55 protein-coding genes, 1 pseudogene and 1 riboswitch (2 of these 57 only partly in view) are annotated in these 56098 nt (G+C 69.8%); of the genes and pseudogenes, 37 read left to right on the top strand and 19 right to left on the bottom strand.

From position 1 onward, the window contains the following. A protein-coding gene (locus tag J7E96_RS01020; protein WP_215126393.1) for a DUF3043 domain-containing protein crosses the window boundary here: on the bottom strand, positions 1–34 show its 5' portion. It extends 566 nt beyond the left edge of the window; 34 of the gene's 600 nt are visible here — the first part of the coding sequence; its start codon is at positions 32–34; its stop codon lies beyond the left edge, outside the window. A 261-nt stretch (positions 35–295) separates the two neighbouring features. Here J7E96_RS01020 and J7E96_RS01015 point away from each other — a divergent pair, with 261 nt between their 5' ends. The 5 genes from J7E96_RS01015 (at position 296) to J7E96_RS00995 (ending at position 6760) form a co-directional block, all read left to right on the top strand. Continuing rightward, positions 296–1075, top strand: coding sequence for a PspA/IM30 family protein (locus tag J7E96_RS01015; protein ID WP_215126391.1), 780 nt, complete (start codon positions 296–298; stop codon positions 1073–1075). Positions 1076–1117: 42 nt separating this feature from the next. After that, entirely contained in the window at positions 1118–1405 is a 288-nt protein-coding gene (locus tag J7E96_RS01010; protein ID WP_215126389.1) for a hypothetical protein, read from the top strand. A 60-nt stretch (positions 1406–1465) separates the two neighbouring features. After that, entirely contained in the window at positions 1466–2725 is a 1260-nt protein-coding gene (locus tag J7E96_RS01005) for a sensor histidine kinase (RefSeq protein WP_215126387.1), read from the top strand. After that, positions 2722–3444 (top strand): response regulator transcription factor, encoded by a 723-nt coding sequence (locus J7E96_RS01000; protein ID WP_215126385.1) that lies wholly within the window; start codon positions 2722–2724, stop codon positions 3442–3444. The genes J7E96_RS01005 and J7E96_RS01000 overlap by 4 nt, the downstream gene beginning before the upstream one ends. A gap of 151 nt (positions 3445–3595) precedes the next feature. Then, positions 3596–6760 carry an efflux RND transporter permease subunit gene (locus J7E96_RS00995; RefSeq protein ID WP_215126383.1) on the top strand — a complete coding sequence of 1055 codons (3165 nt, stop codon included), beginning with the start codon at positions 3596–3598 and terminating at the stop codon, positions 6758–6760. 298 nt (positions 6761–7058) lie between these two features. On the opposite strand, the gene J7E96_RS00990 is transcribed toward J7E96_RS00995, so the two are convergent. Then, positions 7059–7472, bottom strand: a complete 414-nt coding sequence (locus J7E96_RS00990) for a YciI family protein (RefSeq protein ID WP_251069204.1) — start codon at positions 7470–7472, stop codon at positions 7059–7061. A 183-nt stretch (positions 7473–7655) separates the two neighbouring features. Continuing rightward, positions 7656–8843, bottom strand: coding sequence for a quinolinate synthase NadA (gene nadA / locus J7E96_RS00985; RefSeq protein WP_215126381.1), 1188 nt, complete (start codon positions 8841–8843; stop codon positions 7656–7658). Positions 8844–9087: 244 nt separating this feature from the next. On the opposite strand from nadA, the gene J7E96_RS00980 reads away from it, so the two are divergent. Further along, a complete protein-coding gene (locus J7E96_RS00980; RefSeq protein ID WP_069929089.1) occupies positions 9088–9444 on the top strand; it encodes an iron-sulfur cluster assembly accessory protein in 357 nt (118 codons plus the stop codon). Between the two features lie 71 nt (positions 9445–9515). Here the strand turns inward: J7E96_RS00980 and J7E96_RS00975 are convergent, their stop codons facing one another. Together J7E96_RS00975 and J7E96_RS00970 are read right to left on the bottom strand one after the other, a co-directional pair. Continuing rightward, positions 9516–10982 (bottom strand): hypothetical protein, encoded by a 1467-nt coding sequence (locus J7E96_RS00975; RefSeq protein ID WP_215126379.1) that lies wholly within the window; start codon positions 10980–10982, stop codon positions 9516–9518. A 143-nt stretch (positions 10983–11125) separates the two neighbouring features. Beyond that, the gene (locus tag J7E96_RS00970; protein WP_215126378.1) at positions 11126–11338 is read right to left on the bottom strand and encodes a hypothetical protein; all 213 of its coding nucleotides are present in this window, start codon (positions 11336–11338) and stop codon (positions 11126–11128) included. A 179-nt stretch (positions 11339–11517) separates the two neighbouring features. On the opposite strand from J7E96_RS00970, the gene J7E96_RS00965 reads away from it, so the two are divergent. Next, on the top strand, positions 11518–12492 hold the full coding sequence (locus J7E96_RS00965; RefSeq protein ID WP_215126376.1) for a carbohydrate kinase family protein: 975 nt from the start codon (positions 11518–11520) through the stop codon (positions 12490–12492). A gap of 85 nt (positions 12493–12577) precedes the next feature. Here the strand turns inward: J7E96_RS00965 and J7E96_RS00960 are convergent, their stop codons facing one another. Beyond that, positions 12578–13957 carry a cysteine desulfurase/sulfurtransferase TusA family protein gene (locus J7E96_RS00960; protein WP_215126374.1) on the bottom strand — a complete coding sequence of 460 codons (1380 nt, stop codon included), beginning with the start codon at positions 13955–13957 and terminating at the stop codon, positions 12578–12580. Positions 13958–14209: 252 nt separating this feature from the next. On the opposite strand from J7E96_RS00960, the gene coxB reads away from it, so the two are divergent. The 4 genes from coxB (at position 14210) to J7E96_RS00940 (ending at position 18681) form a co-directional block, all read left to right on the top strand. Next, positions 14210–15178, top strand: coding sequence for a cytochrome c oxidase subunit II (coxB, locus tag J7E96_RS00955; protein WP_215126372.1), 969 nt, complete (start codon positions 14210–14212; stop codon positions 15176–15178). Continuing rightward, on the top strand, positions 15175–16914 hold the full coding sequence (gene ctaD / locus J7E96_RS00950; protein ID WP_215126371.1) for a cytochrome c oxidase subunit I: 1740 nt from the start codon (positions 15175–15177) through the stop codon (positions 16912–16914). The genes coxB and ctaD overlap by 4 nt, the downstream gene beginning before the upstream one ends. Beyond that, complete coding sequence (locus tag J7E96_RS00945; protein WP_215126369.1) at positions 16911–17309, top strand: cytochrome c oxidase subunit 4; 399 nt, start codon at positions 16911–16913, stop codon at positions 17307–17309. The genes ctaD and J7E96_RS00945 overlap by 4 nt, the downstream gene beginning before the upstream one ends. A gap of 112 nt (positions 17310–17421) precedes the next feature. After that, a complete protein-coding gene (locus tag J7E96_RS00940) occupies positions 17422–18681 on the top strand; it encodes an Ig-like domain-containing protein (RefSeq protein ID WP_215126367.1) in 1260 nt (419 codons plus the stop codon). Between the two features lie 183 nt (positions 18682–18864). On the opposite strand, the gene J7E96_RS00935 is transcribed toward J7E96_RS00940, so the two are convergent. Next, complete coding sequence (locus tag J7E96_RS00935; protein ID WP_215126365.1) at positions 18865–19260, bottom strand: hypothetical protein; 396 nt, start codon at positions 19258–19260, stop codon at positions 18865–18867. 217 nt (positions 19261–19477) lie between these two features. On the opposite strand from J7E96_RS00935, the gene J7E96_RS00930 reads away from it, so the two are divergent. The 6 genes from J7E96_RS00930 (at position 19478) to J7E96_RS00905 (ending at position 26584) form a co-directional block, all read left to right on the top strand. Further along, positions 19478–20098 (top strand): heme-copper oxidase subunit III, encoded by a 621-nt coding sequence (locus J7E96_RS00930; RefSeq protein ID WP_214977517.1) that lies wholly within the window; start codon positions 19478–19480, stop codon positions 20096–20098. Positions 20099–20166: 68 nt separating this feature from the next. Continuing rightward, on the top strand, positions 20167–20976 hold the full coding sequence (locus J7E96_RS00925; protein WP_215126363.1) for a c-type cytochrome: 810 nt from the start codon (positions 20167–20169) through the stop codon (positions 20974–20976). Continuing rightward, the gene (locus J7E96_RS00920) at positions 20973–22025 is read left to right on the top strand and encodes a ubiquinol-cytochrome c reductase iron-sulfur subunit (protein WP_215126361.1); all 1053 of its coding nucleotides are present in this window, start codon (positions 20973–20975) and stop codon (positions 22023–22025) included. Before J7E96_RS00925 ends, J7E96_RS00920 begins: the two co-directional genes overlap by 4 nt. Beyond that, positions 22022–23650 (top strand): cytochrome bc complex cytochrome b subunit, encoded by a 1629-nt coding sequence (locus J7E96_RS00915; RefSeq protein ID WP_215126359.1) that lies wholly within the window; start codon positions 22022–22024, stop codon positions 23648–23650. The genes J7E96_RS00920 and J7E96_RS00915 overlap by 4 nt, the downstream gene beginning before the upstream one ends. Positions 23651–23777: 127 nt before the next feature. After that, entirely contained in the window at positions 23778–24842 is a 1065-nt protein-coding gene (gene trpD, locus J7E96_RS00910; protein WP_215126357.1) for an anthranilate phosphoribosyltransferase, read from the top strand. An 85-nt stretch (positions 24843–24927) separates the two neighbouring features. Next, positions 24928–25044, top strand: a riboswitch (SAM riboswitch). A gap of 178 nt (positions 25045–25222) precedes the next feature. After that, on the top strand, positions 25223–26584 hold the full coding sequence (locus J7E96_RS00905; protein ID WP_215126355.1) for an aminotransferase class V-fold PLP-dependent enzyme: 1362 nt from the start codon (positions 25223–25225) through the stop codon (positions 26582–26584). 54 nt (positions 26585–26638) lie between these two features. Here the strand turns inward: J7E96_RS00905 and J7E96_RS00900 are convergent, their stop codons facing one another. Both J7E96_RS00900 and J7E96_RS00895 read right to left on the bottom strand, forming a co-directional pair. Beyond that, positions 26639–26920 carry an Lrp/AsnC family transcriptional regulator gene (locus tag J7E96_RS00900; protein ID WP_065488891.1) on the bottom strand — a complete coding sequence of 94 codons (282 nt, stop codon included), beginning with the start codon at positions 26918–26920 and terminating at the stop codon, positions 26639–26641. Next, positions 26917–27630, bottom strand: coding sequence for a rhomboid family intramembrane serine protease (locus J7E96_RS00895; RefSeq protein ID WP_215126353.1), 714 nt, complete (start codon positions 27628–27630; stop codon positions 26917–26919). Before J7E96_RS00895 ends, J7E96_RS00900 begins: the two co-directional genes overlap by 4 nt. 140 nt (positions 27631–27770) lie before the next feature. Here J7E96_RS00895 and J7E96_RS00890 point away from each other — a divergent pair, with 140 nt between their 5' ends. The 5 genes from J7E96_RS00890 to J7E96_RS00870 all read left to right on the top strand — a co-directional run bounded on the left by J7E96_RS00890 (position 27771) and on the right by J7E96_RS00870 (position 33338). Then, positions 27771–28013: a hypothetical protein gene (locus tag J7E96_RS00890; RefSeq protein ID WP_028811405.1), complete on the top strand. Its 243-nt coding sequence runs from the start codon at positions 27771–27773 to the stop codon at positions 28011–28013. Between the two features lie 36 nt (positions 28014–28049). Next, a complete protein-coding gene (locus J7E96_RS00885) occupies positions 28050–29408 on the top strand; it encodes an NYN domain-containing protein (RefSeq protein ID WP_374196626.1) in 1359 nt (452 codons plus the stop codon). 308 nt (positions 29409–29716) lie between these two features. After that, on the top strand, positions 29717–30745 hold the full coding sequence (locus J7E96_RS00880; RefSeq protein ID WP_215126351.1) for an NlpC/P60 family protein: 1029 nt from the start codon (positions 29717–29719) through the stop codon (positions 30743–30745). Positions 30746–30999: 254 nt separating this feature from the next. Then, positions 31000–32070, top strand: a complete 1071-nt coding sequence (locus tag J7E96_RS00875; RefSeq protein WP_215126349.1) for an NlpC/P60 family protein — start codon at positions 31000–31002, stop codon at positions 32068–32070. Between the two features lie 104 nt (positions 32071–32174). Further along, positions 32175–33338 carry a hypothetical protein gene (locus J7E96_RS00870; protein ID WP_251069229.1) on the top strand — a complete coding sequence of 388 codons (1164 nt, stop codon included), beginning with the start codon at positions 32175–32177 and terminating at the stop codon, positions 33336–33338. Positions 33339–33381: 43 nt separating this feature from the next. Here the strand turns inward: J7E96_RS00870 and J7E96_RS00865 are convergent, their stop codons facing one another. Then, entirely contained in the window at positions 33382–34632 is a 1251-nt protein-coding gene (locus J7E96_RS00865) for a glycosyltransferase family 87 protein (RefSeq protein WP_215126345.1), read from the bottom strand. A gap of 97 nt (positions 34633–34729) precedes the next feature. On the opposite strand from J7E96_RS00865, the gene J7E96_RS00860 reads away from it, so the two are divergent. Then, positions 34730–35884, top strand: a complete 1155-nt coding sequence (locus J7E96_RS00860) for a glycosyltransferase family 4 protein (RefSeq protein WP_215126343.1) — start codon at positions 34730–34732, stop codon at positions 35882–35884. A gap of 90 nt (positions 35885–35974) precedes the next feature. Here J7E96_RS00860 and J7E96_RS00855 read toward each other — a convergent pair whose 3' ends face one another. Beyond that, on the bottom strand, positions 35975–37771 hold the full coding sequence (locus J7E96_RS00855) for a long-chain fatty acid--CoA ligase (protein WP_215126341.1): 1797 nt from the start codon (positions 37769–37771) through the stop codon (positions 35975–35977). Positions 37772–38057: 286 nt separating this feature from the next. On the opposite strand from J7E96_RS00855, the gene J7E96_RS00850 reads away from it, so the two are divergent. From J7E96_RS00850 to J7E96_RS00825, 6 genes are all read left to right on the top strand, one after another. Further along, on the top strand, positions 38058–38819 hold the full coding sequence (locus tag J7E96_RS00850; protein WP_215126339.1) for a metallophosphoesterase: 762 nt from the start codon (positions 38058–38060) through the stop codon (positions 38817–38819). Positions 38820–38912: 93 nt separating this feature from the next. Beyond that, on the top strand, positions 38913–39380 hold the full coding sequence (locus J7E96_RS00845) for an SRPBCC family protein (protein WP_215126337.1): 468 nt from the start codon (positions 38913–38915) through the stop codon (positions 39378–39380). Positions 39381–39387: 7 nt separating this feature from the next. Next, positions 39388–40599 (top strand): ArsA family ATPase, encoded by a 1212-nt coding sequence (locus J7E96_RS00840; protein WP_215126335.1) that lies wholly within the window; start codon positions 39388–39390, stop codon positions 40597–40599. A gap of 82 nt (positions 40600–40681) precedes the next feature. Continuing rightward, positions 40682–41158: a DUF5304 domain-containing protein gene (locus J7E96_RS00835; protein ID WP_215126334.1), complete on the top strand. Its 477-nt coding sequence runs from the start codon at positions 40682–40684 to the stop codon at positions 41156–41158. A gap of 56 nt (positions 41159–41214) precedes the next feature. Continuing rightward, on the top strand, positions 41215–42156 hold the full coding sequence (locus J7E96_RS00830) for an ROK family glucokinase (protein WP_215126332.1): 942 nt from the start codon (positions 41215–41217) through the stop codon (positions 42154–42156). 66 nt (positions 42157–42222) lie between these two features. Next, the gene (locus J7E96_RS00825; protein ID WP_215126330.1) at positions 42223–42975 is read left to right on the top strand and encodes an endonuclease/exonuclease/phosphatase family protein; all 753 of its coding nucleotides are present in this window, start codon (positions 42223–42225) and stop codon (positions 42973–42975) included. 57 nt (positions 42976–43032) lie between these two features. Here the strand turns inward: J7E96_RS00825 and J7E96_RS00820 are convergent, their stop codons facing one another. Next, positions 43033–43764: a hypothetical protein gene (locus tag J7E96_RS00820; RefSeq protein WP_215126328.1), complete on the bottom strand. Its 732-nt coding sequence runs from the start codon at positions 43762–43764 to the stop codon at positions 43033–43035. After that, on the bottom strand, positions 43757–44536 hold the full coding sequence (locus J7E96_RS00815; protein WP_215126327.1) for a carboxylesterase: 780 nt from the start codon (positions 44534–44536) through the stop codon (positions 43757–43759). The genes J7E96_RS00820 and J7E96_RS00815 overlap by 8 nt, the downstream gene beginning before the upstream one ends. Positions 44537–44761: 225 nt before the next feature. Between J7E96_RS00815 and J7E96_RS00810 the strand changes: the two genes are divergently transcribed. From J7E96_RS00810 to J7E96_RS00795, 4 genes are all read left to right on the top strand, one after another. Next, the gene (locus tag J7E96_RS00810; protein WP_215126489.1) at positions 44762–45490 is read left to right on the top strand and encodes a 1-acyl-sn-glycerol-3-phosphate acyltransferase; all 729 of its coding nucleotides are present in this window, start codon (positions 44762–44764) and stop codon (positions 45488–45490) included. Between the two features lie 24 nt (positions 45491–45514). Further along, a complete protein-coding gene (macS, locus tag J7E96_RS00805; RefSeq protein WP_215126325.1) occupies positions 45515–46759 on the top strand; it encodes a MacS family sensor histidine kinase in 1245 nt (414 codons plus the stop codon). Next, the gene (locus tag J7E96_RS00800; protein WP_215126323.1) at positions 46756–47433 is read left to right on the top strand and encodes a response regulator transcription factor; all 678 of its coding nucleotides are present in this window, start codon (positions 46756–46758) and stop codon (positions 47431–47433) included. Before macS ends, J7E96_RS00800 begins: the two co-directional genes overlap by 4 nt. Before the next feature lie 104 nt (positions 47434–47537). After that, positions 47538–48566, top strand: coding sequence for a 6-phosphofructokinase (locus J7E96_RS00795; RefSeq protein ID WP_215126321.1), 1029 nt, complete (start codon positions 47538–47540; stop codon positions 48564–48566). A 182-nt stretch (positions 48567–48748) separates the two neighbouring features. Here J7E96_RS00795 and J7E96_RS00790 read toward each other — a convergent pair whose 3' ends face one another. The 3 genes from J7E96_RS00790 to J7E96_RS00780 form a co-directional block, all read right to left on the bottom strand. After that, entirely contained in the window at positions 48749–50623 is a 1875-nt protein-coding gene (locus J7E96_RS00790; protein ID WP_215126319.1) for an anthranilate synthase family protein, read from the bottom strand. A 117-nt stretch (positions 50624–50740) separates the two neighbouring features. Further along, complete coding sequence (locus J7E96_RS38655) at positions 50741–50797, bottom strand: trp operon leader peptide (protein WP_355716996.1); 57 nt, start codon at positions 50795–50797, stop codon at positions 50741–50743. Between the two features lie 54 nt (positions 50798–50851). Continuing rightward, positions 50852–51427 (bottom strand): TetR/AcrR family transcriptional regulator, encoded by a 576-nt coding sequence (locus J7E96_RS00780; RefSeq protein ID WP_215126317.1) that lies wholly within the window; start codon positions 51425–51427, stop codon positions 50852–50854. A gap of 51 nt (positions 51428–51478) precedes the next feature. On the opposite strand from J7E96_RS00780, the gene J7E96_RS00775 reads away from it, so the two are divergent. The 3 genes from J7E96_RS00775 (at position 51479) to J7E96_RS00765 (ending at position 54210) form a co-directional block, all read left to right on the top strand. Continuing rightward, positions 51479–52435, top strand: coding sequence for a DUF2867 domain-containing protein (locus J7E96_RS00775; protein ID WP_215126315.1), 957 nt, complete (start codon positions 51479–51481; stop codon positions 52433–52435). 18 nt (positions 52436–52453) lie between these two features. Beyond that, complete coding sequence (locus tag J7E96_RS00770) at positions 52454–53806, top strand: class II 3-deoxy-7-phosphoheptulonate synthase (protein ID WP_215126313.1); 1353 nt, start codon at positions 52454–52456, stop codon at positions 53804–53806. 173 nt (positions 53807–53979) lie between these two features. Then, positions 53980–54210 carry a (2Fe-2S)-binding protein gene (locus J7E96_RS00765; RefSeq protein ID WP_355266032.1) on the top strand — a complete coding sequence of 77 codons (231 nt, stop codon included), beginning with the start codon at positions 53980–53982 and terminating at the stop codon, positions 54208–54210. Positions 54211–54221: 11 nt separating this feature from the next. Here J7E96_RS00765 and bfr read toward each other — a convergent pair whose 3' ends face one another. Next, the gene (gene bfr, locus J7E96_RS00760; RefSeq protein WP_215126309.1) at positions 54222–54701 is read right to left on the bottom strand and encodes a bacterioferritin; all 480 of its coding nucleotides are present in this window, start codon (positions 54699–54701) and stop codon (positions 54222–54224) included. Positions 54702–54856: 155 nt separating this feature from the next. Between bfr and J7E96_RS00755 the strand changes: the two genes are divergently transcribed. Next, a complete protein-coding gene (locus tag J7E96_RS00755; RefSeq protein WP_215126307.1) occupies positions 54857–55489 on the top strand; it encodes a sulfite oxidase-like oxidoreductase in 633 nt (210 codons plus the stop codon). 172 nt (positions 55490–55661) lie between these two features. Here J7E96_RS00755 and J7E96_RS00750 read toward each other — a convergent pair. Both J7E96_RS00750 and J7E96_RS00745 read right to left on the bottom strand, forming a co-directional pair. Then, a pseudogene (locus J7E96_RS00750) lies at positions 55662–55898 on the bottom strand (DUF4396 domain-containing protein); the annotation flags it as partial. 24 nt (positions 55899–55922) lie between these two features. Continuing rightward, positions 55923–56098, bottom strand: the 3' portion of a protein-coding gene (locus J7E96_RS00745) for a deoxyribonuclease IV (RefSeq protein WP_215126305.1). 700 nt of this gene lie beyond the right edge of the window; only the last 176 of its 876 coding nucleotides appear in the window; its start codon lies off the right edge, out of view — the gene reads right to left on this strand; it ends in the stop codon at positions 55923–55925.

The following is a 56098-nucleotide window of genomic DNA, read 5'->3' as shown; positions in this document are numbered from 1 at the left end:
CCTTCTCTTCCTTGGAGGAACGGCTACGGAACACAAAGCCCAAGGGTACGGGGTACGGCGCATGGACACCGGCCCTGAGGGGAACGATCCCGCAACGGTCCGTTTCCCCGACTGCCGTCGGCCGTCACCTACTCCCTGAGCTGGAGCCCGGCGGACGGTAGTCGTCCTGGAGGAGGAGCGCATCGGCCCGCGAACAGTGCGGTAATGGATGCAGGGCCCGTAGTGTGGGTTCAAGTGCTGGAGCTGGAGTCCGTAGTCCGTCAGAAGGGGGCGCGCGAAGCCCATGAGCGGTGTCATGAAGCGTATGGGGATGATCTTCCGCGCGAAGGCAAACAAGGCCCTTGACCGGGCCGAGGATCCGCGCGAGACCCTCGATTACTCGTACCAGAAACAGCTTGAGCTGCTTCAGAAGGTACGCCGCGGTGTCGCCGACGTGGCGACGTCGCGCAAGCGGCTCGAACTGCAGCTGAACCAGCTGCAGGGTCAGTCCTCCAAGCTGGAGGACCAGGGACGCAAGGCGCTCGCGCTCGGCCGGGAGGACCTCGCCCGCGAGGCCCTGTCCCGCCGTGCCGCGTTGCAGCAGCAGGTCACCGACCTGGAGACGCAGCACCAGACGCTCCAGGGCGAGGAGGAGAAGCTGACGCTCGCCGCGCAGCGCCTCCAGGCCAAGGTCGACGCCTTCCGTACGAAGAAGGAGACCATCAAGGCGACCTACACCGCCGCGCAGGCGCAGACCCGGATCGGCGAGGCGTTCTCGGGCATCTCCGAGGAGATGGGCGACGTCGGCCTGGCGATCCAGCGGGCCGAGGACAAGACCGCGCAGCTCCAGGCGCGGGCCGGCGCGATCGACGAGCTGATGGCCTCCGGCGCCCTGGACGACCCGTCCGGGATGGCGAAGGACGACATCGCCGCCGAGCTGGACCGCATTTCCGGTGGTACAGATGTAGAGCTGGAGCTGCAGCGCATGAAGGCCGAGCTGGCGGGCGGTCCGACGGCGCAGCAGCAGGCGCTCGAAGGCGGCTCGCAGGACGGGACGCAGGCGCCGCAGACCCAGCACAAGTTCGACAAGCAGTAGGAGTCCGGGCCGCCTCAGTCGCATTCCGCGAAGGAGCACGTCGTGATCGTACGGATCATGGGGGAGGGCCAGGTGAAGGTGGCCGACAGCCACTTCACCGAACTGAACAAGCTGGACGACGAACTGCTCGCAGAAATGGAGAGCGGGGACGACTCCGGCTTCCGCAGGACGCTCGGTGCGCTCCTCGGCGCGGTACGCCGCTTCGGGGAGCCGCTGCCGGACGACGCCCTCGAACCCTCCGAGCTGATTCTCCCGGCCGAGGACGCGACGCTGGAAGAGGTACGCGAAATGCTGGCCGGCGACGGCTTGATCCCGGCCGACCCCGGCTGATCCCCGGCTGACCGTCCGCGCAGCGGCCCCGGCCACCCGAACGCCGTACCGTTGCGTGGCATGACTGCCCTCGGTACGGGATTCACCCGCTCCCGGTGCTGGCTCCGCGCACATCCCCTCGCCCTGGACGCCGCTCTCGCGCTCGGCGTCCTGGTGACGATAGTGATCGGCTCCTTCGCCGACCCGCACGGCGGCCCCAACGGCCCTACCTTCGGCACCCGGACCCCCGGGCTCCGCAGCATCGTCCTGATGGTGCTCGGCTCCGCCGCCCTGGTCTTCCGCCGCCGCAGGCCCATGGCCGTACTCGCCTTCACCGGCGTCGTCACGGTCGCCGAGCTCGTCGCGGGCGACCCGCCGGCCCCCGTCGCGATGAGCGCCGTCATCGCGCTCTACACGGTCGCCTCCCGCACCGACCGCCCCACCACCTGGCGCGTCGGCCTCCTGACGATGACCGGCCTGACCGCCGCCGCGATGTGCTTCGGCAGCGGCCCCTGGTACTCCCAGGAGAACCTCGGGATCTTCGCCTGGACGGGGATCGGCGCGACCGCCGGTGACGCCGTACGCAGCCGCCGGGCCTTCGTCGACGCCATCCGCGAGCGCGCCGAGCGAGCGGAGAGGACCCGCGAGGAAGAGGCCCGCCGACGGGTCGCGGAGGAGCGCCTGCGCATCGCGCGCGACCTCCACGACGTCGTCGCCCACCACATCGCGCTGGTCAACGTCCAGGCGGGCGTCGCGGCCCACGTCATGGACAAGCGCCCCGACCAGGCCAAGGAAGCCCTCGCGCATGTACGGGAGGCCAGCCGCTCCGCGCTGAACGAGCTGCGCGCCACCGTCGGCCTGCTCCGCCAGAGCGGCGACCCCGAGGCCCCGACCGAACCCGCCCCCGGTCTCGGCGTGCTCGACGAGCTCCTGGACACCTTCCGGCACGCGGGCCTCCCGGTGGAGGTCGCCCGGCCCGACAAGGAAGTCGCGGCGCCGCTGCCCGCCGCCGTCGACCTCGCGGCGTACCGGATCATCCAGGAGGCCCTGACCAACGTCCAGAAGCACGCCGGCGCGCACGCCAAGGCCGAGGTCAGCGTGGTCCGCGTCGGCTCGTCCGCCGAAGTGACGGTGATCGACAACGGTGGGGGGACGGAAAGGACACAGAGCGCGGGCGACGGGTCCGAAGGCGGCGGCCACGGCCTCATCGGCATGCGCGAGCGCGTGAGCGCCCTCGGCGGGACCCTGACCACCGGGCCCCGCTACGGCGGCGGCTTTCGCGTACATGCGATCCTGCCGTTCACGGCGCGTACGGGGGACGACACGGGGGAGACCGCATGACGACGGCCACCACGACCGGCATCAGGGTGCTGCTCGCCGACGACCAGGCGCTCCTGCGCAGCGCGTTCCGGGTCCTGGTCGACTCCGAGCCGGACATGGAGGTCGTCGGCGAGGCCGCGGACGGCGCCGAGGCCGTCGAGCTCGCCCGCTCGCTCGGCGTCGACGTCGTCCTGATGGACATCCGCATGCCGGGTACGGACGGCCTCGCCGCCACCCGCATGATCAGCGAAGACCCGGAACTGTCCGCCGTACGCGTCATCATGCTGACGACCTTCGAGGTCGACGAGTACGTCGTGCAGTCGCTGCGCGCCGGTGCCTCCGGCTTCCTCGGCAAGGGCGCGGAGCCGGACGAACTGCTCAACGCCATCCGAATCGTCGCGGCCGGTGAGGCGCTGCTCTCGCCCGTGGCGACGACGGGCCTGATCGCCACGTTCTTGAAGCAGGCGAGCGCCCTTGGCCAGGGCGGCACCGCGGACGACGACGAAGCCGCGGCGGCCCGCACCGCCCGGCTGTCGGCGCTGACCGTGCGCGAGCGCGAGGTCCTCGTCCAGGTCGCGGGCGGTAACTCCAACGACGAGATCGCCGAACAGCTGGTCGTCAGCCCGCTCACCGTCAAGACCCATGTGAACCGGGCGATGGCGAAGCTCGGAGCCCGCGACCGCGCCCAATTGGTGGTAATCGCCTACGAATCGGGTCTCGTACGTCCAAGGGTGGAGTGAAGGTGTAGCGGCGCGTACTCCAGACGCGGTATGCGCCGCATAAGAAAGGGACCTGGGAGCGAGGAATCGCCCTCTTCGCGTGGCTGATCGTATAAACGGGGCGCGCTCGACTGCCTCTCCTGCCTCGCACGCCACAGAAGAGAGACCACCCATGTCCTGGCTGTCCAGATTCAGCCTCGCTCAGCGGGCGCTGATCGGTCTGATGTCGATCATCGCGATCGTCTTCGGTGCCATCGCGATACCGCAGCTGAAGCAGCAACTGCTGCCGACCATGGAGTTCCCGATGGTGTCCGTGCTGGCGCCCTACCAGGGCGCGTCCCCCGACGTGGTCGAGAAGCAGGTAGTCGAACCCCTCGAAAGCACCATCAAGGCAGTCGACGGCATCACCGGCGTCACCTCCACGGCGAGCGAGGGCAACGCCGTGATCATGGCCCAGTTCGACTACGGCAACGACACCAAGCAGCTCGTCGCCGACGTCCAGCAGGCCGTGAACCGCTCCCGCGCCCAGCTCCCCGACGACGTCGACCCCCAGGTCGTGGCGGGCTCGACGGACGACATCCCGACCGTCCTGCTCGCCGTCACCTCCGGCCAGGACCAGCAGGCGCTCGCCGACCGGCTGGAGAACACGGTCGTCCCCGTACTGGAGGACATCGACGGCGTCGGCCAGGTCACCATCGACGGGGTGCGCGACCTCCAGGTCGCCGTCACCCCCGACGACAAGAAGCTCGCGGCCGCCGGTCTCAACGCCGCCGCGCTCGGCCAGGCGCTCCAGGCGGGCGGCGCGACCGTCCCGGCCGGCTCCTTCGCCGAGGACGGCAAGAGCCGCACGGTGCAGGTCGGCGGCGGCTACACGTCGCTGAAGCAGATCGAGGACCTGCGCGTCACCGCGACGCCCACAGGCGCGGGCAAGCCGCCGAAGCCGGTACGCCTCGGTGACGTCGCCACCGTCAAGGAGCAGCCCGCCACCGCGGTCTCCATCACCCGCACCAACGGCAAGCCCAGCCTGTCCCTGGCGATCACCATGGACCAGGACGGCAGCGCCGTCGCCATCTCCGACGCGGTCAAGGACAAGCTCCCCGAGCTGCGCGACAGCATCGGCGCCGGCAGCGAGATCGCGGTCGTCTTCGACCAGGGCCCGGCCGTCTCCAAGTCGATCTCAGGCCTGACCACCGAGGGCGCCCTCGGCCTGGTCTTCGCCGTCATCGTCATCCTGGTCTTCCTCGCGTCGGTCCGCTCGACGCTCGTCACCGCCATCTCCATCCCGCTGTCGGTGGTCCTCGCGCTGATCGTGCTGTGGACCCGCGACCTGTCGCTGAACGTCCTCACGCTCGGCGCGCTGACCATCGCGATCGGCCGCGTCGTCGACGACTCGATCGTGGTCCTGGAGAACATCAAGCGTCACCTGGCGTACGGCGAGGAGCGCCACTCGGCGATCATCACCGCGGTCAAGGAGGTGGCCGGCGCGGTCACCGCCTCGACCCTGACGACCGTCGCCGTCTTCCTGCCGATCGGCCTGGTCGGCGGCATGGTGGGCCAGCTGTTCGGCTCGTTCTCCCTCACCGTCACGGCGGCCCTGCTCGCCTCGCTGCTGGTGTCCCTGACCGTGGTGCCGGTCTTCTCGTACTGGTTCCTGCGTCCGCCCAAGGGCTCCGAGGGCGTCTCCGCCTCGGCAGACGCAGCCGAGCTGCGCCGCAGGGCGGAGGAGAAGGAGGCCCGCAGCCGGCTCCAGCGGATGTACGTCCCGGTCCTGCGCTTCGCGACCCGCCGCCGCCTCATGAGCCTGGCCATCGCGGTCGTCGTTCTCATCGGTACGTTCGCCATGGCGCCGCTGCTGAAGACCAACTTCCTGGACGAGGGCGAGCAGGACACCCTGTCCGTCACCCAGGAGCTGAAGGCCGGCACCAGCCTGGAGGCGGCCGACCAGGCCGCACTGAAGGTCGAGAAGGCGCTCGACTCGATCGACACGATCAAGGACTACCAGGTCACGGTCGGCTCCTCCGGCTTCGCGGCCGCCTTCGGCGGAGGCACGGGCGCCAACCAGGCGACGTACCAGCTCACCCTCAAGGACGCCTCCGACTCCGAGGCCACCCAGAAGCGGATCGACGAGGAGCTCGGCAAGCTCGACGGCATCGGCGACACGACCATCGGCGCGGGCGGCGGCTTCGGCAGCCAGGACCTGAGCGTCGTGGTCAAGGCCGGTGACGGCGATGTGCTGAAGAAGGCCTCCGAGCAGGTACGGGACGCCATCGCCAAGCTCGACGACGTCACCGACGTACAGAGCGACCTGGCCCAGAGCGTGCCGCGGATCTCCGTCACTGCCAACGACAAGGCGGCCGGGGCGGGCTTCAACCAGGCCACGCTCGGCGCGGCCGTCACCCAGGCGGTGCGCGGCACCACCTCGGGCAAGGCGAACATCGGCGACACCGAGCGCGACGTCGTCGTGAAGTCGGCTCGCCCGGCGACCACGATGGACGAGCTGAAGAAGCTGAACCTCGGGCAGGTCAAGCTAGGCGACATCGCCGACGTGAAGCTCGTCGCCGGGCCGGTCTCCAAGACCCGGATCGACGGCGCCCGCGCCGCGACGATCACGGCCAAGCCGACCGCCGACAACACGGGCGCGGTCACCGCCGCGCTCCAGACGAAGATCACCGAGCTGAAGAAGGAGCTGCCGGCGGGCGCGAGCGTCGAGATCGGCGGTGTCTCCTCCGACCAGAACGAGGCGTTCGCCCAGCTCGGCCTGGCCATGCTGGCGGCCATCGCGATCGTGTTCATGCTGCTGGTGGCGACGTTCCGCTCGCTGGTCCAGCCGCTGATCCTGCTGGTCTCCATCCCGTTCGCGGCGACCGGCGCGATCGGCCTGCTGCTCGCCACCGGTACGCCCCTGGGTGTCCCGGCGATGATCGGCATGCTGATGCTCATCGGCATCGTGGTCACCAACGCGATCGTGCTGATCGACCTGATCAACCAGTACCGCGCCCAGGGCCTGGGCGTCGTCGAGGCGGTCCTGGAGGGCGGACGTCACCGCCTGCGGCCGATCCTGATGACGGCACTGGCGACGATCTTCGCGCTGCTGCCGATGGCGCTGGGGATCACCGGCGAGGGCGGCTTCATCTCGAAGCCGCTGGCGATCGTGGTGATCGGCGGTCTGATCACGTCGACGCTGCTGACGCTGCTCCTGGTGCCGACGCTGTACGCGATGGTGGAGCTCCGCAAGGAGCGCCGCGCCAAGAAGAAGGCGGCCAAGCGCGCGGCGAAGGCGGGCGCCCCGGCCGAGTCCGACGCCGAGTCGCAGGAGCCGGAGGCGGCGAAGGTCTGATCGGCGTACGACACCTGATCCCGCACAGCAGCGAGCCCCGGCTCCCCTCACCAGGGGGGCCGGGGCTCGCCCCGCTTCTCAGGCTCACCAGCTTGATTAGCGAAACGTAGTGATCCTGTGGCAGAGTGTCACGCACACGCCCGGCGCCCAGGCGACGTCGGGCACCCTCCTCGGTGGGGTCGTCAGACCTGGCCGACCAGCGTCCGGAGCGACGTGCCACGCGGACTGACGACTCCGGCCGTTCAGCACCAGGGCACGAAGACGATCGGCTCGCGCCCTGAGTAACGCTCAGGATCGCTCAGTCAATCAGAGACGCTTCGGGTACCTCGGGCGGCCCCTCGGGGATGGCGTGCACCTCGACCGGATCGTTTCCGGGCTTGCCCCCGGGGCCGGGACAGGCCGACGCCCGCGCGGCGATCTCCAGGGCACGGTCCTCGTCCTTGACGTCGACCACCCAGTAACCGGCCAGGATGCGTCCGGGCGCAGCGGGCCCGTCGGTCACCTTCGCCCGGCCGTCGTCCGTCGCCCGTACGGTCTTGACCATCGAGGGCCCGCCGAGACCACGTGCCTCCACGAGCTCGCCGGCCGCGCCGATCTCCTGGTTGAGCGCGTCCATGTGCGCGAACATCGCCAGCATGTCTTCCTTGGAGAACGACGACATCATGCCGTCCCACTCATCGGCGGGCACGTTCATCTGGATCATGTACTGCATGTTCCTCACCCTTCCGGGGTGCTGATGGCCTTGTGCAGTGGTAGACGTCCGGGCGCCGCAGAACTCATCGCCTCCCACGCTTGCAGGTAAGCCACAGTCCCGCACCCGGTAACGCGGGTAAGGGGCACCCCGCATTGCGGGGTGCCCCTTACCTTGACGTACGAGAAGCGGGAGACGCGGCGGCTACGGCAGCGCCAGCATCCGCTCTAGCGCGAGCTTCGCGAACTGCTCGGTCTCGCGGTCGACCTCGATGCGGTTGACCAGGTTGCCCTCGGCCAGCGATTCCAGGGTCCACACCAGGTGCGGCAGGTCGATGCGGTTCATGGTCGAGCAGAAGCAGACCGTCTTGTCGAGGAAGACGACTTCCTTGTCCTCGGCCGCGAACCGGTTGGCGAGCCGGCGCACCAGGTTGAGCTCGGTGCCGATGGCCCACTTGGAGCCGGCCGGGGCCGCCTCCAGCGCCTTGATGATGTACTCCGTCGATCCGACGTAGTCCGCGGCCGCCACGACCTCGTGCTTGCACTCGGGGTGCACGAGGACGTTGACGCCCGGGATGCGCTCGCGCACGTCATTGACGGACTCGACCGAGAAGCGGCCGTGCACCGAGCAGTGCCCGCGCCACAGGATCATCTTCGCGTTCCGCAGCTGCTCGACGGTCAGGCCGCCGTTCGGCTTGTGCGGGTTGTAGAGCACGCAGTCGTCCAGCGACATGCCCATGTCGCGCACGGCGGTGTTGCGCCCGAGGTGCTGGTCGGGCAGAAAAAGGACCTTCTCGCCCTGCTCGAAGGCCCAGTCCAGCGCGCGCTTGGCGTTCGACGACGTACAGATCGTGCCGCCGTGCTTGCCGGTGAACGCCTTGATGTCGGCGGAGGAGTTCATGTACGAGACGGGCACGACCTGCTCGGCCACTCCGGCCTCGGTCAGTACGTCCCAGCACTCGGCGACCTGCTCGGCGGTGGCCATGTCGGCCATCGAGCAGCCGGCCGCCAGGTCGGGGAGTACGACCTTCTGGTCGTCGGAGGTGAGGATGTCCGCGGACTCGGCCATGAAGTGCACGCCGCAGAAGACGATGTACTCGGCCTCCGGCTTGGCGGCCGCGTCCTTGGCCAGTTTGAAGGAGTCCCCGGTGACATCGGCGAACTGGATGACCTCGTCACGCTGGTAGTGGTGACCGAGGATGAAGACCTTGTCCCCGAGCTTTTCCTTGGCGGCGCGGGCGCGCTCGACCAGGTGCGGGTCGGAGGGGGACGGCAGGTCGCCGGGGCAGTCGACACCCCGCTCGCTCTTGGTGTCGGCCTCACGGCCGAGCAGCAGCAGAGCGAGCGGCGACGGCTGGACATCCAGTGGCTGGGCGGTGGTCACGACACGCACCCTTTCTTGTCTGCGAACACACTTTTCGTCGATTTGACGTTATCTATCATAACCGCTTCACGTCACTTTGACGACGACGATGTCGTCGATGTGACGAATTCCCGTCGCCGCGCGCGCCGTGCCGCTGCGGATGGCGGTGTGCGAGCATGAATGGAGAAGACAGGCGCTCAGGCCTGGAATGAATCCGCGGCCGCGCCGGTTGCACAGGTCGGCAAGCAGTCCGTACAACCCGGGAGAGATGTAGATGTCCGTTCAGGACGACAAGACCACCGTGAGCGACGGCATTCTCCTGTCCGACGCCGCCGCCTCCAAGGTCAAGGCCCTGCTGGACCAGGAAGGCCGGGAGGACCTGGCGCTGCGCGTGGCCGTCCAGCCCGGTGGCTGCTCGGGCCTGCGGTACCAGCTCTTCTTCGACGAGCGCTCGCTCGACGGCGACGTCGTCAAGGACTTCGACGGCGTCAAGGTCGTCACCGACCGCATGAGCGCCCCGTACCTGGGCGGTGCCTCCATCGACTTCGTCGACACCATCGAGAAGCAGGGCTTCACGATCGACAACCCGAACGCCACGGGCTCCTGCGCCTGCGGCGACTCGTTCAGCTGAGAACTCGCAGCGAAAGAAGGCGGCGGCCCCGGACCGGGACCGCCGCCTTCTTCGTACGCGCACGTACGGCCCTACGCGCGCGGCACGGCCTCACCGCTCCGCGAGTCCACGACCTTCCGGCCGTCCAGCGGCTTGTCGAGCGTCACCGTCTCCTTCAGCTCCTTGGCGATCAGGATGCAGGCCCGCCCGGGGTCCGGATTGGTCTCGGTGATCTTCACCTTCACCGCCCCGTTCTCCTCGGTCGCCTTCGCCGCGTAGTCGCTGCACACGCCGCCCCAGAAGTGCAGGGTGAGCTTGCGCCCGTCGGCGCTGTACGACTGGACCTGCCGCGGCTCCGCCGACGGCTTGCCGCTCTCGGGCGGAGCCGGTGAGGCGGGCGGCTTGGCCAGGTAGTCGGGATCGACCGCGGGGTGCGTGATCGTGAACGGCTGCGCGCCGCCCCCGGGCTTCACCTCGAAGAGCCACGAGGGTACGAGCGCCTGCCGCCCGTCGACGTACTGTGCGGCCAGCCCGAAGACCGCCCCGCCCACGGCCACGGGCTCCGGCGGGGCCGGCGGCTGCCCGCCGTCCGGCTCGCAAGGCGACTGAGCCGCGTCGCCCTCGTTGCCCTTGTCGCCGTGCGGCACGGGCGTGGCGCAACCACCGATGCCGGTCTTGCCGGCACCCTGCCCGGCCTTGTTCAGCTGCTTCAGCGCCTCGTCGGCGCTGATGACCGGATACTCGGCGCCCCTGGTCAGGCTCTTCAACTGCCCGCTGCCGCCGACCGGTTGCCCGTCGGAGCCGATCTGGATACCGGTCGCCCAGCCGTACGTCGGCAGCCCGCCCACCTCGGGGTCGGCGTTCACCACCCGTACCGCGCCCATCAGTTGGCGGGCGTCCAGCTTGGCGTCGTCCTGGCCCAGCGCCTTCAGCACGGGCGCCGCCGCCTCCTTCGCGGCCTTCTCGCTCACCGCGGGCCCCTCGCCGCCGGGCCGGTAGGAGGTGTCGGGGCACTTGTCGGCCTTGGCGCAGTTGTCGCTGCCGCCCGGCCCGTACTTCGCGAACGTCCAGGTGCCCGGCGCCTGCTTGTTGACCTGGAGCACGGGCCCCGAGCCGTCCTTGGTCACCCCGACCTTCCAGGCGGTGCCCTCGACGCGCGGCTTGCCCGGTACGCCGAGTGCCTTCGCCAGCCGTGCCACCTCCGCCTCGGTGACCGCGCCCGACGCCCGGTACACGTGGGCGGAACCGGGCCCCTGGGGCAGCTTCCCCTCGGCGCGGTAGGTCACCCCGCCGTGCGGGTCGGGTTCGCCGGGGGCGATGCCCGGCGCGCTGCCGTCCGTATGGCCGTCGAGGTTGAGCGGCGGCGGCGTCGTGCCGTCGCCCGCCGCCGGTCCGCTCCTCGTACCGCTGCCTCCGCCGTCCGCGGCGGTCGACGCCCAGTAGGCGGCGCCGCCCCCGGCCAGCAGCACCGCTGCGGCCACTGAGGCGGCAGCCAGCGGAGAACGCCGCCTGCGGACGCCGGCCGCGCCCTCTTCCTCTTCCGGTCGCTCGGTGCTCACCGCATCGCTCCTTCGGCTGCTCTGCCGTCCTGTGCCGTATGTCGTCTCCCCTTTACGGGGGACACCGGTGGGACGGAGCGGGGGAGCGTGCGGTTCCCCTCGTACTCCCCGCGTACTCCCCTCGTGCGCCTCGGGGTCCGGGATCAGCCCCCGTATTCGGACATGCCGCCCACCAGGCGCGCCGACGCGGGCGGCACGGTGATGCCGTGGATGAGCGAGGCCGGCACGGGCGCGGAAGCGGCCGTCGCGGGCACGGCCCAGTGCGGGACCATCCTTGCGCAGTCCCCGCGCAGTTCCTCCAGGCCGCCGTCCTGCTCGGCGGCGCGGGCGGACGACGTAACGCTGTGCTTCTGCATGCGGGATGCTCCCGTAGCTCTGGGGTCCGCCACGCTGCGGACCTGATGCTGGCACCGTAGGCAGCAGGCACGTCCGTAAAAAAGCCCTACTATTGGGTAGTTTTGCCGCTTAGTGCGAGAGGGCTACGACCAGGTAACGTGAACTGTCAACGCCACCCCTTCACAGGAGCGTCCTCGTCGTGCGTATCGCAGTCACCGGCTCCATCGCCACCGACCACCTCATGACCTTCCCCGGCCGCTTCGCCGACCAGCTGGTCGCGGACCAGCTGCACACGGTTTCGCTCTCCTTCCTGGTCGACAACCTCGACGTACGCCGGGGTGGTGTCGGCGCCAACATCTGCTTCGGCATGGGCCAGCTCGGCACGGCGCCGATCCTGGTCGGCGCGGCCGGCTCGGACTTCGACGAGTACCGCGCGTGGCTCGACCGGCACGGAGTGGACACCGGCTCGGTGCGCATCTCCGAGGTGCTGCACACCGCCCGCTTCGTGTGCACCACCGACGCCGACCACAACCAGATCGGCTCCTTCTATACGGGCGCGATGAGCGAGGCCCGCCAGATCGAGCTCCAGGCGGTCGCCGAGCGCGTGGGCGGCCTGGACCTCGTCCTGATCGGCGCGGACGACCCCGAGGCGATGCTGCGTCATACGGAGGAGTGCAAGACCCGGTCCATCCCGTTCGCGGCGGACTTCTCGCAGCAGATCGCCCGCATGACGGGGGACGACATCCGCACGCTGCTCGACGGTGCGACGTACCTCTTCTCCAACGAGTACGAGAAGGGGCTCATCGAGTCCAAGACCGGCTGGACGGACGAGCAGATCCTCGGCAAGGTCGGCCACCGCGTCACCACCCTTGGCTCGCGGGGTGTGCGCATCGAGCGCGTCGGGGACGAGCCGGTGGTCGTCGGCTGCCCCGAGGAGGACGGCAAGGTCGACCCGACCGGCGTCGGCGACGCGTTCCGTGCCGGGTTCCTGTCCGGGCTCGCCTGGGGCGTCGGCCTTGAGCGCGCCGCGCAGGTCGGGTGCATGCTGGCGACGCTGGTGATCGAGACGCTGGGCACGCAGGAGTACACGCTGCGCCGCGCCAATTTCATGGACCGCTTCACGAAGGCGTACGGCCACGCGGCGGCGCAAGAGGTCCACGCGCACCTGGCGTGACCCCTGGGGCCGGGCCGCTGCCCCAGACCCCGCTCCTCAATCGCCGGACGGGCTCCATAGGAGCCCGTCCGGCGGCCGGCACCCGTCAGCTCACGCGCCGCACCACGTACGCCGCGCCCCGCTCCGCCGGGCGCTCGCCCATGTACTCCTGCCCCCGCATCCCGCACCACGCCGGAATGTCCAGCCGAGCCGCCTCGTCGTCCGACAGGACAGTCACCGTCCCCCCGACCGGCACATCGCCGATCACCTTCGCCAGCTCGATCACCGGGATCGGACACCGCTTGCCGAGCGAGTCCACGACCAGCGACTCCGCCTCGGCCGGCCCCGAAGACTCGACCGGCGCCCCCAGCCGCTCCCGCACCCCCGCCACCGCCCCCGGCAGCACCTCCAGGAAGCGGTCCACGTCCTGCGGCGCAGTCCCCGGCGGGAGTGAAATCCGGACGTTGCCCTCCGTCAGTACCCCCATCGCCCGCAGCACATGGCTCGGAGTGAGCGTGCTGCTCGTGCACGACGAACCGGACGATACGGAGAAACCGGCCAGGTCCAGCTCGTGCAGCAGCGTCTCCCCGTCGACGTACAGACACGAGAAGGTGACCACGTGCGGCAGCCGCCGCACCGGATCGCCGACCACCTCCACATCCGGTACGAGCTCCGGCACCCGCGCGCGGATCCGGTCCACCAGTGCCCGCAGCCGCACCGCCTCGGCGGCCGCCTCCGCCCGTACGGCCCGCAACGACGCGGCCGCCGCCACGATCGCGGGCAGGTTCTCGAAGCCGGCCGCCCGCCCGGACTCCCGCTCGTCGGCGGGCCCTTGTGCCGCGAACCGCACGCCCTTGCGTACGACCAGCAGCCCGACCCCCGCCGGTCCGCCCCATTTGTGCGCACTCGCCGTGAGTAGCGACCAGTCGCCCTCCACCGGTCCCCACGCCAGCGACTGCGCCGCGTCCACCAGCAGCGGCACACCCACCGCCCGGCACTCCTGTGCGATTTCGGCCACCGGCTGCTCGGTGCCGACCTCGTGGTTGGCCGACTGCAGGCAGGCCAGCGCGGTGTCGGCGCGAAGGGCTTGGGCGTACGCCGCCGGGTCCACCCGGCCCGCTCGGTCCACCGGGACCTCGGTCGTCGTACCGCCCGCCGCCTCGTGCTCGGCGGCCGAGTGAAGCACCGAGGAGTGCTCCACGGCGGAGACGACCAGGTGGCGGCCGACACGTCGGCGGGCGGCCAGTGCGCCGGCGATCCCGGTGTGCACCGCGCGGGTGCCGGAAGAGGTGAATACCAGCTCGTCGGGTCGGCAGCCCACCGCTTCCGCCGCCGCCTCCCTCGCCGCGTCGAGCAGCATCCTGGCGCGCCGCCCCTCGCGGTAGAGACGGGAAGGGTCGGCCCATCCCTCGTCGAGCGCGGCCAGCAGGGCCTGCCGGGCGACGGGGTGCAGCGGGGCTGAGGAGGCGGCGTCGAAGTAGGGCACAACGCCACGCTAACTCCCCGGCCCCGTCGGATGGCCGGTCAGATAGGGGGCGGAGGCCGGGATTCCACTGATAAGCCATCCCTTCGGGGAGGGGTGCGGCGCGTTGGGCACCCTCCCCGCGCGACCCCAAATAGCGTCCAGTAGGGTTTGGTCCGCATAAACATCCAAACCCCTGCCCGCGTCAGGGCCGGCGACCGACCAGCGAGACGGCCGCAACCAACCGCGCGGGCGAGACTCTCGGGAAGGCGCTACGTGAGTCCCAACGGCTCCGACCGCTCGTCGCGGCGCCCGATGCGGCGGAAGCTGCTCCAGGTGCTGACCGCGGGCGTGGTCCTGGCGACCGCCTCTGGTTGCTCGTACACATGGGAAGACTTCCCCCGCCTCGGGATGCCTACCCCGGTCACCGAAGAGGCTCCCAGGATTCTCTCCCTCTGGCAGGGCTCGTGGGCGGCAGCGCTCATCACGGGCGTCCTGGTATGGGGTCTGATCCTGTGGAGCGTCATCTTCCACCGGCGTAGCCGCACCAAGATCGAAGTACCTCCGCAGACCCGGTACAACATGCCCATCGAGGCGCTGTACACCGTGGTTCCGCTCATCATCGTCTCGGTCCTCTTCTACTTCACCGCGCGCGACGAGTCGAAGCTCCTCGCGCTCTCGGACAAGCCGGCCCACACCGTCAACGTGGTCGGCTTCCAGTGGAGCTGGGGATTCAACTACGTGGAGAACGTGGACGGCGACGCCGCCACGGGCGTGAAGCCCCCCAAGGAGCTCAACGCCATCCCGGACATGTACACCAAGCAGTTCCCCGCAGGCGCCGAAGGCGTCTACGCGGTCGGTACTCCGGGCGAGCGGAACCCGCAGAACGGCAACCCGGGTCCGACCCTGTGGCTGCCGAAGGGCGAGAAGGTTCGCTTTGTCCTGACTTCGCGTGACGTCATCCACTCCTTCTGGGTGGTGCCGTTCCTGATGAAGCAGGACGTCATCCCCGGCCACACCAACGTCTTCGAGGTGACCCCCACGCGTGAGGGCACCTTCAAGGGCAAGTGTGCCGAGCTCTGCGGTGTCGACCACTCCCGGATGCTCTTCAACGTGAAGGTCGTCTCCCCGGAGCGTTACCAGCAGCACCTCAAGGAGCTGGCGGAGAAGGGCCAGACCGGCTACATCCCGTCCGGTATCGAGCAGACCGACCCGGCCAGGAATGCGGAGACGAACAAACTGTGAGCATCCTCAATCAACCCAAGGGTGCCGCGGCGGCAGACGGCTCGTACTACGAGAACGAACTGCCGGTACGGCGCAAGCAGCCGGGAAATGTCGTCATCAAGTGGCTGACCACCACTGACCACAAGACCATCGGCTCGCTCTACCTGATCACGTCGTTCATTTTCTTCTGCGTCGGCGGCGTAATGGCGCTCTTCATGCGCGCCGAACTCGCCCGTCCCGGCACGCAGATCATGTCGAACGAGCAGTTCAACCAGGCGTTCACGATGCACGGCACGATCATGCTGCTGATGTTCGCGACGCCGCTGTTCGCCGGATTCGCGAACTGGATCATGCCGCTGCAGATCGGCGCGCCCGATGTGGCGTTCCCGCGGCTGAACATGTTCGCGTACTGGCTGTACCTCTTCGGCTCGCTCATCGCGGTGGCCGGCTTCCTCACCCCGCAGGGTGCGGCCGACTTCGGCTGGTTCGCCTACGCCCCGCTGTCGGACGCGGTCCGTTCGCCGGGCGTCGGCGCCGACATGTGGATCATGGGTCTGGCCTTCTCGGGCTTCGGCACGATCCTCGGTTCGGTCAACTTCATCACCACGATCATCTGCATGCGCGCACCCGGCATGACGATGTTCCGCATGCCGATCTTCACCTGGAACGTGCTGCTGACCGGTGTCCTGGTCCTGCTCGCCTTCCCGGTGCTGGCTGCCGCGCTCTTCGCGCTGGAGGCGGACCGTAAATTCGGTGCGCACATCTTCGACGCGGCCAACGGCGGATCGCTTCTGTGGCAGCACCTGTTCTGGTTCTTCGGGCATCCCGAGGTCTACATCATCGCGCTGCCGTTCTTCGGAATCGTCTCCGAGATCATCCCGGTCTTCAGCCGCAAGCCGATGTTCGGTTACATCGGCCTGATCGGCGCGACGATCGCGATCGCGGGCCTTTCGGTCACGGTGTGGGCGCACCACATGTACGTCACGGGCGGCGTGCTACTGCCGTTCTTCTCGTTCATGACCTTCCTTATCGCGGTACCGACCGGTGTGAAGTTCTTCAACTGGATCGGCACCATGTGGAAGGGCTCGTTGTCCTTCGAGACACCGATGCTCTGGACGGTCGGCTTCCTGATCACCTTCGCCTTCGGTGGCCTGACCGGTGTCATCCTGGCTTCGCCCCCGATGGACTTCCACGTCTCCGACTCGTACTTCGTCGTCGCGCACTTCCACTACGTCGTCTTCGGCACGGTGGTCTTCGCGATGTTCGCCGGATTCCACTTCTGGTGGCCGAAGTTCACCGGCAAGATGCTGGACGAGCGCCTCGGCAAGATGACCTTCTGGACGCTGTTCGTGGGCTTCCACGGCACGTTCCTGGTGCAGCACTGGCTCGGCGCCGAGGGCATGCCCCGTCGTTACGCCGACTACCTCGCGGCCGACGGTTTCACCCTGCTGAACACGATCTCGACGATCGCCTCGTTCGTGCTGGGCCTGTCGCTGCTTCCGTTCTTCTACAACGTCTGGAAGACCGCGAAGTACGGCAAGCAGATCGAGGTCGACGACCCGTGGGGTTACGGCCGTTCGCTGGAGTGGGCGACTTCCTGCCCGCCCCCGCGGCACAACTTCCTCACGCTGCCGCGGATCCGTTCCGAATCCCCGGCATTCGACCTGCACCACCCTGAGATCGCCGCTCTCGACCAGCTCGAGAACGTCGGCCACAAGGACACCGCGCTGCTCGGCGGCAAGGAGGCCGGCAAGTGAAGATCCAGGGCAAGATGTTCATCTGGCTGAGCGTCTTCATCCTCGCCATGGCGATTGTCTATGGCTTGTGGTCGAAGGAGCCCGCCGGAACCACGGCGCTCTTCCTGGCCTTCGGCCTGAGCATCATGATCGGCTACTACCTGGCCTTCACGGCCAAGCGTGTGGACGCCATGGCTCAGGACAACAAGGAGGCCGACGTGGCGGACGAGGCCGGCGATGTCGGCTTCTTCTCGCCGCACAGCTGGCAGCCGCTCTCGCTGGCCGTCGGTGGCGCGTTCGCCTTTCTGGGCGTCGCCCTCGGCTGGTGGCTGCTGTTCTTCTCGCTGCCGCTGATCCTGATCGGCCTCTTCGGCTGGGTCTTCGAGTACTACCGCGGTGAGAGCCAGAACCAGTAGAAGCACTCGCAACACGCCCGAGGGACCCGCCCACCTGTACGTCAGGTGGGCGGGTCCCTCGTTTGGCTTCTCCCGGCGCGCCGTACGCGTGAAATATTCCTAATGTGTGATCATGACCCACGCACTTCGACCCCGGACGGTTCTGAGCTGCTCCTTGCTGATCGCGTCCCTCGCGGCGGCCGGGACGGCGTGCAGCGGAGCCGGCAGGGGACATCCGCTCTCCGCGGCGCCGTACGACGCCGCGGACCAGGTCTCCTTCAATACGGACACCGGCACGGCCAAGGTCGATCCCGAGAAGCCCCTGGAGATCACCGCCAGGAACAGCGACAGCCGGATCACGGATGTGACGGCCTCCGACGCCACAGGGCGCTATCTGGCGGGCGAACTCTCCGCCGACGGCACCCGCTGGCACAGCACCGCCCCACTGGCGGCAGGAGCGCGCTACACGGTCAAGGTCGCCACCGAGGACGAGGACGGCGCGCCCGGTGCGCGCACCCTCGCCTTCGAGACGTCCGTCCCCCCGAGGAAGCGCCTGCAGGTCACCTTCGGCCCCAAGGCCGGCAAGTACGGCGTCGGCCAGCCCATCACCGCCGAACTCAGCGCCCCCGTCAAGGGCGACCCGGCCAGAGCGGTCGTCGAGCGCGCCCTGAAGGTACGCTCCCAGCCCACGGTGCAGGGGTCCTGGCACTGGGTGGACGACAAGAAACTGCACTTCCGCCCGAAGGAGTACTGGCCGGCCAACGCCACCATCACGGTGCGCAGCACCCTCGAAGGCATCAAGGTTGCCGACAGGCTCTACGGCGGCCCCGCGAAGCCGTTGCGGCTCACCACCGGGGACCGGCTGGAGGCCATCACGGACGCCGGCTCGCACCAGATGACGGTCAAGCGCAACGGCAAGGTGATCAACACCATTCCGGTGACCACGGGCAAGCCCGGCTTTTCCACGCGCAACGGCGTCAAGGTCGTACTGGGCAAGGAGCACTTCGTACGGATGCGCGGTACGACCGTCGGCATCGCGGAGGGCACAGCGGACTCGTACGACCTGCCCGTCTACTTCGCGACGCGGGTCACCTGGAGCGGTGAGTACGTCCATGCCGCGCCCTGGTCGGTCGGCTCCCAGGGGTCGGCCAACGTCAGCCACGGCTGCACGGGCATGAGCACGAGCAACGCCGAGTGGTTCTTCAAAACCGTCCGCGAGGGCGACATCGTCCAGGTCGTCAACAGCGCCGGGAACATGATGGACCCGTTCGGCAACGGCTTCGGCGACTGGAACGTGCCCTGGGACAAGTGGCGCAAGGGCAGCGCCGTGCTGGCCGGTATCGGGGAAGGCGCGAGCCCCGTCGACGCGGCCAGGCTGCGGCCGGAGGTCTGACGGGGCCCAGGGCCTGTCCGGCGGATCATGGCCGGGGCCGCGACGCCTGGCACGGCACCTCGCCGCGTTGCCGAACCGCCCGAATGGCTCCGCCATTAGGACGCTCCGGCGCCTTGCGATGCACCGCACCAGACGCCGCGGCCTTTCCGACCCTGATCCGCCGGACAGGCCCTCGCGCGGGTGTCACGCCTCGACGGCGAGCCTGCCGCGCAGCAGAGCGGCCAGTGCGTCCGCGAACTCCACGGGGTCGACCGGAAGGGTCACAGCCCTCTCGGCGCGGCTCCAGGTGGCGAGCCAGGAGTCCTGCGGGCGCCCGATCAGCAGCAGCACGGGCGGGCAGTTGAAGATCTCGTCCTTGATCTGCCGGCATACGCCCATGCCGCCCGCGGGCACCGCCTCGCCGTCCAGGACGCAGACGTCGATACCGCCCTTGTCCAGCGCCTTGAGGACGGCCGGCAGCGTGGCGCACTCGAAGAACTCGACCGGCGGGACGTCCGCGGCGGGCCTGCGACCCGCCGCCAGCCGCACCTGTTCGCGGGTGTTCGCGTTGTCGCTGTAGACCAGGACCGTGGCGGTCATTGTTCCTCCATGCATCTGAAAGCCCTCGAAGGCTCGGTGTTGGATCAGGAACCGATGCGCGGATGCTACTCCGTCCGACAGCCAGTCAGCAGGGGTTCGTATCTGCCTTCGACGGTACTCCCGATGGGCCGTTCGGCTCAGGTCACAGCGCCTTCTCAGAGCATGAACACACCGAATGGCACCCCCGGGAGTGAGGGCGGGATAAGCGACCGACATAATGTCGGTCGTGGCGACAGCAACGACAGTAGACAAAGGGCTCGCGCACCCGTCGGTCAATCGACCGAACCTCACCAGCGTCGGAACCATCATCTGGTTGAGTTCCGAGCTGATGTTCTTCGCGGCCCTCTTCGCGATGTACTTCACCCTGCGATCGGTGACGGGTCCCGAGTTCTGGAAGCAGCAGGCAGAACACCTGAACTTCCCGTTCTCGGCGACGAACACCACCATCCTGGTGCTCTCCTCCCTCACCTGCCAGCTCGGCGTCTTCGCCGCCGAGCGCGGGGACGTGAAGAAGCTCCGGGCGTGGTTCATCCTTACGTTCGTGATGGGTGCGATCTTCATCGGAGGCCAGGTCCTCGAGTACACCGAGCTGGTGAAGGACGCGGGCCTCTCGCTCTCGTCCGACCCGTACGGCTCGGTGTTCTACCTGACGACCGGCTTCCACGGACTGCATGTGACGGGCGGACTCATCGCCTTCCTGCTGGTCCTCGGCCGCACCTACGCGGCCAAGAGATTCACCCACGAGCAGGCAACCGCCGCCATCGTCGTGTCCTACTACTGGCACTTCGTCGATGTCGTCTGGATCGGCCTCTTCGCCACGATCTACATGATCAAGTAGGTCGGGTCCGTAACCCGGCCCACATCCAGCACCCATCGACGCAGAAGATCCTGACACCGGGGTAATCCGTGAAAAAGCTCTCCGCACGACGACGCCATCCGCTGGCGGCGGTCGTCGTACTACTCCTCGCGCTGGCGGCCACCGGGGGGCTGTACGCCGCGTTCGCGCCCGCGGGCAAGGCCCAGGCCGATGAAACCGCCCAGTCCCTCGCCATCGAGGAGGGCAAGAAGCTCTACGCCGTCGGCTGCTCCAGCTGCCACGGCACCGGCGGTCAGGGCAGCTCCGACGGCCCGTCCCTGGTAGGCGTCGGCTCTGCCGCAGTGGACTTCCAGGTCGGCACCGGACGTATGCCGGCCCAGCAGCCCGGCGCCCAGGTGCCGGAGAAGAAGAAGATCTACTCGCAGGCCGAGATCGACCAGCTCGCCGCGTACGTCGCTTCTCTCGGCGCCGGCCCGATCACGCCGACCGAGAAGCAGTACAGCCCCGAGGGTGCGGACATCGCCAAGGGTGGCGACCTGTTCCGTACCAACTGCGCCCAGTGCCACAACTTCACGGGCGAGGGCGGTGCCCTGACGAACGGCAAGTACGCCCCGAGCCTTGAAGACGTGAGCCCGAAGCACCTCTACGAGGCCATGCAGACCGGCCCGCAGAACATGCCGTCCTTCCCCGACACGACGCTGCCGGAGCAGCAGAAGAAGGACATCATCGCGTACGTCAAGACCGTGAACGGCGAGGAGACGGAGACGCCCGGCGGCTTCGCGCTCGGTGGCCTCGGCCCCGTCAGCGAGGGCCTCTTCGGCTGGATCTTCGGTCTCGGTTCGCTGATCGCTATCGCCGTCTGGGTCGCGGCCCACACCGCTAAGGCCAAGAAGTCATGAGTAGCCAAGAGATTCCAGAGAAGAACCTGCCCAGTGAGCAGGACACCGCGCACGGCGCGGTAGCCGTGGCGGAAGACCCGTTCGCGGACCCGGGGCTGCCGCCCCACAAGCCGCGTATCCAGGACATCGACGAGCGGGCCGCCAAGCGCTCCGAGCGCACGGTCGCCCTGCTGTTCACGCTGTCCATGCTGTCCACGATCGGCTTCATCGCCTCCTTCGTGGCGTTCCCCGTCGACCAGATCGTGTACGTCTGGCCGCTCGGGCACGTAAGCGCGCTGAACCTGTCGCTGGGCCTGACGCTCGGTCTCGCGCTCTTCTGCATCGGCGCGGGCGCGGTCCACTGGGCCCGCACCCTGATGTCCGACCACGAGGTCGCCGACGAGCGTCACCCCATCGCGGCCGAGCCCGAGGTCAAGGCCAAGGTCATGGCCGACTTCAAGGCAGGCGCCGAGGAGTCCGTGATCGGCCGCCGCAAGCTGATCCGCACCACGATGTTCGGCGCGCTGGCCATGGTGCCGCTCTCCGGTGTGGTGCTGCTGCGCGACCTGGGCCCGCTGCCCGAGGACAAGCTGCGCCACACGCTGTGGGGCGCGGGCAAGCAGCTCATCAACATGAACACGAACGAGCCGCTGCGTCCCGAGGACGTCGCGGTCGGTTCGCTGACCTTCGCCAAGCCGGAAGGCCTGGAGGAGGACAACCACGAGTTCAACAACGAGATCGCCAAGGCGGCCCTGATGATCGTCCGGCTTCAGCCGGCGGACATCAAGGACAAGCGCGAACTCGACTGGTCCCACCAGGGCATCGTGGCGTTCTCGAAGATCTGCACCCACGTCGGCTGCCCGATCAGCCTGTACGAGCAGCAGACGCATCACGTGCTCTGCCCGTGCCACCAGTCCACTTTCGACCTCTCCGACGGTGCCCGCGTCATCTTCGGCCCGGCCGGTCACGCCCTCCCGCAGCTGCGGATCGGTGTGAATGACGAAGGTTTCCTCGAAGCGCTCAGCGACTTCGAAGAGCCCGTCGGTCCTAGTTTCTGGGAGCGCGGATGAGCACCGTGAGCGACGACAAGCGCAAAGAGGCACCCGCGGGTGAGCGGGTAGCTGACTGGGCCGACGGCCGGCTGGGTATCTACAGCCTCGCCAAGGCCAACATGCGCAAGATCTTCCCGGACCACTGGTCCTTCATGCTGGGTGAGATCTGCCTGTACAGCTTCATCATCATCATCCTCACGGGTGTGTACCTGACGCTGTTCTTCCACCCGAGCATGAACGAGATCGTGTACCACGGCTCGTACGTGCCGATGCAGGGCATCCGCATGACGGAGGCCTACGCGTCGACCCTGGAGATCAGCTTCGACGTCCGAGGTGGTCTGCTCATCCGGCAGATCCACCACTGGGCCGCGCTGATCTTCATCGCGGGCATGTTCGTGCACATGATGCGCGTGTTCTTCACGGGCGCGTTCCGCAAGCCGCGTGAGATCAACTGGCTGTTCGGCTTCCTGCTGTTCGTCCTGGGCATGTTCACCGGTTTCACCGGCTACTCGCTCCCGGACGACCTGCTCTCCGGCACCGGTGTCCGCTTCACGCAGGGCGCGATCCTCGCGACGCCCGTCGTCGGCACGTACATCTCGTTCTTCCTGTTCGGCGGGGAGTTCCCCGGCCACGAGATGGTGGCCAGGTTCTACTCCATCCACATCCTGCTGCTGCCGGGCATCATGCTCGGCCTCGTGGTGGCGCACCTGATCCTGGTCTTCTACCACAAGCACACGCAGTTCGCGGGTCCCGGCCGTACGAACAAGAACGTCGTCGGCATGCCGCTGCTGCCGGTCTACATGGCCAAGGCCGGAGGCTTCTTCTTCCTGGTCTTCGGTGTCATCGCGGCCATCTCGGCACTGTTCACGATCAACCCGGTCTGGGCGCTCGGCCCGTACCGCCCGGACCAGGTGTCCACCGGCGCCCAGCCCGACTGGTACATGGGCTTCGCCGAAGGCCTGATCCGTGTCATGCCCGGCTGGGAGATCAACCTGTGGGGCCACACGCTCGCCCTGGGCGTGTTCATCCCGCTGGTCGTCTTCGGTCTGGTTCTCGGTGCGATCGCGGTCTACCCGTTCATCGAGTCCTGGATCACCGGCGACAAGCGCGAGCACCACATCCTGGACCGGCCGCGCAACGCGCCGACCAGGACCGGTCTCGGCGTCGCCTGGATCACCGGCTACATGATCATGCTGCTGGGTGGTGGCAACGACATCTTCGCCACGCACTTCCACCTTTCGATCAACTCGATCACCTGGTTCGTGCGGATCTCCTACTTCGTGGGACCGGTCCTCGCGTTCATCATCACCAGGCGGATCTGCCTCGGCCTTCAGCGCCGCGACAGGGACAAGGTGCTGCACGGACGCGAGACCGGCATCATCAAGCGTCTGCCGCACGGTGAGTTCGTCGAGGTCCACGAGCCGATCAGCCAGGCGCAGATGCACGGCCTCACGGCGCACGAGCAGTACGCACCGGCCGAGATCGGCCCGGAGGTCGACGAGAACGGTGTCAGGCGCAAGGTGACGCGCGGCCAGAAGCTGCGGGCCAAGCTCAGCAAGGGTTACTACGGCGAGGGGAACCAGATCCCCAAGCCGACCGCCGAGGAGTACCAGGAGATCACCAGCGGCCACGGCCACCACTGATCTCTGACCTGACCCACAGGTCGCCACAGCGGGAGCCCCGTCCAATCGTCGGACGGGGCTCTTCGCTGTCCGCCCGGCTGGATAGGGTAGGAGGCATCCTTACTGGCTGTGGACCCTGGAGCGGACCATGAACGTTGTGACCCCGGTTGGCGGCGACAGCGTGGCGGCCGGCTCCTGGCCAGGTGTGCTGAACCCCCTGCTGCGCGGCGAGAATCTCTCCGCGGACGACACCGCCTGGGCCATGGACCGCATCATGAGCGGCGAGGCGACGGATGCCCAGATCGCGGGTTTCGCGGTCGCGCTGCGCGCCAAGGGGGAGACGGTCGACGAGGTCACCGGTCTCGTACGGGCGATGTACGCGCACGCCAACACCATCGAGGTGCCCGGCCGTACGGTCGACATCGTCGGTACGGGCGGCGACCTCGCCAAGACCGTCAACATCTCCACCATGTCCGCGATCGTCGTGGCCGGAACCGGCGCCAAGGTCGTCAAGCACGGCAACCGGGCCGCCTCGTCCGCGAGCGGAGCCTCGGACGTCCTGGAGAAGCTCGGCGTCAACCTGGAGCTGACGCCGCGGCGCGTCGCCGAGGTCGCGGAGGAAGCGGGCATCACCTTCTGCTTCGCGGTGAAGTTCCACCCCGCCCTGCGGTACGCCGCGAAGGCACGCAAGGAGCTGGGCGCGCAGACGACGTTCAACATCCTCGGCCCGCTGACCAACCCGGCGCGGGTGAAGGCGCAGGCGGTCGGTGTCGCGGACGCCCGGATGGCCCCCATCGTGGCGGGTGTTCTCGCCGAACGGGGGAATTCCGCGCTCGTCTTCCGGGGCGACGACGGCCTCGACGAGCTGACCACGACCGCGACCTCGCGGGTGTGGATCGTACGGAACGGGGTGGTCACGGAGCAGGCCTTCGACCCGCGCGACGTGGGCCTGGAGATGGTGCCCGTCGAGGCGCTGCGCGGCGCGGACGCGTCGTACAACGCGGACGTCGCGAGGCGGCTGCTGGCGGGCGAGACCGGACCGGTGCGGGACGCGGTCCTGCTCAACACGGCGGCGGCGCTGGTCGCGCTCGACCCGACGGACGCGTCCCTGAACGAGCAGCTCGCGGCGGGGATCGCCAAGGCGGCCGAGGCGATCGACTCGGGGGCGGCGCGGGCGGCGCTGGAGCGCTGGGTGGCTGCCAGCAACAGCTGAGTGCGGATGGTGTGTGACGCAAGGCGTAGTCCGAATTCTGGACTACGCCTTGCGTCTTCTTGATCGTGTGGCAAGATGCTTGGCAGGTCATGAGTGACAGCGTTTTGGCCCCGGCTTGCTGTCCGGCAACCCTCCGTCCGTGGCGGGGTGCCCCGGGTGAAGACCAGGTCGTAGACAGAAAGGTCTACGGCAAGCGCGGACCCCTCGAAGACTTGGGGTCCTGGTTCTCAGGGAGCCTCTTGTGAGCAAGCGAATGCGATAGGGCCTTTCGCCCCTTCTTCGCACACCCCTTTTCTTTTCTTCTCCAGCGCTGCGCTGCCGCGTATCTGTCGCGTATCCGCCGGCGCGGGGAATTCGCCTGCCTTCTTCGGGAGTTCGCCATGTCTGTCTCCACCGCTGCCGCCGACCAGACCGTTTGTCAGCCTCTGCCCGTTCTCGGGCGAGATGTCCTCGTGCCGCTCGTGACGGGTGGCGAGGTCACCTACGCCGCTCTCGACTACGCGGCCAGCGCCCCGGCCCTCCAGCGCGTGTGGGACGACGTCGCGGCGTACGCCCCGTACTACGGCAGCGTGCACCGCGGCGCCGGGTACCTCTCGCAGCTGTCGACGGACCTCTTCGAGAACAGCCGCGCCACCGTCGCCGAATTCCTCGGCTGCCGCGAGAGCGACCAGGTGGTCTTCACCCGCTCCACGACCGACTCGCTCAACCTGCTGGCGGCGGCCCTGCCCGCCGACTGCCAGGTGTTCGTCTTCGAGACTGAGCACCACGCCTCGCTGCTGCCCTGGCGCCACGCGCAGGTCAACTTCCTGAACGCGCCCCGCACTCCGGCCCAGGCCGTCGAGACCCTGGAGCGCGCCCTGGCCGACCGTGACCCCTACGGCCCGGCTCTGGTGTGCGTCACCGGCGCGTCGAACGTCACCGGTGAGCTGTGGCCGGTCAAGGAGCTCGCCGCCGCGGCCCACGCGCACGGCGCCCGGATCGTGCTCGACGCCGCGCAGCTCGCGCCCCACCACCCCCTGGACATCGCGGAGTTGGACGTCGACTGGGTGGCATTCTCCGGACACAAGCTGTACGCGCCGTTCGGCTCCGGGGTGCTCGCGGGCCGCGCCGACTGGCTGCAGAGCGCCGAGCCGTACCTCGCGGGCGGCGGCGCCTCCCGCAAGGTCGCCCGCCGCGCCGACGGCGGCGTGGACGTCGAGTGGCACACCACGGCCGCCCGCCACGAGGCCGGTTCGCCCAACGTCATCGGCGTGTACTCGATCGCCTCCGCCTGCAAGGCGCTGACGGAGGCGGGCTTCGACTCGCTGGTCGAGCGCGAGCAGCAGCTGGTGACGAAGGTGCTGGAGGGCCTGGCCGAGGTCGACGCGGTGAGGGTGCTCTCCCTCTTCGGTGACGACGCACCGCGCGTCGGAGTCATCTCGTTCGTCGTCGACGGCTGGAACAGCTCGCACTTCGCCGCCGCGCTCTCCGCCGAGTACGGAATCGGCGTACGGGACGGTCTGTTCTGCGCCCACCCGCTGGTCCGCACACTGCTCGGCAGCGACCCGCAGGACCCGGGCGAGTGCGGCGCGCCGGAGGCCGAGCCGGGCGAGCGTTCGCTGAACGCGATCCGCGTGAGCTTCGGCGCCGGGACGCCCGACGAGCACGTCGAGCGGTTCGTGGGCGCGGTGAAGGAGCTCGTCAAGGACGGCGCGAAGTGGAACTACCGTACCGAGGAAGGCCGTTGCGTCCCGGCAGTGTGAGTCGTCCTGCCCGCGCCCTCGCGGGGGCCGAAGACGCGGTCGCCCGGAGGCGCGTTACGCGTCGAGGCCGATCGCGAAGGCCGCTTCCAGGTCGTGCTGCGAGTACGTACGGAACGCGACATGCGTGTCCGTGCCCTCGACGCCCGGGATCTTGCTGATCCGGCCGGGGATGACGTCCGCCAGGTCGTCGTGCCTGGCGACGCGGACCATGGCGATCAGGTCGTACGTACCGGTGACCGAGAAGACTTCGCTGACGCTGTCCAGCGCGGCGATCGACTCGGCGATCTCGGGGATCCGGTCCACGCTGGTCTTGATGAGCACGATCGCGGTGATCACGGTTGGCTTTCTCCCTCGGTGGCCGGCGGCGCTGAAGTCCTCACTCTAGTCGTACGCCGACTACGCCCCCAGGCGTAGAGGAAGCCCGCGCAGAACCCCGCCACGTGGGCCAGATAGGCCACTCCCGGCCCCGACCCCGCGCTCCGCGCCGCCAGCCACTGCAGGACGAACCAGAAGATCAGCACGATCCAGGCGGGGAAGCGCAGCGGCAGGAAGAGGAGGAAGGGAAACAGACTCGTGACGCGCGCCCGGGGAAAGAGGAAGAGGAAGGCGCCGAGCACCGCCGAGATCGCTCCCGAAGCCCCCACCAGCGTCTGGTCCGAGCCGGCATGGGCGACGGCGTACACGACGAGGGCCAGGTAGCCGCAGCCCACGTAGAAGAGGGCGAACTGGACGCGGCCCATCCGTTCCTCGGCCATCACCCCGAAGACGAACAGGAAGAGCATGTTGCCCAGCAGGTGCAGCCAGCTGCCGTGGACGAACAGGGCGGTGAGCGGGGTGAGGAGCGCGCCGGGGGCGCCGCTCAGCAGTTCGCTCGGGATGACGCCCCAGCGCTCGAAATATCCGCTCTGCGCGGCGAGGAGGAAGTCACCGGTGCCGTAGACCGCATTGAGCCCGGAGAGGGGGCCGATGACGAAGATCAGGCAGCACAGACCGATCGCGCCGTACGTCACCACGGGTCCCCGCGCCGCTTCCCGCCCATTGATCATGCCCGAATCATCCCGTAACGGGAGCGGCCGGGACAGACCGCCTCGCCGGGCCCCGTCCCGCACCGTGGACGGTCCGCCGCAGGGGGTACCTGTGAGGCCGTAGGGTTACGGGCAGTAGGCACGACGAAAGAGGACGCACGATGACCACGGTTCCCCTGCCGACTGCCGAGACCCGGTGGCGCTGCGCCCTGTGCGGCAATCTCACGCGTTTCGATGTGACCCGCTCGTCGAAGGTGATCGAGTACGTCCACCTCGACCTGGCCGGAGAGTCGAAGGTCGAAGAACGCGAGGTGGTCAGTGAGACCATCGAGTCCGTGCGCTGCCGCTGGTGCAACGCGGTGGACCAGATCGAACTGGTGGACAGGCCGGGCGCCGGCTCCTGAGCGGACCGGCCCGAAAGGGTAGTGGGGTGACGGATTGTGGAGCATGCAAGCGGCGCTGAACCGGCCGGACCGGCCGGGGACGCCGCCGAGGTGCTCGACCGCCCGCTGCCCGAAGGCGTACGGCACAAGGTCGTCGCACTGGTCTCGGACGCGTTCGGCGGGCTCACCGTCGCCGAACTTCCGTCCCAGCTGAGGCAGTACGCCCGTTTTACCCCGACCCGGCGCGCCAAGTTCGCGGGCAACGCGATGGCGGCGGCCCTGGAGGGCGACCCGCTGTTCCGCCAGCGCATCGGCGAGAAGCTGCGCGAGGCGCAGCCGGAGCTCTCGCGCGCGCTGGAGTCCGGCTCGCCGCCCGCCGCCGCCGACCCGGTCGATGTGGCCGCCGCCGCGTACGTGCTGCGCCCCGCCGGCTGGGTCAAGCTGGTGGCCGCCGCGGGCGAAGAGGCGCTGCGGGCGGACGCCGAGCGCGCCGACGAGGCCGCCCAGCGCGAGCTGGAGCAGCTGCGCGAGGAGCTCGCGCACGCGCGCGAGCACACGAAGAGCGAGACGGAACGGCTCCGCACGGAGCTGGAGGCCGCCCGCAAGGAAGCCGACGTACTCAGCCGGAAACTGCGCAGCGCGCTGAGTGATGTGAAGCGCGGCGAGGCTGCCCTGCGGCGTACGAACGCCGAGACCGAGGCGCTCAAGTCCGACGCCGCCGCGCGGGTCGCGGCCGCCGAGAGCGAGTCGCGGCGGCTGCGGGCCCGTCTCGGCGAGGCGGAGGCGTCCGTCGAGGCCAGCCGCAGGGCGGTGCGCGAGGGCCGCAGCATCGAGGACATGCGGGTGCGGCTGCTGCTCGACACGGTGCTGGAGGCCGCTCAGGGGCTGCGCCGCGAGCTGGCCCTGCCGCCCGCCTCCGTGCATCCCGCCGACACGGTGGACGCCGTCGAGCCGGGCCGTATGACCCCCAAGGACATCGCGGCCAGGGCGCTCTCCGAGACCGACCCCGCGCTGCTCGACCAGCTCCTCGAACTGCCGCAGTGTCATCTCGTCGTGGACGGCTACAACGTCACCAAGACGGGCTATCCGCAGATGCCGCTCGACAAGCAGCGGCTGCGGCTCCTCGGCGGCCTGTCGATGCTCGCGGCGCAGACGGGCGCCGAGGTGACGTGCGTCTTCGACGGCGCGGAACTGGTGGCGCCGGTGCTGCTCGCGCCGCCGCGCGGAGTGCGGGTGCTGTTCAGCAAGCCGGGGGTGACCGCAGACGAGCTCATCAGGCAGCTCGTACGGGCGGAACCGCCGGGGCGGCCCGTCGTGGTGGTGTCCACGGACCGCGAAGTGGCCGACGGGGTCGCCAGATCGGGCGCGAGGCCCGTCGCGTCCGCCTTGTTGCTGAAGAGGCTTTCGCGCGTCTAGTGACTTCTCGGCGTAATGCCCGAATTAGGGAAACGCGCTGTCAAGTGGCCGTTACTACGCGTGTGGTGTAAGTAAAGATTGTGACCACTGGGTGAGTTTTTACACCTGAGGATTTGAACTGATCACAAGAAGGTCACTAAGGTCTGCCCTCGAACCTTCGAACGGTTGATCACCCATCCGGGGTGTCAGCGAAGGTACCGCCGAGTCCACTCAATTCGGTCCAATTTCCGCGGGGGAACCGAATCGTGGAGCCGGGGATCACGTCCCCGACCCCGGTAGGCGGCTCGAGGAAGAAGGAGCTCGCCTTCGTGGCGTCCCACCGTCGTCCCAAGCAGCCGAGCCGCACTCGTGTGACTGTGCTCACCGCGACCGCAGCCGCAGCTGTCGCTCTCACGTCCCAGACCGCTCAGGCCGACCCCAAGCCGACCAAGAGCGAGGTCAAGGCCAAGGTCGACAAGCTCTACCACGAGGCCGAAGCCGCGACGGAGAAGTACAACCTGTCCAAGGAGCGGCAGGACAAGCTCAAGGAAGAGGTCGACAACCTCCAGGACAAGGTCGCCCGCGGCCAGGAGGACCTCAACGACCTGCGCGGCGAGCTCGGTTCGGTGGCCAGCGCGCAGTACCGCTCCGGCGGCATCGACCCCTCCGTGCAGCTTTTCCTCTCCGCCGACCCGGACAGCTACCTCGACAAGGCCGGCGCGATCGACCAGTTGAGCGCCAAGCAGGCCGAGTCGCTCCAGAAGATCCAGGCGAAGCAGCGCACCCTCGCGCAGCAGCGGGCCGAGGCGACGGACAAGCTCGACGACCTCGAAGACGTACGCCAGGAACTGGGCGAGAAGAAGAAGAAGTTCCAGGGCAAGCTCGCCGAGGCGCAGCGGCTCCTGAACACGCTCACCGCCGCCGAGCGCGAAGAGCTGCGGGAGAAGGAGCAGCGCGCCAGCCGCGCGGCCAGCGAGCGCGTGAACCTCGGCAACGAGAAGCCGGCCTCCGGCCGGGGCGCCGCCGCGCTGAACGCCGCGGCCACCCAGATCGGCAAGCCGTACATCTCCGGCGCGACCGGGCCCAACGCGTACGACTGCTCCGGGCTGACCCAGTGGGCGTTCGCCCAGGCCGGTGTCTCCATATCCCGGACCACGTTCACCCAGCACAACGACGGCCAGAAGCTGTACAGCAAGAGCCAGCTCCAGCCGGGTGACATGGTGTTCTTCAACAACCTGGCGCACGTCGGCTTCTACGCCGGCAACAACCAGATCCTGCACGCGCCGAAGCCGGGCACCGTGGTGCGCTACGAGTCGATGGACTACATGGGCACCTTCCAGTTCGGCGTGCGTGTCTGACAAACGCCAGTCACAACGGCCGTTGCCGACACCGCCCATTCGGGCGAATTCCGGCAACTCCCGCTGACTGTCCGCCCCGCCGGTGACCTGCTTCTCCGGCGGGGCGCCGCTGTTTGCGCCCGGTCCGCGCCCATTGAGATCTTTGGCCGCCGTGTGATCGCACCGCTACTGTCTGCTCGCGCAGCTCCCCGGTCCATTGGTCCGCCCGCCCGGGCGGCAGGGGGCTGCACGCAGTGGAAGGAGTGCGGCTTCCTGTGGCGACCCACCGGCGTCCCTCACAGTCCGGCCTCACGCAGAGCGCCCGGGCCACAGTCCTGTCCGCGGCCGCGGCGACGGCGGCAGCGCTCCTCACGTCCCCGGCGAGCGCGGATCCCCATGACACCTCGGCCACCTCGGCCACCTCGGCCACCTCGGCCACCGCCGCGACCACCCAGGCGCGGGTCGACCGGCTCTTCGAGCAGGCCGAGCAGGCGACCGAGCGGTTCAACAAGGCCGACGAGCTCGCGGACCAGCTGCGCGAACAGGTCGGCCGGGCCCAGGACATGGTCGCGCGAGGCCAGGAGCGCATCAACCGCATGCGGGGCGCACTCGGTGCGGTCGCGGGCGCCCAGTACCGGGCGGGCGGCCTGGATCCGGCCCTCGCCCTGCTGCTGTCCGAGAACCCCGACAGCTACCTCTCCAAGGCCGCGGCGCTCGACCGCATCGGCGCCCGCCAGGTGAGCGCCCTGAGTCAACTCAGGGACGCGCAGCGCAAGCTGGGCCGACAGCGCGCCGAGGCCTCCGCCAAGCTCGGCGAGCTGGAGCGCAGCCGGGCCGCCGTCGCCCGCCACAAGCGCACCGTGGAGGCCAAGCTCGCCGCGGCGCGGCGGCTGCTCAACTCACTGCCGAAGGAGGAGCGCGAGGAGTACGACGACCGGTCCTCGCGTTCCGGCGACCGCGGCGACACGCCGCCGCCCATGCCGGGCGGCGCACCCGCCTCCGGGCGGGCCGCGGCCGCCGTGCTGGCGGCGCAGCAGGCCGTGGGCAAACCGTACATCTGGGGCGCGAACGGCCCTTCGGGCTTCGACTGTTCGGGCCTCACCCAGTGGTCGTACGCGCAGGCGGGCGTCTCCCTGCCGCGCACCTCGCAGGCGCAGCGGTACGCCGGACGGCAGGTCCCCCTCGACCAGGCGCAGCCCGGGGACCTCGTGGCGTACCGCGACGACGCGAGCCACATCGGGATGTACGTGGGCAACGGCCAGGTGGTGCACGCGCCCTATCCCGGCGCCCCGGTGCGCTACGACCCGGTCGGCATGATGCCGGTCTCGTCGGTGACCCGCGTCTGAGCCGCGCCTGCCGCTTTGCCCGTACGATCGGCGGGGTGGCAGGCCGGCGGCGCTGGACTCGGTGGAAGCGGTGGGCGGGACCCGGTCTCGCCGCGCTGCTATTGATGTCCGCGTCCGCTTCGGCGTGCACGACGCCCGGCAAGCCGGCGGACACCGCTGCCCGGGACATCCAGCGGACGCTGGACCGCAGGGCGGCCGCCGTCGTCGACCGCGACGAGGCGGCGTACCTGGCGGAACTCGACCCGGCGGCGGCGCGACTGCGGGCGGCCGAGCGCGCGGAGTTCGCGAACCTCGCGCAGGTGCCGCTGCGCTCCTGGGAGTACCGGCTGACCGGCCTCGACCGTACGGGCACGGGGCGCGCCACCGCGCGGGTCGAGCTGCGGTACCGGTTCGAGGGGTACGACGAGGCCCCCGTGAAGGCCGCCGAGCGGCTGGACCTGACGCGACGCGGCGGGCGCTGGTACGTCGCCGCCGAGCGCCCGGAGCGGAGCGGTGGGCGTCAGCTCTGGGAGCAGGGCAGGGTCACGGTCGTACGCGGCGCACACAGCCTGGTCCTCGGCGCCGGCCAGGACGAGAAGCGGCTGCGCGCCATAGCGGACGCCGCCGACCGTGCGGTGCCGGCGGTGGACCGGGCCTGGCCGGGCCGGTGGGCGCGGCGGCTGGTGATCCTGGTGCCGACGTCGCTCGACGGCATGGGCTCGCTGCTCGGTTCTCCGGCGGCCGGGTACCGGGGCATCGCGGCCGTCACTACGGGGGAGGCGGGCGGGGGCCGTTCGGGTGCGGCGCCGGCTGACCGGGTGGTCGTCAATCCGGAGGCGTACGCGGTGCTGGGGGAATTCGGCCGGCAGGTCGTCCTCACCCACGAGTCCACGCACGTCGCCACCCGCTCCCACACCTCGGCCGCCACGCCGCTGTGGCTCTCGGAGGGCTTCGCCGACTGGGCGGCGTACCGGGGGACGGGACGCACGGCTGCGCAGGCCGCGCCTGAGCTCGAACGGGCCGTACGGGCGGGTGACTTGCCCGCAGCGCTGCCGTCCGACGAGGACTTCGGCTTCGGAGGGGACGCGGGCGCGTTGGGGCGGGCGTACGAGGGCGGGTGGCTGGCGTGTGCGCTGATCGCGGAGGAGTGGGGGGAGGAGCGGTTGCGGGCGTTCTACCGTGCGGTGGGCGGGGGCACGGTGGAGCAGGCGATGCGCGAGGTGCTCGGCACGACGCCGGAGGATTTCACGGTGCGGTGGCGCGAGTACGTACGCCAGCGTCTGGCGTGAGCTTCTTTTTCCCTGCCCGCCGCAGGCGATCCGGGCCGCGCCCCTACGACGCCAGTTGCTTCGGCTTCTCCGCGGCTTCGCCACGCTGCGCCGGGAGTGGGTTCGCATCGGGGTCGCGCGGGCCGGGCACCGTGTCCTGCCACAGCTGCCGGCAGGCCATCAGCGTCGCGGCCACCAGCAGCCCATTGCGCACCACGAGCAGCAGCAGGCCGAGCGGGTCGCTCGTCACGACGTGCGAGAACCACACCGGGAACTCCAGCAGGGTGACCGCCGTCGCCGCCAGGACCAGCCGCGCGGGCCGGTCCATCCGGCTGCCCCGGAAGACCAGGCAGGCGGCGGCCAGGCCGACCAGCCACAGCAGATACTGCGGGCTGATCACCCGGCTGGTCGTCGTGAACAGCAGGACGGCGGCGAAGGCCGCGTCGCACGGCGTCGACGCCCGGAACCGCTCCGCCCGCAGCCGCCACAGCAGCAGCCAGCCGAAGGCGACGGCCGTCAGCCCCATCGCGGCCGTGCTGACCATCGGGACGTACGGGCCGAGGAACTCCACCGAGCCGTAGTTCAGCAGCACCTCGCCCTCCCAGCCGAAGTGCCGGGCGACATGGAAGACGAGCGCGCCGAGCGACTCGACCTCCGTGCCCCGGTCGCGCTGGAAGGTGAGGAAGGCGAGCGCGCCCGGCATCGTGGCGCAGAACAGCACCACCAGGCCGGCCCCGGCCACTGCCGCCGCCGTCCACGCGGCTCGGGTCCCGCGCCCCCGTACCGTGCCGACGAGCACGAGAACGGGCCACACCTTCAGGAGCGCTCCGAAGCCCGCGAGCGCCCCCATGACGCGCGGATGACGCGCCCCCGCCAGCAGCGCGGCGACGGCTACCGCGGTGACCATCACGTCGTATCTGGCATACGCCGTCGGGCCGAGCAGCGGCACACCGGCCACCCACACCCACGCGCCCGCGAGCCGCTTTCCGGGGCGTTGCCCGGCGTACAGCAGCAGGCCGGTGACCAGGGCGTCCGCCAGGCACGCCAGTACGAAGAAGGCCGTCGCGTAGCCGAGGAACGGCAGCACGGCGGGGGAGAGGATGGCCAGCGCGGCCGCGGGCGGGTACTGCCAGGTGATGTCGTCCAGCGGGAAGGTGCCGGTCCGCAGGACCTCGTACCAGCCCTGATAGATCACCGAAACGTCACTGGTGACGTCCGGGCCCGGCACCTTGATCACCTTGAAGACACACAGCAGCAGCAAGCTTCTGGTGAGCACCCACACCGCGATGGGCTTTGCGCTGCCTGTGCCCGTCATGACCACCTCATATGTTTCCCGTATTGCCGCCGGAGACATGATGCAGGGCCCGGCTGTGCGAGCCAAGGAGCTGGGCCGTTCGGTACTGTCTGCGGCGATGCACAAGACCCTGATCGTGACCAATGACTTTCCGCCCCGTCCCGGCGGCATCCAGGCGTTTCTGTACAATATGGCGCTGCGCCTGGACCCCGAGCAGCTCGTCGTCTACGCCTCCACCTGGAAGCGCGGCGCCGAGAGCGCGAAGGCCACCGCCGCCTTCGACGCCGAGCAGCCGTTCACCGTCGTACGCGACCGGACGACGATGCTGCTGCCGACGCCGCGCGTCACCCGCCAGGCCGCCGGGCTGCTGCGTGAGCACGGCTGTACGTCGGTGTGGTTCGGGGCGGCCGCCCCGCTCGCCCTGATGGCGCCCGCCCTGCGCAAGGCGGGCGCGCGGCGGATCGTCGCCACCACGCACGGCCACGAGGCGGGCTGGGCCCAGCTGCCCGCCGCCCGGCAGCTGCTGCGCAGGATCGGCGAGGGTACGGACACGATCACCTATCTCGGTGAGTACACGCGCTCGCGGATCGCCGCCGCGCTCACGCCGGAGGCCGCCGCGCGCATGGTGCAGCTGCCGCCCGGCGTCAACGAGAAGACGTTCCACCCCGGCTCCGGCGGCGACGAGGTCCGCGAGCGGCTCGGGCTCGCCGGCCGGCCCGTGGTGGTCTGTGTGTCCCGCCTGGTGCCCCGCAAGGGGCAGGACACGCTGATCCTGGCGATGCCCCGCATCCTGCGCGAGGTGCCGGACGCGGTGCTGCTCGTCGTGGGCGGCGGACCGTACGCCAAGGAGCTGAAGAAGCTGGCCGCCGAGACCGGCGTCACGGACTCGGTGCGCTTCACCGGGCCCGTGCCCTGGGACCACCTGCCGGCGCACTTCGGCGCGGGCGACGTCTTCGCCATGCCGTGCCGTACGCGCCGGGGCGGGCTCGACGTCGAAGGGCTCGGCATCGTCTACCTGGAGGCGTCCGCGACCGGGCTGCCAGTGGTGGCGGGCGACTCGGGCGGGGCGCCCGACGCCGTACTCGACGGGGAGACCGGGTGGGTGGTGCGCGGCGGCCCCGCGGCCGTCGCGGCCGACGAGTCCGCCGACCGGATCGTCGCACTGCTCCAGGATCCGGAGCTGCGGCGCCGGATGGGTGAGCGGGGCCGGGAGTGGGTCGAGGAGAAGTGGCGCTGGGATCTGCTCGCGGAGAAGCTCAAGACGCTGCTCTGAGGCCAGGGCCGGTCCCGTAGCAGCCGTAGTAAAAGCGGCGCGGCCCCCCGGATCCGTCCGGGGGGCCGCGCCGCGTACATGCCGGGCCGGTCAGCCCTGGTAGATCGCCTCGATCTCGTCGGCGAAGTCCTTCGCCACCACATTGCGCTTCAGCTTCAGCGAGGGCGTGATGTGACCGGCCTCTTCGGTGAACTGGGCCGGCAGCACCCGGAACTTCCGCACCGACTCGGCCTTCGACACCGCCGAGTTGCCGTCGTTCACCGCCTGCTGGACGACCGCCAGCAACTCCGCGTCGTCGCGCAGCGACGCCGCCGTCGAGCCGGCCGGCTTGCCGTTCTCGGCGGCCCAGCGGCCCAGGAATTCCTCGTCGAGGGTGACCAGCGCGCCGACGAACGGCCGCCCGTCGCCGACCACCATGCACTCCGCGACCAGCGCGTTCGCCCGGATACGGTCCTCGATCACAGCGGGAGCGACGTTCTTGCCGCCCGCCGTGACGATGATCTCCTTCTTGCGGCCGGTGATGGCGAGGTAGCCGTCCTCGTCGAGCGTGCCGATGTCACCGGTGTGGAACCAGCCGTCGGTCAGGGCGTCGGCGGTGGCCTCCTCGTTGTTCCAGTACCCCGAGAAGAGGTGCTCGCCGTGCAGCAGCACCTCACCGTCGTCCGCGATCCGTACGACCGACCCGGGCAGCGGCTGGCCGACCGTACCGATCTTCTGCCGGTCCCACGGGTTGAACGCGGTCGCGGCGCACGACTCGGTCAGGCCGTAACCCTCAAGCACCGTGAAGCCGATGCCCCGGAAGAAGTGGCCCAGGCGCTCGCCCAGCGGGGCGCCGCCGGAGATCGCGTACTCGCCGCGGCCGCCGAGCACCGCGCGCAGCTTGCTGTAGACCAGCTTGTCGAAGACCTTGTGCTTGAGCTTCAGGCCGAGGGACGCGCCCTGCGGGGTGCCGATCGCGCGGCTGTAGGCGATCGCGGTGTCCGCGGCCTTGTCGAAGATCTTGCCCTTGCCGTCCGCCTGCGCCTTGGCGCGCGCCGAGTTGTAGACCTTCTCGAAGACGCGCGGCACACCCAGGATGAGCGTCGGCCGGAAGGCGGCGAGCTCGTCGGTGAGGTTCTTGATGTCCGGTACGCAGCCGAGCTTGATCGGCGCCATGACCGACGCCACCTCGACCAGCCGGCCGAAGACATGCGCGGCCGGCAGGAAGAGCAGCACCGAGCACTCGCCCGTACGGAACAGCGGCTTCAGGCGCTCGACGACATTGCCGCACTCCGCGAAGAAGCTGCGGTGCGTCAGCATGCAGCCCTTGGGACGGCCGGTCGTGCCGGAGGTGTAGACGATCGTCGCCGGGTCGTCGGCCTTGGCGCTCGTGCTGCGCTCGTCGACCGTCTCGTCCGTGACCTCGGCGCCCGAGGTGCGCAGTTGCTCCACCGCTCCCTGGTCGAACTGCCAGACGTGCTTCAGATCGGGCAGCCGGTCGCGTACGGACTCGACGGCCAAGGCGTGTGCCTCACTCTCGACGATCACGGCGACCGCGCCGGAATCACCCAGGATCCACTGCACCTGCTCGGCGGAGCTGGTCTCGTACACCGGCACGGTGACCGCGCCTGCGCTCCAGATCGCGAAGTCCATCTGCACCCACTCGTAGCGGGTACGGGACATCAGGGCGACCCGGTCGCCCGGCTGGACGCCGGCTGCGATCAGGCCTTTGGCGGCGGCGCGGACCTCGGCGAGGAACTCGGTGGCGGTGACATCCGTCCAGGCGCCCGCGACCTTGCGGCTCATGACCGCCACATCGGGATGCTGAGTGGCGTTGCGGCGGATGAGATCTGTCAGGTTGCCGTCCGAGGGGACCTCGTACAGGGCCGGAAGGCTGAACTCGCGCAAGACTGCTGCTCCTCATCGGGCGCCGGCGCCACGTCAGTGTGCGCGTCGGCTGCGGTCCAAGACCGGGCAGGTGCTCATGTGGGGTGAGCACGTTGAACTGCTGGACTGCCCGGACGTTACCCACCAGTACTCGGTTCCCGATAGGGGGTTCCGGCCAGATGTTCGCTGCGTCACACGCCGTGGCGATGCTCCCGGCAGACTAGTCCAACCATGCCGGGACCCGGAAGTAACCGCAGGTCCGGCCCCCTCTACCCAGGCGGGACCCGGGCGTCCTAGGGTGATCGTCATGCGAGTGCATGTGGTCAGCGACGTACACGGGAACGCCAAGGATCTGGCCAGGGCGGGGGACGGCGCGGACGCGCTCGTCTGCCTCGGTGACCTGGTGCTCTTCCTCGACTACGCGGATCACTCGCGCGGCATCTTCCCCGAACTCTTCGGCACCGAGAACGCCGACCTGATCGTCGAACTGCGCACCGCCCGCCGCTTCGAGGAGGCCAGGGAGCTCGGCCGCAGGCTGTGGGCGGGCGTCGACCGGGCGGCCGCCACCGAGGCGGCGGTGCGCAAGCAGTACGCCGAACTCTTCGCGGCGTTCCCGACGCCGACGTACGCGACGTACGGCAACGTCGACATGCCGCCGCTGTGGCCCGAGTACGCCCGGCCGGGCACCACCGTCCTCGACGGCGAGCGCGTCGAGATCGGCGGCCGCGTCTTCGGCTTCGTCGGCGGCGGGCTCAGGACCGCGATGCGTACGCCCTACGAGATCGACGACGAGGAGTACGCCGCCAAGGTCGAGGCGCTGGGCGAGGTCGACGTGCTCTGCTCGCACATCCCGCCCGAGGTCCCCGAGCTCGTGTACGACACCGTCGCCCGCCGGTTCGAGCGCGGCAGCCGGGCGCTGCTGGAGGCGATCCGGCGTACCCGCCCCAAGTACGCGCTCTTCGGGCACGTCCACCAGCCGCAGGCCCGGCGGATGCGCGTCGGCGCCACGGAATGCGTGAACGTCGGTCACTTCGCCTCGTCCGGCCGCCCGTGGGTGCTGGAGTGGTGACGGGCGGCCCGGACGGTCGCGGTAGCCTTCACGCGGACGTGTCCCCCGAGATACGGGCCCCCTGACCGGAACCGCACTGGAGGAGCCACAGCGATGGCGGAACACACCAGCTCGAGCATCACGATCGAGGCGGCACCGGCCGACGTGATGGGCGTGATCGCCGACTTCGCTCGCTACCCGGAGTGGACCGGCGAGGTGAAGGAGGCCGAGGTCCTGGCCACCGACGCCAAGGGCCGCGCCGAGCAGGTACGCCTGCTGCTGGACGCCGGCGCGATCAAGGACGACCACACCCTCGCGTACACCTGGACCGGCGACGACAAGGTCAGCTGGACGCTGGTCAAGTCGCAGATGCTGCGGGCCCTCGACGGCTCGTACAGCCTCGCGGCGGTGGGCGGCGGCGACCGTACCGAGGTCACCTACCAGCTGACCGTCGACGTCAAGATCCCGATGCTCGGCATGATCAAGCGCAAGGCCGAGAAGGTCATCATCGACCGCGCTCTGGCCGGCCTGAAGAAGCGCGTAGAGAGCAACCCGAGCAACCCGAGCCGGCCGAAGGCCTGATGTCCTGATGCGTACGGTCCTCGTCACCGGCCCCGGCGGCGCGGGCCGCACCACCGTCGCCGCTGCGACCGCCCTGGCGGCCGCGCGGGGCGGGCATCGCGTTCTGGTCCTGTCCACCGATCCGGTCGACACCCTGGGCGCGGCCCTGGGTATAACCACCGGCTCCGCACCGGCCGAGGCCGCGCCGGGCCTGTGGGCCGCGCGGGTCGACTCCGGCGTCCACTTCCGCGCCGAACTCCTCGCCCTCCAGGAGCGGGCCGGCTCCGTACTCGACCTGCTCGGCGCCAACCGCCTGGCCGTCGAGGAACTGACCGAACTCCCGGGCAGCGAACAATTCGCACTGCTCCGCGCACTGCGCGCGTGCGGCGAGGGCGCTGATGGTGGTTCCGGGGCGTACGACCTCGTGGTCGTCGATCTTCCGCCGCTGCACGCCGCCCTTGCCGCCCTCGCGCTCCCCGAGCAGCTGCGCCGCTACCTGCGCCGGCTGCTGCCGCCCGAGCGCCAGGCGGCCCGTGCGCTGCGGCCCATGCTCGCCCAGCTCGCGGGCGTCCCGATGCCCGCACAGTGGCTGTACGAGACGGCCGCCCGCTGGGACGGGGAGCTGGCCGCCGTCGAGGCTCTGCTCGCGGGCCCCGGCACGACCGTACGGCTGGTCGCCGAGCCCGGACCCGCCGGAGCCGACGCGCTGCGCACCGCCCGCACCGGACTGGCCCTCTTCGGCCTGCGCGTCGATACGGTCACCGCGAACCGGACCCTGCCGCAGGACTCCCCGGACACCTGGCTCGCGACGCTCGCCGCCCAGCAGCACAAGTGCCTGGCCGAGTGGCACGGCGAGTGGCCGCCCGTGGCGCCGGTCCGCGAGGTGCGCCACCTCGGCGGCGATCCGCGCGGCCTCGACGACCTCGACACGCTGGCCGCCGACGGGGCCCTGGCGGTGGAGCCGGTGAGCGAGGACGCGGCGGACCCCTGGCCCGTGGAGGACCGGCTCGCGGAGGACGGCGTACTCGTGTGGCACCTGCCGCTTCCCGGCGCCGTGAAGGAGGAGCTCGGCCTGGTCCGCCGCGGCGACGAACTCGTACTCGACGCGGGTGGGTTCCGCCGCATCCTGACCCTGCCGTCCGCCCTGCGCCGCTGCGACGTCTCGGGCGCGGGCCTGACGGGCGGCGTACTGAAGGTGCGGTTCACGCCGGACCCGCAGCTGTGGCCGCAGAGCAAGTGAACCGCGTGCCGCCGTTCGGGTAACGTCGGTGGTACGAGGCGTACGTGCCGTACGAACCGCCGTCCTGCCGCAGGAGTCCGCCATGAGCGATGTCACCGAGGGCCCCTCGCCCGAGCCCGCCGAGGCCCCCGACGCCGACGCGTGGGCGAAGGCATGCGCCGAGGACCTCGCCGCCGAGAAGGCACGCCGTCGCGCCGAGAGCGGCAGCGGCGGGGCGCAGCCCGGTTCCGCGGCCGAGGAGCTGCGCAAGCTTCTCGACGCCGTCGCCGACAAGGTCACCTCGCTCCAGTCGGCCCTGCCCGGCATGGCCGCGCAGGGCACGGTCAGCCAGCTGATCAACCAGGCGAAGTCCGCCGTCGAGCCGGTCATAGAGCGCAACCCGGAGGTCTTCGACCACCTGGCCGCCGCCGGCAACGAACTGCTCGCCGCCTACCGCTCGGCCGTACAGGGCCAGGAGGGCCGCTGGACCCGCGGCCCCGCCCGGCCGACGGACCGTAAGAACGACGGTGACGACGGCCCCGAAGGCCCTTCGTCCAGCACGCAGATCGACCTGGACTGAGCTGTGCCTCGGGTACGGTTGGCCCTAGCGGGGCTCGACCGAAAACTGAGGGACACATGGGACTCACCATCGGCGTCGACATCGGCGGCACGAAGATCGCGGCAGGCGTGGTCGACGAAGAGGGCACCATTCTCGACACCCACAAGGTGCCCACGCCGCCGACCGCCGAAGGCATCGTCGACGCGATCTGCGCGGCCGTCTCCGAGGCCGGCAAGGGCCACCAGATCGAGGCGGTCGGCATCGGCGCCGCCGGGTACGTCGACGACAAGCGCGCCACCGTCCTCTTCGCGCCGAACATCAACTGGCGGCACGAGCCGCTGAAGGACAAGGTCGAGCAGCGCGTCGGGCTGCCGGTCGTCGTCGAGAACGACGCGAACGCGGCGGCCTGGGGCGAGTACAAGTTCGGCGCCGGCCAGGGCCACGAAGACGTCATCTGCATCACCCTCGGCACCGGCCTCGGCGGCGGCATCATCATCGGCAACAAGCTGCGGCGCGGACGCTTCGGCGTGGCCGCGGAGTTCGGCCACATCCGGGTCGTCCCCGACGGCCTGCTGTGCGGCTGCGGAAGCCAGGGCTGCTGGGAGCAGTACGCGTCCGGGCGGGCCCTCGTCCGGTACGCCAAGCAGCGCGCCAACGCCACCCCCGAGAACGCCCAGATCCTCCTCGCCCTCGGCGACGGTACGGTCGCGGGCATCGAGGGCAAGCACATCAGCGCCGCCGCCCGCCAGGGCTGCCCGGTGGCCGTCGACTCGTTCCGCGAGCTGGCCCGCTGGGCGGGCGCGGGTCTGGCCGACCTGGCGTCGCTCTTCGACCCGTCGGCGTTCATCGTCGGCGGCGGTGTCTCGGACGAGGGCGAACTCGTCCTCGACCCGATCCGCAAGTCCTTCCGGCGCTGGCTGATCGGCGGCCAGTGGCGGCCGCACGCGCAGGTGCTCGCCGCTCAGCTGGGCGGCAAGGCCGGGCTGGTCGGCGCGGCGGACCTGGCGCGCCAGGGCTGACGCCGTCGGCTGTGTGCCCGCCGTGCCCTCTTGGGGTGCGGCGGGCATTTCCGTATCGTGATCCACATGGCGACGAGCCCGATCAGTACGCTGCCCGAGTCCCGTACCGAGCCTGACGGTTCGGCCGTGATCCGTGTTCTCAGCTACAACATCCGCTCGATGCGCGACGACCGCGAGGCGCTGGCCCGGGTGATCAGTGCCTGCGAGCCCGACCTTGTGCTGGTGCAGGAGGCGCCGCGGTTCTTCCGCTGGCGAAAGCACGCGGCGTGGCTGGCCGCCCACAGCGACCTGATGACGCTCGGCGGCGGAGCGACCGCCGCGGGCCCGCTGCTGCTGTGTTCGCTGCGGGTGACGGTGGAGCGTACGGAGGATGTGCTGCTGCCGCGTACGCCGGGGCTGCACCGGCGGGGGTTCGCGACGGCGGTGGTACGGATCGGGGGCGCGAGGCTCGGCGTACTGAGCTGCCACCTCAGCCTCCAGCGGGAGGAGCGGTACGCGCAGGGCGGGATGCTGCTCGACCGGCTGAAGGCGATGGACGTACCGCACGCGGTGGTGGGCGGCGACCTCAACGAACGGCCGGACGGCCGGACTTTCCGCCGGCTGGCGGGGGAGCTGCAGGACTGCTGGGCGGTGAAGCCGTGGGGCGGCGAGTACACGTCGACCCCGGAGGACCCGCACCAGCGTATCGACGCGGTCTTCGCGACGCCGGGGATCGAAGTCCTGGGCTGCGGAGTCCCGTTGGGCCTCCCGGAGGCGGACGTACGCGCGGCCACGGACCACCTGCCGGTACTGGCGGCGTTGCGCGTCCCGGCGTCGTAGGCGCGACGCCCCTGCGAGCCCCAGTTCCGGGAAGGGGCGGGCAGGGGAAAGTAACGCCTAGACGACCGCGCCGCGCCCCGGATCGTCGTCCTCGTCGTCGCCGTGGGCCATCCGCGCCACCAGCGTGCCGAATCCTCCGAGGAAGCCGCCGACGCCCAGCGTCGTCATCCACCACGTCATGTCCCACTGGAGCAGGACCGCCGTGAGCAGCAGCACCGGACCGCCGATGACCGCGAGCCAGGCGAACCGCGCCGTGGTGTCGGCCGGCGGCAGCGGCGGCGGCTCCGGCGGGACGAAGTGGCCCTCGTCGCTCTCGTCGAGGTCGTCCTCGCCCGGCTCCGCCAGGGAGTAGTTCCGCGGGCCGCTGCCGCTGCCGCCGACGCCGGGCGCGAAGACGACGGAGCTGCCCAGCGGTCTGTCCCGGTCCGGGTCAGGGTCCGCGTCCCCGTCCGGGTCCGGGGCGGCGGCAGTCTCGTCCCGGTCGGCCGCCGCTCCGGCGGCCTCGGCGGCCTCGGCGTCCTTCCCGAGCGACTTCTTCGGGCTGTCGCCGCCCGTGCTGTTGATGTCGCCCTCCGGCAGGTAGAGGTCCTCGATCGACTTGAACGGCTTCGCACCCGGTGGGTCCGGCGGCTCCTCGCCGTACCCGGCGACGATCGCGGCCCACGCCGCGTCCTCGTCGACGGACTCCCCGGCGGACTCCCCGGAGGCGGCAGCTCCGGGCGCCCCCGCCGTCTCGTCCGGCTCGCGCTCTTCCTCGCGGCCCGCAGGCTCCGCGTCGTGCTCAGCCACCGGTCGTGCTCCCCTTCTTCCCGACACTCGGAGCGAGGCGGCCGATGAACGCATAACTCTCGTCGAAGATCCACTCCGCGTCATGGTCCAACGTCGCGACGTGGTAGCTCTGTTCCAGCAGAACCTCGGTGACGTCGGTCGACGAGACCCGGCTGAGGATCCGGGCCGAGTCCGCCGCCGGCACCACATGGTCCTGCGGGCTGTGCAGCAGCAGCATCGGCTGCGTCACCTGGGGCAGCTCCGCGTCGACGAGCCGGAAGAAGTTCCGCACGGAGTGCGCCGCGTGCAGCGGGACGCGGTCGTAACCGACCTCCTCCGCCCCCGCCTTCGCGATGTCGCTCCGCAGCCCCTTTGTCGTACGTACGAGATGGCGGGCGACCGGCAGCGCGTACGCCGACAGGCCGTGCACCTTGTTCGCCGGGTTGACCACGGCGATCCCGGAGATCGCGTCCCCGTGCTTCGCGGCCAGCCGCAGCGTCAGCGCCCCGCCCATCGAGAGCCCGAACACGAAGACCTGCGCGCACTGCTCGCGCAGTGCGCGCAGCTCGCGGTCGACCTCCGCGTACCAGTCCTGCCAGCCCGTGAGCTGCATGTCCTCCCAGCGGGTGCCGTGGCCGGGCAGCAGCGGAAGGGAGACGGTCAGTCCGCGCTCGGCCAGATGGTCTGCCCAGGGGCGCAGCGACTGCGGGGAACCGGTGAAGCCGTGACAGAGAAGGACGCCGACCTCTCCGCCCTCGTGGCGGAACGGCTCGGCTCCAGGAAGGACCGGCACCGGGGTCTCCTGTTCATGAGTGTGAGTCCGACTCCGACTCCGACTCCGAGTCTGAGTCTGAGTCTTGGACTGCGAAGGGGGGCGCGAAGATGTACTTCACCGTACGCGACCGGACCGACACCGACCAGGTCCGTCGTGCCGTCTTGTCGGTAGAGAGGGCAGGCCCGACACGGGTTATGGTCATGTCGACAGACAAAGGAAGGCACTGGGTTGATCTACGGCGCAATGAAGTTCTCCATCGGAGGGTCACTGAAGGTTGCCTTTAGGCCCTGGGTGGAGGGCCTCGAGAACATTCCCGCCGAGGGCCCCGCCATCCTCGCGAGCAACCACCTCTCCTTCTCGGACTCCTTCTTCCTGCCCGCGGTCCTCGACCGCAAGGTCACCTTCATCGCCAAGGCCGAGTACTTCACCTCGCCCGGCGTGAAGGGCAAGCTCACCGCCGCCTTCTTCAAGGGCGTCGGCCAGCTCCCCGTGGACCGTTCGGGTGCGCGCGGCGCGGGTGAGGCGGCGATCAAGGCCGGCATAGAGGTCATCAAGGGCGGCGGCCTCTTCGGCATCTACCCCGAGGGGACGCGCTCGCCCGACGGGCGCCTCTACCGCGGCAAGCCCGGCGGCCTCGCCCGCGTGGCGCTCGCCACCGGCGCGCCGGTGATCCCGGTCGCGATGATCGACACCGAGAAGATCCAGCCGCCCGGCAAGGTCGTACCCAAGCTGATGCGCCCGGGGATCAAGATCGGCAAGCCGCTCGACTTCAGCCGCTATCACGGCATGGACAGCGACCGGTTCATCCTGCGGTCGGTGACCGACGAGGTCATGTACGAGATCATGAAGCTCTCCGGCCAGGAGTACGTCGACATCTACGCGACGGCGGCGAAGCGCCAGATCGCCGACGCGGAGAAGGCCGCCAAGGCCGAGAAGGCCGAGGCCGAGAAGGCGGAACGGGCCGGCGCTTAGCCGCGTCCGTCCGGGGTGGGGGGAATGATGGCCAAGGCTCAGCGCGAGCGTGTCGTGCGCATGTCGGTCGAGCAGCCGCTGTGGCGTGCGCTCACCGCCTACCGCGTCCTGACGATGCTCTACGCGGTGCTCCTGTTTGTCTTTACCCGGGAGAACTTCGAGCGCCCGTGGGTGGCCGTCGCGTTCCTCGCGGTGATGTTCGTCTGGACCCTCGTCACGCTCCCCAAGGTGGCGAACGCGGCGAGCTGCACCAAGCCCTTCCTCGTCGCCGACCTCGCCATCGCCCTCACCGGCGTCATGCTCACCCCGGTCGCCGACTTCCACGCGCAGCAGATCGACGGTCCCACCCTGCCGTCGATATGGACCGCGGGTTCCGTCCTCGCGTTCGCCATCAAGGGCGGCTGGCGCTGGGCGGCCTTCGCCTCCTCCTTCGTCGCCGCCGCCAACATCGTCGAACGCGGCCACCCCAGCCAGGACACCCTCCACAACGTCCTGCTGGTGTGGGTCGCCTCCATCGCGATCGGTTACGTCGTCGAGGTGGCCCGCGCCTCCGAGCGCACCCTCGCCCGCGCCCTGGAGATCGAGGCCGCGACCCGCGAGCGCGAGCGCCTCGCCCGCGACATCCACGACAGCGTGCTCCAGGTGCTCGCCATGGTGCAGCGGCGCGGCACCTCGCTCGGCGGCGAGGCGGCCGAACTCGGCAGGATGGCCGGGGAGCAGGAAGTCGCCCTGCGCACCCTGGTGTCGAGCGGGCTCGTACCGGCGACCCGCGCTTCGGAGGATGCGGCGCAGGGCGCGGTGGTCCGTACGGTCGAGGTCGACGAGGGCGATGACGATGACGCGGGCACCGGGCCCGGCGCCCGCCTCTGCGACCTGCGCTCCCTGCTCGCTCCGCACGCCGGATCCAAGGTCAGCTTCGCCGAGCCCGGCGCCCCGGTGCTGCTGGAAGCGGCGGCGGCCATGGAGCTGGCGGCGGCTGTCAGTGCCGCACTGGACAATGTGCGCAGGCACGCCGGGGAAGACGCCCAGGCGTGGATTCTGGTCGAGGACTGGCCGGAAGAAGTGATCGTTACGGTCCGGGACGACGGTCCGGGGATTCCGGAAGGGCGGCTCGCGCAGGCCGAGGGGGAGGGGCGCCTGGGCGTCGCCCTGTCGATCCGCGGGCGGCTGCGGGACATCGGCGGCACCGCCGAGCTGATCTCGGTACCGGGGCAGGGCACGGAAGTTGAATTGAAGGTTCCACGGGGGAAGGCAGGACAGCCGCGATGAGCGACGAACAGCAGACGATCAGGGTCATGGTGGTCGACGATCACCCGATGTGGCGGGACGCGGTCGCGCGCGACCTCGACGCGGCGGGCTTCGACGTGGTCGCCACGGCGGGCGACGGACCGCAGGCGGTGCGCCGCGCACAGGCCGTCGGACCCCAGGTCCTCGTTCTCGATCTGAACCTCCCCGGCATGCCCGGCGTCCAGGTCTGCAAGGAGCTCGTCGGTGCCGACCCGGCGCTGCGTGTCCTGGTGCTGTCCGCGAGTGGCGAGCACGCCGACGTACTGGAAGCGGTGAAGTCGGGGGCGACGGGCTATCTGCTGAAGTCGGCGGGGCCCGACGAGCTCATCGACGCGGTACGGCGCACGGCCGCCGGCGACCCGGTCTTCACTCCGGGTCTGGCGGGCCTGGTCCTCGGCGAGTACCGCCGGCTGGCCTCGGATCCCCTCCCCGCCTCCTCCTCGAACGAACCGAAGGCGCCGCAGCTCACCGATCGCGAGACCGAGGTGCTGCGGCTGGTCGCGAAGGGCCTCTCGTACAAGCAGATCGCCGAGCGCCTGGTGATCTCCCACCGCACCGTCCAGAACCACGTGCAGAACACCCTCGGCAAGCTCCAGCTGCACAACCGCGTGGAGCTCGTCCGCTACGCGATCGAACGCGGCCTCGACGACGCTTAGTACGAGGCCTGAATCGCCCGACGCCCCATGTCGCTGTGACCTGAGTCACCACTAGCGTGGCCGCGACACGGCACTTCCGCTGAATGTGGCGAAGGGACAATTTCATGCGGGTCGGAGTACTGACCGGGGGTGGCGACTGCCCCGGGCTCAACGCGGTCATCCGCGCCGTCGTCCGCAAGGGCGTCCAGGAGTACGGCTATGACTTCACCGGCTTCCGGGACGGGTGGCGCGGACCGCTCGACGGCGACACCGTACGGCTCGACATTCCGGCCGTACGCGGCATCCTGCCCCGCGGCGGCACCATCCTCGGCTCCTCGCGCACCAACCCGCTTCAGGCGGAGGACGGCATCCGCCGGGTCAAGGAGAACCTCGCCAAGTGCGAGGTCGACGCGCTCATCGTGATAGGCGGCGAGGACACGCTGGGCGTGGCCACCCGCCTGTCCGACGAGTACGGCGTCAAGTGTGTCGGCGTACCGAAGACCATCGACAACGACCTGTCCGCCACCGACTACACCTTCGGCTTCAACACCGCCGTCGGCATCGCGACGGAGGCGATCGACCGCCTCCACACGACCGCCGAATCGCACATGCGCGTCCTGGTCGTCGAGGTCATGGGCCGGCACGCGGGCTGGATCGCGCTGCACTCGGGTCTGGCGGGCGGCGCGAACGTCATCCTCATCCCCGAGCAGCGCTTCGACATCGAGCGGGTCTGCGGCTGGATCACGTCGCGCTTCAAGGCGTCGTACGCCCCGATTGTGGTGGTCGCGGAGGGCGCGATGCCGCAGGACGGCGAGATGGTGCTCAAGGACGGCACGCTCGACTCGTTCGGGCATGTGCGGCTCTCGGGCGTGGGGGAGTGGCTGGCCAAGGAGATCGAGAAGCGGACGGGGAAGGAAGCGCGCACGACGGTGCTGGGGCATGTGCAGCGCGGCGGTACGCCGAGTGCCTTCGACCGGTGGCTGGCGACGCGGTTCGGGCTGCACGCGATCGAGGCTGTGCGGGACGGGGACTTCGGGAAGATGGTCGCGCTTCAGGGGACGGACATTGTGCGGGTGCCGATGGGGGAGGCGACGGCGCGGCTGAAGACGGTGGATCCGGAGCTCTACGCGGAGGTCGGCGTCTTCTTCGGCTGAGCGGCTAAGGGACCCGGGCCGCCGCGCGGGGCCCGGGACGCCCTCCGGGCGTGTCCTCAAACGCCGGACGGGCTGGAAAATCCAGCCCCTCCGGCGTTTGAGAAGCGGGGTCTGGGGCGGAGCCCCAGTTCGGGAAGGGGCGGGTCGGGGAAAGCCCCGCGCAGCGGCCCAACGGCACGCCCCTACCGCTGGCCCAGCAGCGACGGCGTCAGCAGATCCGTGAGCAGGGTCGCGCCGCGCAGCGTCAGCACCGACTCCGGGTGGAACTGCACAGACGCAAAGCGGGCCGCCCGCAGCGCATGCACCTCCCCCGACTCCAGGTCGCGAGCGACCTCGATCCCGTGCGCCGCCAGCTCCACCGCCTGCTCCTCGTCGCAGCGAGCGACAAAGCTGTTGTAGAAGCCGACCGTCTCGGGCCTCCCGAAGAGGTCGATCCGTGTCTGGGCCCCCTGATACGGCACGCTCTTGCGCACGATCTCCAGGCCCAGCTCCGCCGCCAGCAGCTCATGCCCCAGGCACACGCCGAGCACCCCGTGCCGGTGCCCCCGCACCAGCTCCGCCGTGAGCACCCGCAGGAACCGCATCTTGGGATCGCTCGCGTCGGACGGGTCACCAGGACCGGGGCCGAGCACCACAGGCCCCTCGTGCGTGAGCGCAGCCTCCCGCAGGCCGGGCTCGTCGTACCGCCGTACGCTCACCGCCAGCCCCGACGACCGCAGCAGATGCGCGAGCATCGCAGTGAAGGTGTCCTCCGCGTCGATCACCAGCGCGTGCCCGCTCAGAGCAGACGTGCGCTCCTGCATCCGCAGCCAGAACGGCGCGAGCGACGCCCGCCGCGAGTCCAGCGCCTCCCGCACGCGCGGATCGTCGGCGAGCTTCGGCCGTACGCCCTCGTGCTCGGGCCTGCCGGGACGCACCCCGAGCGCTGCCAGCACCCCCGCCGCCTTCGCGTGCGTCTCGGCGACCTCGCCGCGCGGGTCCGAGTCGCGCACCAGCGTCGCGCCGACCGGCACCCGCAGCCGGCCGTCGGCCGCGATGTCGGCGGTACGGATCAGGATCGGCGAGTCCAGGGTCTGGGCCCCGCCCGCGTCACGGCCGATGAGGGCCAGTGCGCCCGCGTAGTAGCCGCGGCCCCCGGGCTCGTACCGCTCGATGACCCGGCAGGCGTTCTGCACCGGCGACCCGGTGACCGTCGCCGCGAACATCGTTTCCTTCAGTACCTCGCGCACATCGAGGGAAGAGCGGCCCCGCAACTCGTACTCGGTGTGCGCCAGATGGGCCATTTCCTTGAGCCGGGGGCCGATCACGACCCCGCCCCGGTCGCCGACGGTGCACATCATCTTGAGCTCTTCGTCGACAACCATCGAGAGCTCGGCGGTCTCCTTGCCGTCGTCGAGGAAGTCCAGCAGACCCTCTGTGCTCGGCCCCTCCGCCGGGTAGCGGTACGTACCGCTGATCGGGTTCATCACGACCGTCCCGCCGCTCATCCGCACGTGCACCTCGGGGCTCGCGCCGACCAGCGTGCGTTCCCCGGTGTGCACGACGAAGGTCCAGTACGCGCCTCGCTCACCGGCGAGCAGTCGGCGGAAGAGCGCCAGTGCGTCCGCTCGCGAGAAGCCCCGGATTTCGCCCTCGAAAGTACGACGGATGACGAAGTTCGCCCCCTCGCCGCGCCCGATCTCGTCCTCGATGACGCGCCGTACGATCCCGGCGTACTCCTCGTCGCCGACGTCGAAGGCCCCGCCCCGCACCCGCACGTCGTGGGTGGGCAGCTGCGCGAGGACGTCGTCGAGCGGCAGCGCGTACGTCTCGTCGGCGACCAGCACACTCAGTGGCGTCCCGTCGTCACGTACGTCGAATCCGCGCTCCCTGATCTGCCGGAACGGCACCAGCGCGAGCACGGGCATGTCGTCGGCGCCGGCCGGGATGTCGGCGAGCCGCGCGGCCTCGTGCACGTCGCCGATCAGCAGCTCGACGGTGTCGTGGTCATGGCCGGGTGTCCGCCTTCGCAGGAGCGCGAAGGGGCGGGTGTCGTCGAGGAGGGTGCTGATGAGCATCGGTGGTGTTCCTTCCGGGTGGAGCCCGATGTGGAGTCCGGGTGGAGAGGAACAGCCCCTGGAAACACCAAAGGCCGCCCCTCGGGCGGCCTTCGCGATTCAGTGTGCGCGCGATTGTCAGTGGGCCGCCGGATGAGCGGTCCACCACCAGGTCTGAGTCGTCTGCGCGAACATGCTCCGCACCCTAGCGGAATCGACCAGCCGCGTCACGCATGTCTCAGCGACGCGTCAGCGCCTCATCAGCGCGTCGAGCGCCGCGTCGAGATACGCAGCCAGATCGTCCCCCTCGGGAAGCACCGAAGGGGCGGCGTGTCCCAGCTGGCTGTGTCCGAGGTAGACGCTGTACGCGAGCAGTCCGCGGCGGCGTGCCTCCGGCTCCGGGAAGCCGAGATCGGCGAAGAGCCGGGCCACGTAGCCGACCCGGCGCTTGGTCACACGCCGCAGCGCCGCCGCGACCTGCGGGTGTGAGGCGGTGGCCAGCAGGGAGACCTCCAGGGGGTCGGCGATGGCCGACGTGACGGCCTCGGTGAAGAGCCGGCGGATGCGGGAGGCGGGGTCGGGCTCGGTGTCGATCTCGGCGATGGCCGCCTCGGTTTCGGTCTCGGCCCAGCGGGCGAGCGCGGCCTCGATGAGCGCTTCCCGGTTGGTGAAGTGCCAGTAGAAGCTGCCCTTGGTGGTGCCGAGCCGGGCGGCGAGCGGTTCCACCGCGACGGCCGCGAGGCCGCCCTCGCCGATCGCGGTGAGCGCCGCGTCCGCCCAGTCCTGCGCGCTCAGCCGGGGCTTCTTCTGCTGCCGTTGTGCCATGTCCGTACGGTACCGTATGGTTGACCATACGCCAGCGTATGGAGGTTCGTCATGAGTGCGATCCGCGATGTCCACGAGCGCACCGTCCAGGCCCCCGCGGAAGCGGTCGGCGCCCTGCTCGACCGTCTCTCCGCCGAGGACGACCCGATCTTTCCCACACCGGCCTGGCAGCCGATGTGCTTCGACCGCCCGCTCGCGGTGGGCGCCGTCGGCGGCCACGGTCCCGTCCGCTACAGCGTCTCGGCGTACGAACCGGGTCGCCATGTCCGCTTCACCTTCGCGCCGCCCGACAACGGCTTCCACGAGATGACGGTGGAGCCGCTGGGGCCTGAGCGCTGCGTCGTACGGCACGTGCTGGAGCAGGACCTGCGCGGCGGCAAATTCCTGCTGTGGCTGACCGTGGTCAAGGCGGTCCACGGCACGGTGGTCGAGGAGGTCTTCGACAACATCGAGCGGGTCGCCGCCGGCGGGGTGGAGCGCCCCGTGCGGTGGTCGCCCTGGGTGCGGCTGCTCAACCGGCTGGCGTGGGGCAGGGCGGTCGCGGTCGAGATCCCGGAGAGCGCCCGGCTGATCCGTACGGCCATCGACCTGCCCGGCTACCGGGACGCGTACCGGATGGAGCTGCTGCCCGGAATGCCGCGCGATCCGGACAGTTGGACGGGAATCCTGCGGGACGCCTTCCCCGTCGTGGCGCGCGAGGGCGGAGAGCTGCTGATGAATGTCGACACGGCGGGCGTGAAAGCGCGGGCCTCGATCCTGGTCGACGACCGGCACGTGACGCTCAGCACGGTGGCGAAGGCCGACACCGTGCGCGGGCGGCTCTACTGGGGTGTAGTGCGCAGGGTGCACCCCTTCATGGCCCGTGCCATGCTGCGCCGCACCCACCGCGGGCTGGCGCTGGCCGCGCCGAGCGCGGGGGAGCGCGCCGGGGCTGCCAGGAGTGTCGCGTCTGTAACGTCTGTCACGTCTGTCTCATCTGGTGGGCCACGGCGTGGACAGCGGGGCTGAGGACGTAATGTTGGCGAGGTGACCGTGAACGCTAAGACCACCCCTAACGGTGGCAACACCTGGCGAGACCTTCCCGCGGCGCAGCAGCCTGAGTACCCCGATGCCGAGGCTCTGCGCGATGTGATCGCGGACCTCGAGTCGTATCCGCCGCTCGTCTTCGCGGGCGAGTGCGATCAGCTGCGCGCCCGACTGGGAGCCGTCGCCAAGGGCGAGGCGTTCCTGTTGCAGGGTGGCGACTGTGCAGAGGCCTTCGACGCCGTATCCGCCGACCACATCCGAAACAAGCTCAAGACCCTTCTCCAGATGGGCGCGGTACTGACGTACGCCGCCTCCGTGCCCGTCGTGAAGGTGGGCCGGATCGCCGGCCAGTACTCCAAGCCGCGCTCCAAGAACACCGAGACCCGCGACGGCATCACCCTGCCGACCTACCGCGGCGACTCGGTCAACGGCTTCGAGTTCACCGAGAAGGCCCGGATTCCGGACCCCGAGCGGCTGAAGCGGATGTACCACGCGTCCGCCTCGACGCTGAACCTCGTACGCGCCTTCACCACCGGCGGTTACGCGGACCTGCGCCAGGTGCACGCCTGGAACCAGGACTTCGTGAAGTCGTCGCCCTCCGGGCAGCGTTACGAGCAGCTGGCCCGCGAGATCGACAACGCGCTGAACTTCATGAAGGCCGCGGGGACCGACCCCGCCGAGTTCCGCACGGTCGAGTTCTACGCCTCTCACGAAGCGCTGCTCATGGACTACGAGACCGCCCTGACCAGGGTCGATTCGCGTACGGGCCACCTGTACGACGTATCGGGCCACATGCTCTGGATCGGTGAGCGCACCCGCCAGCTCGACGGCGCGCACATCGAGTTCGCCTCGAAGATCCGCAACCCGATCGGCGTGAAGCTCGGCCCGACGACCACGGTCGACGAGGCGCTGAGCTACGTCGACAAGCTCGACCCGGACCGCGAGCCCGGCCGGCTGACCTTCGTCGTCCGGATGGGCGCCGACAAGGTCCGCGACAAGCTCCCCGAGCTGGTCGAGAAGGTCACTGCCTCCGGCGCCGCTGTGGCGTGGGTGACCGACCCGATGCACGGCAACACCTACGAGGCTGCCTCCGGCCACAAGACGCGTCGCTTCGACGACGTACTTGATGAGGTCAAGGGCTTCTTCGAGGTGCACAAGGGCCTCGGTACGCACCCGGGCGGCATCCACGTCGAGCTGACCGGCGACGACGTCACCGAATGCGTGGGCGGCGGCGACGAGATCTTCGTCGACGACCTGCACCAGCGTTACGAGACGGCCTGCGACCCGCGGCTCAACCGCAGCCAGTCGCTGGACCTGGCGTTCCTGGTCGCCGAGATGTACCGCGACCAGTAGGCCGTAGACAGCAGAGGAAACACCTGTGGGGCGCGGATCGAATGTGATCCGCGCCCCACAGTCATATCCGGGACGGGGCTTTTGCGTGCGGGGGACGGCGGGTAAGGTTAGGTTGACCTTACCGATTAGTCGTCCCCCCTGGACCCCTAGACCCGTGTCAGGAGGTGTTCCGCGTGTTCGTCTGCTCTTGCTTCGGCGTAACAGACCGGCAGATCAAGGAGCACGCGGCCGCCGGTGCCTGCACGCCGCGCCAGATAGCGTCGGTGAGCAAGGCGGGGACGGACTGCGGCTCCTGCGTACGCACGATCCAGGGGCTTCTCGGTCGTGGCGCGTGCCCGCGCCGGGCCCTGGTCGACCAGGGCGAGACGGCACTCGCCGAGGCGCCGTTGCAGGAAGCCGCCTGATCAGGGATTGATCAGCTGTCCGGCTGCTCGATCAGCTGGGCGATGTAAAGCGCCTCACCGAGCTTGTCGACGAGCTCCAGCTGGGTGTCGAGATAGTCGATGTGGTGCTCTTCGTCCTTGAGGATGTCCTCGAAGATGTTCGCCGAGGTGACGTCCCCCTTCGCCCGCATGACCTCGATGCCGCGCTTCAGGCGGTCGATCGCCTCGACCTCGATCTGCCGGTCCGCCTGGAACATCTCGGTGACCGTCTGGCCGACCCGCACATGGAAGAGCCGCTGGTAATTCGGCAGGCCGTCCAGGAAGAGAATCCGGTCGGTCAGTGTCTCCGCGTGCCTCATCTCGTCGAACGACTCGGCCCGGGTGTATTTCGCGAGCTTCGTCCAGCCGAAGTTGTCCTGCATCTTGGCGTGCAGGAAGTACTGGTTGATGGCGGTCAGCTCGGCGGTCAGCTGCTCGTTGAGGAATTCGATGACCTCGGGGTCGCCCTGCATCGCAGAGGCTCCTTCCAGGTGTGGTACTGGGCAGGTTTGGCGCATCCTTGCACCGTGGGTGAGAGGCGTCCAGTAAGTGCAGGCTTATTAGGAGTTGCCCCGAATCGGGTCACACCTGGTCATGACCACCCCTCGCCGTCTGTCACCATGGAGTCATGGGTCAGCCGGAAAGCCGGGAACGTCACGAATCAGCGCAGCCCGAGCTTCCGCCCGGACAGCGGCTGCAGCGTGGCTGGCCCGTCACCCACTACGGTCCTGTACCCAAATTCAAGCCGGATCGCTGGGAGTTCCGGATATTTGGCGCGACGGCCGACGGTGACAAGCACTGCTGGAATCACGAGCAGTTCTCGGCGCTCCCGTTCGCCACGGTAGAGGCCGATCTGCACTGCGTGACGAAATTCAGCATGCTTGGGGCCGAATGGGGTGGCGTACTCGCTCGTACGCTCGTCGAACTCGCGCCCCCCGCCCCCAGCGTCACCCACGTCATGGTCTGGGCCGAGTACGGCTTCAGCGCGAATCTGCGGCTCGCGGACTTCACTTCCGAGCGGACCATTTTCGCCACCCACAAGGGCGGTGAACTGCTCACCGCCGAGCACGGCTTTCCGCTGCGCCTGGTCGTACCGCATCTGTACGCCTGGAAGGGGCCCAAGTGGGTCCGGGGCGTCGAGTACATGACGGCGGACCGCCGGGGCTTCTGGGAGGAGCGCGGCTATCACAACGTCGGCGACCCCTGGCGTGAGCAGCGGTACTCGTACCAGGAAGAGCCGGGGGACGGCCCGGAGCTCTAGGCCCGGACTTCGCGGGTCGCTGAAAAGGTTCGCCGCAGCGGCTCTTCGGCGTCCGAACCCGACCGGATCGGACCGGCATTGCGATCGCCGTTGCGGACCGGACTGAGCGGCGATCGGTCGTGACCAGTTGATCTTCACGATCGGGTGACCTGCGAAGTACGGGTCTAGGTCGTCAGTGGTGGTACTGGTGGACCACCGCGTGGCCCTTGCCGCGGCCGATCATCCACTTGTTGACCGGTGTGGTGATGACGAAGGCCGCGAAGAGCGCGAAGGCGAGTACGCCCCAGAACATGCCGTCGGTCAGGTGGGCGTCCATCGCGCCGGGCCAGAGCGCGAGCACCCCGTTGTCTATCAGCTCCATCACGGCGATGGAGAGGGTGTCGGCGGCGAGGGCGACCCGGAAGGGGGTATTCCTCAAGGGATTTCGGCAGCCTCAGAAATCACGCAGCTCCTTCAGCCGCGCCACATCCGCGGCGTGGCCCTCCTTGCCGCCCGGCGTCTCGATCGTCAGCGGTACGCCCTCGGTCGCCGGGTGGGAGAACAGCTCGCGGAACGGCTCCTCGCCGATGTGTCCGGAGCCGATGTTCTCGTGGCGGTCCTTGTGGGCGC

The sequence above is a fragment of the Streptomyces sp. ISL-96 genome (assembly GCF_018614035.1).
Classification (GTDB): domain Bacteria; phylum Actinomycetota; class Actinomycetes; order Streptomycetales; family Streptomycetaceae; genus Streptomyces.
Note: the sequence above shows the minus strand (reverse complement) of the source record. Positions and strands in the feature narration are given on the sequence as shown.

Coding starts and splice junctions, on each gene's coding strand:
- J7E96_RS00915 (WP_215126359.1), top strand. CDS start 22,022: ATGAGCACCGTGAGCGACGACAAGCGCAAAGAGGCACCCGCGGGTGAG.
- J7E96_RS00835 (WP_215126334.1), top strand. CDS start 40,682: ATGAGCGATGTCACCGAGGGCCCCTCGCCCGAGCCCGCCGAGGCCCCC.
- J7E96_RS01015 (WP_215126391.1), top strand. CDS start 296: ATGAAGCGTATGGGGATGATCTTCCGCGCGAAGGCAAACAAGGCCCTT.
- J7E96_RS00755 (WP_215126307.1), top strand. CDS start 54,857: ATGGGTCAGCCGGAAAGCCGGGAACGTCACGAATCAGCGCAGCCCGAG.
- macS (WP_215126325.1), top strand. CDS start 45,515: ATGATGGCCAAGGCTCAGCGCGAGCGTGTCGTGCGCATGTCGGTCGAG.
- J7E96_RS00895 (WP_215126353.1), bottom strand. CDS start 27,630: ATGATCAATGGGCGGGAAGCGGCGCGGGGACCCGTGGTGACGTACGGC.
- J7E96_RS00890 (WP_028811405.1), top strand. CDS start 27,771: ATGACCACGGTTCCCCTGCCGACTGCCGAGACCCGGTGGCGCTGCGCC.
- J7E96_RS00780 (WP_215126317.1), bottom strand. CDS start 51,427: ATGGCACAACGGCAGCAGAAGAAGCCCCGGCTGAGCGCGCAGGACTGG.
- J7E96_RS00850 (WP_215126339.1), top strand. CDS start 38,058: ATGCGAGTGCATGTGGTCAGCGACGTACACGGGAACGCCAAGGATCTG.
- J7E96_RS00905 (WP_215126355.1), top strand. CDS start 25,223: ATGTCTGTCTCCACCGCTGCCGCCGACCAGACCGTTTGTCAGCCTCTG.
- J7E96_RS00845 (WP_215126337.1), top strand. CDS start 38,913: ATGGCGGAACACACCAGCTCGAGCATCACGATCGAGGCGGCACCGGCC.
- J7E96_RS00840 (WP_215126335.1), top strand. CDS start 39,388: ATGCGTACGGTCCTCGTCACCGGCCCCGGCGGCGCGGGCCGCACCACC.
- trpD (WP_215126357.1), top strand. CDS start 23,778: ATGAACGTTGTGACCCCGGTTGGCGGCGACAGCGTGGCGGCCGGCTCC.
- J7E96_RS00980 (WP_069929089.1), top strand. CDS start 9,088: ATGTCCGTTCAGGACGACAAGACCACCGTGAGCGACGGCATTCTCCTG.
- J7E96_RS00865 (WP_215126345.1), bottom strand. CDS start 34,632: ATGACGGGCACAGGCAGCGCAAAGCCCATCGCGGTGTGGGTGCTCACC.
- J7E96_RS00930 (WP_214977517.1), top strand. CDS start 19,478: ATGTCGGTCGTGGCGACAGCAACGACAGTAGACAAAGGGCTCGCGCAC.
- J7E96_RS00775 (WP_215126315.1), top strand. CDS start 51,479: ATGAGTGCGATCCGCGATGTCCACGAGCGCACCGTCCAGGCCCCCGCG.
- J7E96_RS00940 (WP_215126367.1), top strand. CDS start 17,422: ATGACCCACGCACTTCGACCCCGGACGGTTCTGAGCTGCTCCTTGCTG.
- J7E96_RS00825 (WP_215126330.1), top strand. CDS start 42,223: ATGGCGACGAGCCCGATCAGTACGCTGCCCGAGTCCCGTACCGAGCCT.
- J7E96_RS00990 (WP_251069204.1), bottom strand. CDS start 7,472: ATGCAGTACATGATCCAGATGAACGTGCCCGCCGATGAGTGGGACGGC.
- J7E96_RS00790 (WP_215126319.1), bottom strand. CDS start 50,623: ATGCTCATCAGCACCCTCCTCGACGACACCCGCCCCTTCGCGCTCCTG.
- J7E96_RS00870 (WP_251069229.1), top strand. CDS start 32,175: ATGTCCGCGTCCGCTTCGGCGTGCACGACGCCCGGCAAGCCGGCGGAC.
- J7E96_RS00830 (WP_215126332.1), top strand. CDS start 41,215: ATGGGACTCACCATCGGCGTCGACATCGGCGGCACGAAGATCGCGGCA.
- bfr (WP_215126309.1), bottom strand. CDS start 54,701: ATGCAGGGCGACCCCGAGGTCATCGAATTCCTCAACGAGCAGCTGACC.
- J7E96_RS00920 (WP_215126361.1), top strand. CDS start 20,973: ATGAGTAGCCAAGAGATTCCAGAGAAGAACCTGCCCAGTGAGCAGGAC.
- J7E96_RS00800 (WP_215126323.1), top strand. CDS start 46,756: ATGAGCGACGAACAGCAGACGATCAGGGTCATGGTGGTCGACGATCAC.
- J7E96_RS00995 (WP_215126383.1), top strand. CDS start 3,596: ATGTCCTGGCTGTCCAGATTCAGCCTCGCTCAGCGGGCGCTGATCGGT.
- J7E96_RS00935 (WP_215126365.1), bottom strand. CDS start 19,260: ATGACCGCCACGGTCCTGGTCTACAGCGACAACGCGAACACCCGCGAA.
- J7E96_RS00795 (WP_215126321.1), top strand. CDS start 47,538: ATGCGGGTCGGAGTACTGACCGGGGGTGGCGACTGCCCCGGGCTCAAC.
- J7E96_RS00860 (WP_215126343.1), top strand. CDS start 34,730: ATGCACAAGACCCTGATCGTGACCAATGACTTTCCGCCCCGTCCCGGC.
- J7E96_RS00970 (WP_215126378.1), bottom strand. CDS start 11,338: ATGCAGAAGCACAGCGTTACGTCGTCCGCCCGCGCCGCCGAGCAGGAC.
- J7E96_RS00810 (WP_215126489.1), top strand. CDS start 44,762: ATGAAGTTCTCCATCGGAGGGTCACTGAAGGTTGCCTTTAGGCCCTGG.
- J7E96_RS01005 (WP_215126387.1), top strand. CDS start 1,466: ATGACTGCCCTCGGTACGGGATTCACCCGCTCCCGGTGCTGGCTCCGC.
- J7E96_RS01000 (WP_215126385.1), top strand. CDS start 2,722: ATGACGACGGCCACCACGACCGGCATCAGGGTGCTGCTCGCCGACGAC.